Origin of the sequence: Arthrobacter sp. efr-133-TYG-104 (assembly GCF_030208915.1) — a bacterium.
Taxonomy (GTDB): Bacteria; Actinomycetota; Actinomycetes; order Actinomycetales; family Micrococcaceae; genus Arthrobacter.
Map to the genome: position 1 here is coordinate 57672 of NZ_JARVTA010000006.1, position 57671 is coordinate 115342.

51 protein-coding genes, 2 pseudogenes and 1 riboswitch (2 of these 54 cut by a window edge) are annotated in these 57671 nt (G+C 61.1%); of the genes and pseudogenes, 40 read left to right on the top strand and 13 right to left on the bottom strand.

Annotated features, from left to right (window positions below; all coding sequences use genetic code 11):
• Both ffh and QRN04_RS05945 read left to right on the top strand, forming a co-directional pair.
• Positions 1-826, top strand: partial view of a signal recognition particle protein gene (gene ffh, locus QRN04_RS05940; protein ID WP_284975236.1) — the 3' portion only. The gene continues 755 nt to the left of window position 1, outside the view; the window shows 826 of its 1581 coding nt (coding positions 756-1581); the start codon falls outside the window, past its left edge; the stop codon is at positions 824-826.
• Positions 827-871: 45 nt separating this feature from the next.
• Complete coding sequence (locus tag QRN04_RS05945; protein ID WP_284975237.1) at positions 872-1594, top strand: alpha/beta fold hydrolase; 723 nt, start codon at positions 872-874, stop codon at positions 1592-1594.
• Here QRN04_RS05945 and thiC read toward each other — a convergent pair.
• Positions 1577-3400 carry a phosphomethylpyrimidine synthase ThiC gene (gene thiC / locus QRN04_RS05950; RefSeq protein WP_284975238.1) on the bottom strand — a complete coding sequence of 608 codons (1824 nt, stop codon included), beginning with the start codon at positions 3398-3400 and terminating at the stop codon, positions 1577-1579. The genes QRN04_RS05945 and thiC overlap by 18 nt on opposite strands.
• Positions 3369-3476, bottom strand: a riboswitch (TPP riboswitch). (Overlaps the previous gene by 32 nt.)
• 61 nt (positions 3477-3537) lie before the next feature.
• Between thiC and QRN04_RS05955 the strand changes: the two genes are divergently transcribed.
• The 14 genes and pseudogenes from QRN04_RS05955 to QRN04_RS06020 form a co-directional block, all read left to right on the top strand.
• The gene (locus QRN04_RS05955) at positions 3538-4638 is read left to right on the top strand and encodes an amidohydrolase family protein (protein ID WP_284975239.1); all 1101 of its coding nucleotides are present in this window, start codon (positions 3538-3540) and stop codon (positions 4636-4638) included.
• A gap of 78 nt (positions 4639-4716) precedes the next feature.
• Positions 4717-5604 (top strand): VOC family protein, encoded by an 888-nt coding sequence (locus QRN04_RS05960; RefSeq protein WP_284975240.1) that lies wholly within the window; start codon positions 4717-4719, stop codon positions 5602-5604.
• Positions 5605-5731: 127 nt separating this feature from the next.
• The gene (locus QRN04_RS05965) at positions 5732-6169 is read left to right on the top strand and encodes a hypothetical protein (protein WP_284975241.1); all 438 of its coding nucleotides are present in this window, start codon (positions 5732-5734) and stop codon (positions 6167-6169) included.
• 236 nt (positions 6170-6405) lie between these two features.
• On the top strand, positions 6406-6828 hold the full coding sequence (rpsP, locus tag QRN04_RS05970; protein WP_024817151.1) for a 30S ribosomal protein S16: 423 nt from the start codon (positions 6406-6408) through the stop codon (positions 6826-6828).
• A gap of 1 nt (position 6829) precedes the next feature.
• Positions 6830-7072 carry an RNA-binding protein gene (locus tag QRN04_RS05975; protein ID WP_011775119.1) on the top strand — a complete coding sequence of 81 codons (243 nt, stop codon included), beginning with the start codon at positions 6830-6832 and terminating at the stop codon, positions 7070-7072.
• A 127-nt stretch (positions 7073-7199) separates the two neighbouring features.
• Positions 7200-7754, top strand: a complete 555-nt coding sequence (rimM, locus tag QRN04_RS05980; RefSeq protein WP_284975242.1) for a ribosome maturation factor RimM — start codon at positions 7200-7202, stop codon at positions 7752-7754.
• Complete coding sequence (gene trmD / locus QRN04_RS05985) at positions 7755-8555, top strand: tRNA (guanosine(37)-N1)-methyltransferase TrmD (RefSeq protein WP_284975243.1); 801 nt, start codon at positions 7755-7757, stop codon at positions 8553-8555.
• A gap of 277 nt (positions 8556-8832) precedes the next feature.
• Entirely contained in the window at positions 8833-9186 is a 354-nt protein-coding gene (gene rplS, locus QRN04_RS05990; RefSeq protein ID WP_090818948.1) for a 50S ribosomal protein L19, read from the top strand.
• An 80-nt stretch (positions 9187-9266) separates the two neighbouring features.
• Positions 9267-9944, top strand: coding sequence for a signal peptidase I (lepB, locus tag QRN04_RS05995; protein ID WP_284975244.1), 678 nt, complete (start codon positions 9267-9269; stop codon positions 9942-9944).
• Complete coding sequence (lepB, locus tag QRN04_RS06000) at positions 9945-10748, top strand: signal peptidase I (protein WP_284975245.1); 804 nt, start codon at positions 9945-9947, stop codon at positions 10746-10748.
• A gap of 5 nt (positions 10749-10753) precedes the next feature.
• Complete coding sequence (gene rnhB / locus QRN04_RS06005) at positions 10754-11548, top strand: ribonuclease HII (RefSeq protein WP_284975246.1); 795 nt, start codon at positions 10754-10756, stop codon at positions 11546-11548.
• Between the two features lie 63 nt (positions 11549-11611).
• Entirely contained in the window at positions 11612-11956 is a 345-nt protein-coding gene (locus tag QRN04_RS06010) for a DUF2469 domain-containing protein (RefSeq protein WP_089595421.1), read from the top strand.
• 127 nt (positions 11957-12083) lie between these two features.
• Positions 12084-12449, top strand: coding sequence for a YraN family protein (locus QRN04_RS06015; protein ID WP_284975247.1), 366 nt, complete (start codon positions 12084-12086; stop codon positions 12447-12449).
• Positions 12450-13133, top strand: a pseudogene (locus QRN04_RS06020) (magnesium chelatase domain-containing protein); the annotation flags it as partial.
• 675 nt (positions 13134-13808) lie between these two features.
• Here QRN04_RS06020 and QRN04_RS06025 read toward each other — a convergent pair.
• The 5 genes from QRN04_RS06025 to QRN04_RS06045 all read right to left on the bottom strand — a co-directional run bounded on the left by QRN04_RS06025 (position 13809) and on the right by QRN04_RS06045 (position 21366).
• Positions 13809-15080 carry a M20 metallopeptidase family protein gene (locus QRN04_RS06025; RefSeq protein WP_133830840.1) on the bottom strand — a complete coding sequence of 424 codons (1272 nt, stop codon included), beginning with the start codon at positions 15078-15080 and terminating at the stop codon, positions 13809-13811.
• Positions 15081-15234: 154 nt separating this feature from the next.
• Positions 15235-16725, bottom strand: coding sequence for an aldehyde dehydrogenase family protein (locus QRN04_RS06030; protein ID WP_207604505.1), 1491 nt, complete (start codon positions 16723-16725; stop codon positions 15235-15237).
• Between the two features lie 203 nt (positions 16726-16928).
• Positions 16929-18044: a Zn-dependent alcohol dehydrogenase gene (locus QRN04_RS06035; RefSeq protein ID WP_166651676.1), complete on the bottom strand. Its 1116-nt coding sequence runs from the start codon at positions 18042-18044 to the stop codon at positions 16929-16931.
• A gap of 149 nt (positions 18045-18193) precedes the next feature.
• Entirely contained in the window at positions 18194-19564 is a 1371-nt protein-coding gene (locus QRN04_RS06040; RefSeq protein WP_284975248.1) for an aminotransferase family protein, read from the bottom strand.
• Between the two features lie 278 nt (positions 19565-19842).
• Entirely contained in the window at positions 19843-21366 is a 1524-nt protein-coding gene (locus tag QRN04_RS06045; protein WP_133830838.1) for an APC family permease, read from the bottom strand.
• A 379-nt stretch (positions 21367-21745) separates the two neighbouring features.
• On the opposite strand from QRN04_RS06045, the gene QRN04_RS06050 reads away from it, so the two are divergent.
• The 11 genes and pseudogenes from QRN04_RS06050 to QRN04_RS06105 all read left to right on the top strand — a co-directional run bounded on the left by QRN04_RS06050 (position 21746) and on the right by QRN04_RS06105 (position 35031).
• The gene (locus tag QRN04_RS06050) at positions 21746-23119 is read left to right on the top strand and encodes an aldehyde dehydrogenase family protein (RefSeq protein WP_133830837.1); all 1374 of its coding nucleotides are present in this window, start codon (positions 21746-21748) and stop codon (positions 23117-23119) included.
• Positions 23109-24815: a diflavin oxidoreductase gene (locus tag QRN04_RS06055; protein WP_133830836.1), complete on the top strand. Its 1707-nt coding sequence runs from the start codon at positions 23109-23111 to the stop codon at positions 24813-24815. The genes QRN04_RS06050 and QRN04_RS06055 overlap by 11 nt, the downstream gene beginning before the upstream one ends.
• 220 nt (positions 24816-25035) lie before the next feature.
• On the top strand, positions 25036-26481 hold the full coding sequence (locus tag QRN04_RS06060) for a glutamine synthetase family protein (protein ID WP_243835349.1): 1446 nt from the start codon (positions 25036-25038) through the stop codon (positions 26479-26481).
• A 66-nt stretch (positions 26482-26547) separates the two neighbouring features.
• The gene (locus QRN04_RS06065; RefSeq protein ID WP_133830835.1) at positions 26548-27321 is read left to right on the top strand and encodes an SDR family NAD(P)-dependent oxidoreductase; all 774 of its coding nucleotides are present in this window, start codon (positions 26548-26550) and stop codon (positions 27319-27321) included.
• A 1-nt stretch (position 27322) separates the two neighbouring features.
• Complete coding sequence (locus tag QRN04_RS06070) at positions 27323-28063, top strand: gamma-glutamyl-gamma-aminobutyrate hydrolase family protein (protein WP_133830834.1); 741 nt, start codon at positions 27323-27325, stop codon at positions 28061-28063.
• Entirely contained in the window at positions 28060-29253 is a 1194-nt protein-coding gene (locus QRN04_RS06075) for a cytochrome P450 (protein WP_133830833.1), read from the top strand. Before QRN04_RS06070 ends, QRN04_RS06075 begins: the two co-directional genes overlap by 4 nt.
• 5 nt (positions 29254-29258) lie before the next feature.
• Complete coding sequence (locus QRN04_RS06080; protein WP_133830832.1) at positions 29259-29495, top strand: ferredoxin; 237 nt, start codon at positions 29259-29261, stop codon at positions 29493-29495.
• Positions 29492-30652, top strand: a complete 1161-nt coding sequence (locus tag QRN04_RS06085) for an NAD(P)/FAD-dependent oxidoreductase (RefSeq protein WP_242703047.1) — start codon at positions 29492-29494, stop codon at positions 30650-30652. Before QRN04_RS06080 ends, QRN04_RS06085 begins: the two co-directional genes overlap by 4 nt.
• A 4-nt stretch (positions 30653-30656) precedes the next feature.
• Positions 30657-32441: a helix-turn-helix domain-containing protein gene (locus tag QRN04_RS06090; protein ID WP_133830831.1), complete on the top strand. Its 1785-nt coding sequence runs from the start codon at positions 30657-30659 to the stop codon at positions 32439-32441.
• A gap of 207 nt (positions 32442-32648) precedes the next feature.
• A complete protein-coding gene (locus QRN04_RS06095) occupies positions 32649-33413 on the top strand; it encodes a type 1 glutamine amidotransferase (RefSeq protein WP_133830830.1) in 765 nt (254 codons plus the stop codon).
• 293 nt (positions 33414-33706) lie between these two features.
• Positions 33707-35031, top strand: a pseudogene (locus QRN04_RS06105) (ISL3 family transposase).
• A gap of 132 nt (positions 35032-35163) precedes the next feature.
• On the opposite strand, the gene QRN04_RS06110 reads toward QRN04_RS06105, so the two are convergent.
• From QRN04_RS06110 to ald, 3 genes are all read right to left on the bottom strand, one after another.
• A complete protein-coding gene (locus QRN04_RS06110; RefSeq protein ID WP_242703048.1) occupies positions 35164-35658 on the bottom strand; it encodes an HtaA domain-containing protein in 495 nt (164 codons plus the stop codon).
• 488 nt (positions 35659-36146) lie between these two features.
• Positions 36147-36404 carry a hypothetical protein gene (locus QRN04_RS06115; protein WP_133830829.1) on the bottom strand — a complete coding sequence of 86 codons (258 nt, stop codon included), beginning with the start codon at positions 36402-36404 and terminating at the stop codon, positions 36147-36149.
• 66 nt (positions 36405-36470) lie between these two features.
• On the bottom strand, positions 36471-37586 hold the full coding sequence (ald, locus tag QRN04_RS06120) for an alanine dehydrogenase (protein ID WP_166183130.1): 1116 nt from the start codon (positions 37584-37586) through the stop codon (positions 36471-36473).
• Between the two features lie 137 nt (positions 37587-37723).
• Here ald and QRN04_RS06125 point away from each other — a divergent pair, with 137 nt between their 5' ends.
• The 5 genes from QRN04_RS06125 (at position 37724) to QRN04_RS06145 (ending at position 42953) form a co-directional block, all read left to right on the top strand.
• Positions 37724-38206 carry an Lrp/AsnC family transcriptional regulator gene (locus QRN04_RS06125; RefSeq protein WP_056387789.1) on the top strand — a complete coding sequence of 161 codons (483 nt, stop codon included), beginning with the start codon at positions 37724-37726 and terminating at the stop codon, positions 38204-38206.
• 201 nt (positions 38207-38407) lie between these two features.
• Positions 38408-38830 carry a PAS domain S-box protein gene (locus QRN04_RS06130; RefSeq protein ID WP_205679365.1) on the top strand — a complete coding sequence of 141 codons (423 nt, stop codon included), beginning with the start codon at positions 38408-38410 and terminating at the stop codon, positions 38828-38830.
• Positions 38831-38867: 37 nt separating this feature from the next.
• On the top strand, positions 38868-39647 hold the full coding sequence (locus QRN04_RS06135; RefSeq protein WP_133830826.1) for an MBL fold metallo-hydrolase: 780 nt from the start codon (positions 38868-38870) through the stop codon (positions 39645-39647).
• 191 nt (positions 39648-39838) lie between these two features.
• Positions 39839-40564, top strand: coding sequence for a winged helix-turn-helix transcriptional regulator (locus QRN04_RS06140; RefSeq protein WP_133830825.1), 726 nt, complete (start codon positions 39839-39841; stop codon positions 40562-40564).
• Positions 40565-40796: 232 nt separating this feature from the next.
• A complete protein-coding gene (locus QRN04_RS06145; RefSeq protein ID WP_133830824.1) occupies positions 40797-42953 on the top strand; it encodes an amylo-alpha-1,6-glucosidase in 2157 nt (718 codons plus the stop codon).
• Between the two features lie 198 nt (positions 42954-43151).
• Here the strand turns inward: QRN04_RS06145 and QRN04_RS06150 are convergent, their stop codons facing one another.
• A complete protein-coding gene (locus tag QRN04_RS06150; RefSeq protein ID WP_133830823.1) occupies positions 43152-43547 on the bottom strand; it encodes a cupin domain-containing protein in 396 nt (131 codons plus the stop codon).
• A gap of 285 nt (positions 43548-43832) precedes the next feature.
• Between QRN04_RS06150 and QRN04_RS06155 the strand changes: the two genes are divergently transcribed.
• The 6 genes from QRN04_RS06155 to QRN04_RS06180 all read left to right on the top strand — a co-directional run bounded on the left by QRN04_RS06155 (position 43833) and on the right by QRN04_RS06180 (position 53508).
• Positions 43833-44132 carry a heavy-metal-associated domain-containing protein gene (locus QRN04_RS06155; protein ID WP_133830822.1) on the top strand — a complete coding sequence of 100 codons (300 nt, stop codon included), beginning with the start codon at positions 43833-43835 and terminating at the stop codon, positions 44130-44132.
• Positions 44133-44356: 224 nt separating this feature from the next.
• Positions 44357-45790 carry an MFS transporter gene (locus QRN04_RS06160; protein WP_166183129.1) on the top strand — a complete coding sequence of 478 codons (1434 nt, stop codon included), beginning with the start codon at positions 44357-44359 and terminating at the stop codon, positions 45788-45790.
• A 656-nt stretch (positions 45791-46446) separates the two neighbouring features.
• Positions 46447-46764 carry a hypothetical protein gene (locus tag QRN04_RS06165; RefSeq protein ID WP_133830821.1) on the top strand — a complete coding sequence of 106 codons (318 nt, stop codon included), beginning with the start codon at positions 46447-46449 and terminating at the stop codon, positions 46762-46764.
• A 573-nt stretch (positions 46765-47337) separates the two neighbouring features.
• Entirely contained in the window at positions 47338-50721 is a 3384-nt protein-coding gene (locus tag QRN04_RS06170; protein WP_166651675.1) for a serine/threonine-protein kinase, read from the top strand.
• Positions 50718-52505, top strand: coding sequence for a S1 RNA-binding domain-containing protein (locus QRN04_RS06175; protein ID WP_133830819.1), 1788 nt, complete (start codon positions 50718-50720; stop codon positions 52503-52505). Before QRN04_RS06170 ends, QRN04_RS06175 begins: the two co-directional genes overlap by 4 nt.
• 127 nt (positions 52506-52632) lie before the next feature.
• Complete coding sequence (locus QRN04_RS06180; RefSeq protein ID WP_284975249.1) at positions 52633-53508, top strand: DUF5677 domain-containing protein; 876 nt, start codon at positions 52633-52635, stop codon at positions 53506-53508.
• 668 nt (positions 53509-54176) lie between these two features.
• On the opposite strand, the gene QRN04_RS06185 is transcribed toward QRN04_RS06180, so the two are convergent.
• From QRN04_RS06185 to QRN04_RS06195, 3 genes are all read right to left on the bottom strand, one after another.
• Complete coding sequence (locus QRN04_RS06185) at positions 54177-54728, bottom strand: Pycsar system effector family protein (RefSeq protein ID WP_133830817.1); 552 nt, start codon at positions 54726-54728, stop codon at positions 54177-54179.
• Positions 54728-55450, bottom strand: coding sequence for an adenylate/guanylate cyclase domain-containing protein (locus QRN04_RS06190; RefSeq protein ID WP_133830816.1), 723 nt, complete (start codon positions 55448-55450; stop codon positions 54728-54730). The genes QRN04_RS06185 and QRN04_RS06190 overlap by 1 nt, the downstream gene beginning before the upstream one ends.
• An 89-nt stretch (positions 55451-55539) precedes the next feature.
• Positions 55540-56256: an adenylate/guanylate cyclase domain-containing protein gene (locus QRN04_RS06195; RefSeq protein WP_133830815.1), complete on the bottom strand. Its 717-nt coding sequence runs from the start codon at positions 56254-56256 to the stop codon at positions 55540-55542.
• Positions 56257-56637: 381 nt separating this feature from the next.
• Between QRN04_RS06195 and QRN04_RS06200 the strand changes: the two genes are divergently transcribed.
• Positions 56638-56895, top strand: a complete 258-nt coding sequence (locus tag QRN04_RS06200) for a zinc finger domain-containing protein (protein WP_284975304.1) — start codon at positions 56638-56640, stop codon at positions 56893-56895.
• 216 nt (positions 56896-57111) lie between these two features.
• Positions 57112-57671: the beginning of an ATP-binding protein gene (locus tag QRN04_RS06205; RefSeq protein ID WP_284975250.1), read on the top strand. 1492 nt of this gene lie beyond the right edge of the window; only the first 560 of its 2052 coding nucleotides appear in the window; its start codon is at positions 57112-57114; the stop codon falls past the right edge of the window.

The window sequence follows — 57671 nt, forward strand, 5'->3', positions numbered from 1 at the left end:
CATTGTCCTGTCGAAGCTCGACGGCGATGCGCGCGGCGGCGCGGCGCTGTCCGTGGCATCCGTTACCGGCAAGCCGGTGATGTTCGCATCCACCGGTGAAGGCCTGGATGACTTCGAACTCTTCCACCCGGACCGCATGGCTTCGCGCATTCTTGACATGGGCGATGTCCTCACGCTCATCGAGCAGGCTGAGAAGGCCTGGGACAAAGATGAAGCCGCGAGGATGGCGAAGAAGTTCGCTGACCAGGAAGACTTCACCCTGGACGACTTCCTGGCCCAGATGCAGCAGATCCGCAACATGGGTTCCATGAAGAAAATGCTCATGATGATGCCGGGCGCCCAGAACATCCGTCAGCAGTTGGAGAACTTCGACGAGCGGGAAATCGACCGGGTCGAAGCCATCGTCCGCTCCATGACTCCGCACGAGCGGGTAGCCCCCAAGATCATCAACGGTTCGCGTCGTGCCAGGATTGCCAAGGGCTCGGGCGTGCACGTTTCCGAGGTCAATGGTCTCTTGGAACGTTTTGGCCAAGCCCAGAAGATGATGAAGAAGCTTGCCCAGGGCGGCGGGATGCCAGGGATGCCCGGCATCCCCGGTCTTGGTGGCCCAGGCGGCGGCCGTAAGGGCGGCAAGAACGCGCCGAAGAAAAAGCCGCGTTCAGGCAACCCGGCCAAGGCGGCCCAGGAACTGCGCGAGGCTGAGGCCAAGCGGGCCAACGCATCCGCAGCAGCACCTACCGGCGCCGCTTTCGGTCAGAACATGGCAGACTTCGATCCCTCTTCGCTCAATCTTCCCAAGGGTTTCGACAAGTTCCTGGGTAAGTAATCCGGTACATCACTGGATGTCCGGGCCGTGGAATAGGCTGATCGAATGCATAAGCAGCGCGTAGTCTTCGTTCACGGCTTGGGCAGCTTTGGGGCAGCGGCATGGCCGAAGCAGCACGGCATGGCTTTGGCTTATGACGCACTTTTCCTGCGTCGGCACGGTTTTGACGCCCGTGCCGAACCGCTGGCCTCTGACGTCGCGGCAGATGTCGCCATCCTCATCAACGCGTTGAACGATGCCGGTGGGGGCCACGTCGTTGCACATGAGCAAGGCGCCATTTCCGCCATGGTGGCGGCAATTGAACGGCCTGACCTGGTGTACTCGCTTTCGCTGGTTGAGCCGGCCTGCTTGTCACTGACGGCGGAACTCCCGGCCACGGCCTCCCACAGGGCGCTCATGGAGCCGCTGTTCGAGGTGCGGACGCAACTGAACGACGTCGATTATCAACGCGAGTATTTTCGGCGGGCATTCTCTGCCGAAACCGGTGAAGTGGACACCCCGGAGGCCTTGCGCGCTGCCCGGAGGCTCAGGTTGCAAGCACCGCCCTGGGAAGCGCCCCTGCACATCGTTCCCGGGGTTCCTACCTTGGTCCTCACCGGTGGCTGGGAGCCGTTGTATGAAGAGATTGCTGGCTACCTGCGGGAGACCGGTGCCCTCCACCGCGTAGCGGCAGGCGGGCACCGGCCCCAGGATTCCATCGACGGCGACCGTGTCATCCGGTCCTTCGTCGCGGACGTCGGGCGGGCAATGTCAGTTCAGGCGTCCTGAGTCGTCGCCTGCCGCGGAAGGCACTTCAAGTTCGGGCAGATAAACCTTCCCACCCGCAGCAAGGAATTCCTGGCTCTTTTCGCGCATCCCGGCGTAAATTCCCGCGATGGCTTCCTGTGACTGGGCTGAGCCGAATTCATCGCGGATGTCCTGGCTGATTCGCATGGAACAGAACTTGGGGCCGCACATAGAGCAAAAGTGGGCGGTTTTTGCCGGTTCCGCAGGGAGGGTTTCGTCGTGGAAGGACTCTGCCGTGACGGGGTCCAGGGACAGGGCGAACTGGTCCCTCCACCGGAACTCGAAGCGTGCCTTGGAAAGCGCGTCATCCCGCTCGCTGGCCCCTGGGTGGCCCTTGGCAAGGTCAGCGGCGTGGGCAGCGATCTTGTAGGTGATCACACCGGTCTTTACGTCGTCCCTGTTGGGCAGCCCAAGGTGTTCCTTGGGGGTCACGTAGCAGAGCATCGCAGTGCCGTAGCGGGCGATTTCGGTGGCGCCGATGGCGGAGGTGATGTGGTCGTAACCCGGCGCGATGTCCGTGACCAATGGGCCCAGTGTGTAGAACGGCGCGCCCTTGCAGAGTTCCTGTTGGCGCTCAACATTTTCGCGGACCAGGTGGAAGGGGATGTGTCCGGGGCCTTCCACCATGACCTGGACATCGAACTCCCACGCGCGGTGGGTCAGTTCTGCCAGCGTGTCCAGTTCCGCGAACTGCGCGGCGTCGTTGGCATCGGCGATGGAGCCGGGGCGCAGACCATCACCGAGGGAGAAGGCGACGTCGTACTTGGCGAAGATCCCGCACAGCTCATCGAAATGGGTGTACAGGAAATTCTCCTGGTGGTGGGCCAGGCACCACCCTGCCATGATCGAACCACCTCGGGACACGATGCCTGTGACGCGGTCCGCCGTCAGCGGCACGTAGCGCAGCAGGACGCCGGCATGGATCGTCATGTAATCCACACCTTGTTCGCATTGCTCGATCACCGTATCGCGGAAGATTTCCCACGTCAGTTTGTTGGCTTCGCCGTTGACCTTTTCCAGTGCTTGGTAGATGGGCACCGTTCCGATCGGTACCGGGGAATTGCGGACGATCCACTCGCGGGTCGTATGGATGTCATCGCCCGTGGACAGGTCCATGACGGTGTCCGCACCCCACTGGGTGGCCCACTGCAATTTGTCTACTTCGTCCCTGATGGAACTCGTGACTGCCGAGTTTCCGATGTTGGCATTGATTTTCACCAGGAAAGCCTTGCCGATAATCATGGGCTCGGACTCGGGGTGGTTGATGTTGCTGGGGATGATGGCACGCCCGGCTGCAACTTCACTCCTGACAAGTTCCACGTCGCAGTTTTCCCGAAGCGCCACGAACCGCATTTCCGGGGTGACGATTCCTTGCCGCGCGTAGTGCATCTGCGTGACGGTCCTGCCCTCGACGGCGCGGCGGGGCACAGGTTGCGTGCCCTTCCACTCAGCCGAGGCCGCTCCGCGGCGAACGGCGGACTTCCCGTCGTCGAGCAGGTTCCGGCCACGCCCGGAATAGACTTCCGTGTCGCCCCGGGACTGAATCCATGGGGCCCTGAAGGGTTCAAGACCCACCACTGGGTCACTGCCAGGACCCGCCGTGCGGTATACCCGCAAGGGAGGGTTGGGGTCGCCGTTGGGAGAGGACTCCAGTGCGATCTCGGTGACGGGGACCCGGATGTCGTGCGCGGGATCCTCAAGATAGGCCAGCGAGTGTGACTGGGATTGGGCAGGGTTGTGCTGTGTTTCGGTGTTACTCAAGGGACTGCTCACTTCCTTCGCCGGCATTACCCGGACAGGTTCAACGGTCGCAGACTGCATCAGTCCGATCTCAGCCCCTGCAGGGGCACCCGTGTGGTCGTAGACGAAGCTATCACAGCCTTAAGGGACGTCCCAGCCCTGTGGGTCCGGACTAGGCTTTTGCCATGGCCAACATCATCGAATTCTCCGGACCCGTCCTTGTCTCGGCTGACGAGGAACGGCGAGGGCTGTGGTCAGTGGATGGCCAGCTGACTTTTGACCGGCCTTCCGCCCCGCCGGACGCGGTGTTGGACGGTTGGGTCCTGCCGGGATTCGTTGACGCCCATTGCCACATTGGGCTGGGAGTGGGCGGGGCGGTTGATGAGCAAACCACGCTCGCCCAGGCCCAGGCGGACCTCGACGCCGGGACGCTGCTGATCCGTGACGCCGGATCGCCAACCGATACCCGCTGGGTCCAGCAACGGGAGGACTTGCCTCGCTTGCTGAGAGCTGGCCGGCACATCGCCCGGAGCCGACGCTACCTGCGGGGCTTGGGCCATGAGATTGAACCGTCCGAACTTGTCGAAACAGTCCGCAAGGAGGCACGCGACGGCGATGGCTGGGTCAAGCTCGTTGGTGACTGGATCGACCGGGACATGGGGGATCTAGCGTCCTCTTTTCCTGCAAAAACCGTCAAAGACGCCATCGCTGCAGCCCATGACGAAGGAGCCCGGGTCACAGCCCATTGCTTCGCCGAGGGCACCATCGATGAGATGCTCGACGCCGACATCGACTGCATCGAGCACGCCACGGGGCTACTGCCGCGGCACATTCCCCGCTTGGTGGAGCAATCCGTTCCGATCGTCCCCACGTTGGTCAACATCGCGACTTTTCCCGATATCGCAGACCAGGCAGCAGCTAAATTTCCTGCGTACGCCCAACACATGGTCCGGCTGTGGGAGCGGAGGCGGGAACGTGTGGCGGAAGCCTTCGAAGCGGGGGTGGCGATTTATACCGGCACTGATGCGGGCAGCGTTATCAAGCACGGCAGGATCGCGGATGAGATGGCGGAACTGCACGACGCCGGCCTTCCGCCACTGGCCGTCTTGGAGGCTGCAACGTGGGGCGCGCGGAGATGGCTCGGGGCCCAGGGCATTGCGGAACGTGCCAGTGCCGACGTCGTCGTGTGCGATGCCGATCCCAGGCGCCAACTGGACACCGTTTCATCGCTTCGGCACGTAGTGCTAAGGGGAAACATCGTGTTGAGGCGAAACGCCGGTCTTTAGGAATAAATTGAAGCTTCAAGTAATTTAGAAAGATAGAAGGTGCCTAAAGGGCGGCAACCTCGGAACCAGGAGCTTCACATGAGCACATCATCAACCACAGGACCATCCAACCAGGATCTCCTTCCAGCGGAACTCACCATGGGCACCGTCATGCTCAAGGTGGGCGACATGACGCTCATGAGTGACTATTACCAGCGCGCACTTGGCCTGGAAGTTGTGGCGGAGCAGGATGGCGGCCTGTACCTCGGCCGCGTGGGCAAGCCCGTGGTGCATCTGGCGCCCGCGTCGGGGCTGCTCCTTCCCGGCCGTGGCGAGGCAGGGCTCTTCCACACTGCGATTCTCTTCGAAGACCAGCCTTCGCTGGCTGCCACCATTGCAACCGCAGCCGAGTATGAGCCGCGGGCATTCGTGGGCAGTGCCGACCATCTGGTGAGCGAAGCCTTCTATTTCACCGATCCCGAGGGCAATGGCATTGAGCTCTATTACGACAAGCCGCGCGAAGTGTGGCAGTGGGACGGCAAGAACGTGGTGATGGACAATGTCGCCTTGCCGCCACAACGATTCCTTCAGCAGCACCTGAGCGAGGCGGCGGTGACGGGGCAGCGGCAGGCTGCCGCCGGCGTCGGGCATGTCCACCTGCAAGTAGGCGACGTCCAGACCGCGCAGGATTTCTACGTTGGGACCCTTGGTTTCGAACGGACCGCCGGCTGGCACGGCCAGGCACTGTTCGTCTCCGCCGGTGGCTATCACCATCACATGGCCATGAACGTTTGGAACAGCAGGGGCGCCGGACCGCGCAAAGATACCTTGGGGCTGGGCGAAGTACTGATCGAAGTGCCGGCGAATGATGACGTCGCAGCCCTGGCTGATCGGCTCAAGGTGGCCGGAATCGACCATCACCACACGGGCTCCGAGCTCCGTTTTGACGATCCTTGGCGGAACAAGCTGCGCGTCGCTGTTCGCTGAGCCAAGCGTCAGCCCATGGAGGGGGAGGGTGCTCCGCACTGCATTAGGCTGGGCAATGACGTCACCGGACTCCGTGCGGGCCGGATGTCGTCGCCCCGTCAGCACGAACGAATGAGAGTACTCTCCCATGGGCTTTGCCGAAATATTTGTAGCCACCCACGCTGAAGCACTCAAGCGCGCCGCCGCCTTGGACCGGGGAGCTGAAGCTGCCGGTCCCGCCGTCAGGATCAATGGCATCACGGATTTTGAGGTTGAGCAGTTGGGCGACCTTGCCGGCCAGGCCGTGCATGCTGCTGGGGCCGACTACGAACTCGCGCTCGTCGATGTCACCAGCGACGCACTTCTGGGCGTTCCGGAGGCCATGGTCAAGGCCCTCGCTGAACTCCTCACTTACGAGAACGAAGGCGATGGCAATGTCCTCGATGACGTTGCCGTGGCTTGGGCCGAGCAGGATGACATGCCTTTCGACGCCGCCGCATCGCGACAATACGTCCAGCAATTGGCGGCCCTGGCTACTGATGTCGAAAAGACCGATCGTGCCGGTCTCTATGTATGGTCCGTCTGAGCGGCTGTCTCTCCCGAATTAGCGACTTTCAGCAGGCTGTAGTGACCAATCACACATGGCCGTCTGAGGCCTAAGTCGTAATCGTTCCGGTCATCTGGCACAATAGACAGGTACTCGATCGGCGCGGCCCCTCTCTCCGTGCTCGTATCTTGTCCTTCGAACCGTCAAGTATGGCCCGCCCCACGGGTGCAGAACGTCGGGTTCAACTCTTTTCAGAAACAGGAGTGACCACAAAAGTGGCCGTAAAGATTCGCCTTAAGCGCTTCGGTAAGATGCGCGCACCGTACTACCGCATTGTCGTCATGGATGCCCGCGCCAAGCGCGATGGCCGTGCCATTGAAGAAATCGGCAAGTACCACCCCACCGAAGAGCCGTCGTACATCGAGGTCGCTTCCGAGCGCGCCCAGTACTGGCTCTCCGTTGGCGCCCAGCCCACTGAGCAGGTTGCAGCGATCCTCAAGATCACTGGTGACTGGCAGAAGTTCAAGGGCCTGCCGGGCCAGGAAGGCACCCTGAAGACCAAAGCTCCGAAGGAAGCCTTCGTAGCACCGGAGAAGGGTTCCGTTATTATCCCGGAAGCCATCACCAAGAAGGCCAAGAAGGACGAGGCCGCTGAGGCTCCGGCCGAGGCTGAAGCAGAGACCACCGAGGCTGAGTAAGTTGCTGGCAGAAGCGCTCGAGCACTTGGTTCGTGGGATCGTTGACAGCCCTGAGGATGTCAAGGTCAGCGCCAAGAACAACCGCCGCGGGGAGTCCCTTGAGGTGCGAGTTCACCAGGAGGACCTCGGACGGGTGATCGGCCGTCAAGGACGCACAGCACGCGCACTGCGCACTGTGGTTGCGGCTTTGGCCGGTGGCGAGCAGGTCAGGGTCGACGTCGTCGACACCGACCGTCGCCGGTAACGCGCTCAGCACTGCTTGTCTTAAGTCCGGCCCCTTCACCGAATATGGTGGAGGGGCCGGATTGCTTTATCCCTAAAGTCATTACCGTGGCCCCGGCGGCACGGCATACAAGAATTCAGAGGAACCCATGCAGCTCCAGGTTGCCCGGATCGGCAAGCCCCACGGCATTCGCGGCGAGGTAACGGTGCAGGTACTGACCGACGCTCCTGCTGAGCGTTTTGTCGCTGGAACCGAGTTCGTCGTGGAGCCGGCGTCCGCCGGTCCGCTGACCATCCGCAGTGCCCGATGGAACAAGGACATCCTCCTGCTCGGTTTTTCGGAGATCGCCGATCGGAACGAAGCTGAGGCCATCCGTGGCGCGAAGCTCTTCATAGAGACCGAAGAGCTCGACGGCGACGATGACGACGAAGGCTGGTACGAGCACGAGCTCGTTGGCCTGGAGGCGCGTGTTGGACCTCGGGTGGTCGGCAAAGTTGCCGCCCTCACTACTTTGCCGGCCCAGGACCTCCTGACGGTCACGACGGAGGACGGCAAGGAAATCCTCATTCCCTTCGTCGATGAAATCGTGCCCGAAGTGAACGTCGAGGACGGGTACATTGTGGTGACCCCGCCTGATGGCCTGTTTGACATCAACAACGAGACAGGTGAGGAGCCCGGAGACGCTCCCGGGGATGACGCCTGAATGAGGATCGACGTCGTCAGTATCTTTCCGGAGTACCTGGCCCCGCTGGAGCTCTCGCTCATAGGCAAGGCTCGCCAGGACGGTCTCTTGGAGCTCAACGTTCACGACCTTCGCAGCTTCACAACCGACCGGCACCGGACCGTGGATGACACACCATATGGCGGGGGTGCCGGTATGGTCATGAAGCCCGAGCCCTGGGCCCAGGCGCTCGAATCCGTGGTCCGGGCAGGCGATGGCTCCAAGCCGGTACTGATTGTTCCTTCGCCCGCTGGGGAGCGCTTCAACCAGGCGCTGGCCTACGAGCTTGCCGAGGAAGAGCAGCTTGTCTTCGCGTGTGGCCGCTACGAGGGCATCGACGAACGTGTCATCGATTGGGCACAAGACCACTTCCGGGTACGTCCGGTCAGCCTTGGCGATTACGTGCTTAACGGCGGCGAAGTGGCTGTGCTTGCCATGGTCGAGGCCATCGGACGACTATTGCCCGGGGTTGTCGGCAACCCCGAATCACTCATTGAGGAGTCCCACTCCGATGGCCTATTGGAGTACCCCGTGTACACCAAGCCGTCAGCGTGGCGTGACCACGATGTCCCGGCCATCCTGCTGAGCGGGAACCACGGCAAGATCGCCCAGTGGCGCCGGCACGAGCAGTTCCGCCGCACAGCCGAGCGGCGGCCGGACCTCTTGGCGGAATACGACGCCGGTTCCTTGAGTCGCGCGGACAAAAACGCACTCGCCGAACTGGGATACGACGTCGTTGATGGCCGCCTGCGGTCCCGAGCTGGCGGCGAGACGGACAACTAATCCCGAGGCGCCGCCGTCGAGCCTTTCGTTCGAGCGGTGTCCGAGCAGCCGGTTGGCCGGATGCTCCGTCATATGGCAGAATTAACCCTTGTGTCTGCTGGGCTGACACCTGCCACAGGGGGAGTTCAGCCAACAGTTGGACAACCGGCGACGCTAATCAGTAGCGGCACCGGTCACAAAGAATCTTCGGCGGAGATTTCCGGTAGGCCTTCGTGCCCCGGGCTTGTCCGCCGTAACCCAAAGTGAATGACCTGTGGCGTTCACCAGGAGTGGATTAATGCATATCCTCGATAGCGTAGATGCAGCCTCGCTGCGTAGCGATGTTCCGGAGTTCCGCGCGGGCGACACTCTCAAGGTTCACGTGAACATCATCGAAGGCAAGAACTCCCGTGTCCAGGTATTCCAGGGCTTCGTCCTGGGCCGCCAGGGTGACGGCGTGCGCGAAACCTTCACCGTGCGCAAGGTTTCCTTCGGCGTCGGTGTAGAGCGTACCTTCCCGGTACACTCCCCGATCATCGACAAGATCGAGGTCGTCACCAAGGGTGACGTCCGCCGCGCCAAGCTTTACTACATGCGTGCACTGCGCGGTAAGGCTGCAAAGATCAAGGAAAAGCGCGACTTCGCCAAGTAAGTCCTGCGACAATCGCAACGGGTCCAGGAGTAGTGCCCGGTTGTTCCGGAGCAATCCGCAACGCAACAGGGATACGAGTCATGGACACAGCAAAACGCCAGCCCCGGAAACAGGGCTGGCGTTTTGTTTTGCTTGCGCTCGTTCTGGCCGTCGCTATCAGTGGGCTGGTCCGATCCCTGTGGATCGACGTCTACTACATTCCTTCAGAGTCCATGGAACCGTTGCTTCGCACGGGGGACAGGATCCTGGTCTCACGGACGGCTTTCGCGTCCGAGCCGATCCGCCGGGGCGACGTCGTAGTGTTTGACGGCAGGGGTTCGTTCGCCCCGTTGAGCAGCGGAAAGGGACCCTTGACAGACGCAGTTTCCGCCGCGGGGCAGTGGTTCGGCTTCACTGGCAGCGATACCACGTATGTTAAGCGGGTTATCGGACTTCCCGGGGACCATGTGCAATGTTGCGACACCGGCGGCCACCTCACAGTGAACGGTCAGGCACTTGAGGAACCCTATTTGTACCCAGGGGATGTGCCGAGCCTCCAAAAGTTCGACGTCGTTGTACCCGAGTCACGGCTGTGGCTGATGGGCGACCACCGCTCCCGCTCTGCGGATTCCCGCGGCTTGCTAGGAGCCCCCGGTGGTGGAATGGTTCCCATTGACAGGGTTATTGGAAGGCCGATCCAGATCGTCTTTCCACTTGATAGATTTGCAGGAGTGCCTCGCGCCACGCAGGCCGTAACACCATCGAAGAACGGACAGTAGATGCCGGACCAAGCTCCAGAGAACCCCGAGCTGCCCGAGGACGACGCCCGGCTCCGTGAAGGGACGGCCGCTGTCGCCGAGGAAGGGGTACCTGCGGGCAGTCCAGGGGGTGCGCACGCCGCCGGGAAGCCGCAACGGAACGCCGCGTGGGGTTGGCTGCGGGAGATCGGCACCGTGGTGGCTATCGCCGTCGTCCTGTCGTTCCTGATCAAGACTTTCCTCTTCCGCGCCTACTTCATTCCTTCCGAGTCCATGGAAAATACCTTGGACGTGAATGACCGCATCTTCATCAACCTCCTTGTTCCCCAGGCTTTTGGTTTGTCCCACGGGGATGTCATCGTGTTCAAGGACGAACAGGGATGGCTGGCACCGTTGCCGAAGAAGGCCCCAGGCCCTTTGGATTGGGTGGGAGAAAGCCTGGTGTTCGTGGGGCTCATGCCGGACGACAACGAACAACACTTGGTCAAGAGGGTCATCGGGTTGCCCGGCGATCACGTGACCTGCTGCGACGCACAGGGTCGGGTCAGCGTCAACGGGGTCCCGCTGAACGAGACCTACATCAACCCCGCCGAGGTGCCCCAGCCGAACCCGTTCGACGTCGTAGTCCCCGCCGGCAAGGTCTGGGTGATGGGCGACAACCGCAACCACTCCGCCGATTCACGGAGCCACGCGCAAACCAACGGCGGCTTCGTGAACATTTCCGACGTCGAGGGAAAAGCCACGATCATCGCATGGCCCTTTAGCCGTTGGACGGTACTCGACAACTACCCGAACGTCTTCCGCAACGTTCCCGCGGCCAAGTAGTTTCAATGCCGGCACCAACCCAAACCCACACCACGGCCAAGTCCCCGGGCGGAGCGAAACCCGTGGCCAAAAGGGCGTCCACACCGGCCGCCACGACGGCGGCCAAAAAGAAAGCACCGCTGAAGAAGAAGGCCCCGGTCGGCGTTCCCACATTAGATACCGAGCGATCCTTCCTTGCACCCGGCGTTACCTTGCTGGCAGGCGTTGACGAGGTAGGCAGGGGAGCCTTGGCAGGTCCCGTGACGGTGGGCATCGCCGTCGTCCATCTTGAAACCCATGGCCTGTTGGCGGATGTTCGCGACAGCAAACTATTGAAGCCCGAAGACCGTGAGCGACTCGAACCCATGGTCCGGGAGTGGGCTGTGGCGTGCGCCGTAGGGCACGCTTCCGCTCGCGAGATCGATGACATCGGCATCATTGCAGCCCTCCGCCTGGCAGGCACCCGGGCGTGGTTCGACATTGTTGAGGCGGGCATCAGCCCCGACGTCGTGCTCCTTGACGGTAGCCACAACTGGCTCTCCCCGGACCCGCAAGCCTCCCTGTTCGATACGGCAGCCGGTGGGCCGTGGTGTGAGGCGCCGGTGCACACTCGTATCAAGGCCGACATGAGCTGCCTCAGCGTGGCCGCTGCAAGTGTGGTGGCCAAGGTGGCCCGCGACAGGATTATGGTCGATCTCCATGAAGAGGCTCCGGCCTACGGCTGGAACGTGAACAAGGGCTACGCTACGTCTGCCCACAGGGAGGTCATTCGTTCGAAGGGTCCGAGCACCTACCACCGGACCAGTTGGCACCTGACCTGATCCGGTTTCACGTCACTGCACTGAATGGCGCGTGGTGCTGCGGAGATAGTGCAAGATGGAACCATGAGCGCCGAGGACCTTGAGAACTATGAGACCGACATGGAGCTTCAGCTCTACCGCGAGTACCGGGACGTGGTCGGTTTGTTTAGCTACGTTGTCGAAACCGAGCGGCGGTTCTACCTTGCCAACCACGTTGATTTGCAGGCCCGAAGCGCTGACGGGGAAGTCTACTTTGACCTGACATTGCAGGACGCGTGGGTATGGGACGTCTACCGGTCGGCCCGGTTTGTGAAGAACGTCCGGGTGATCACGTTCAAGGACGTCAACGTGGAGGAGCTGCCTCGGAGCGAGGATTTGTCCTTGCCGAAGGATGGCGGTCTTGGGGACTTGGGCGATCTCGGTAACTAGCAGCGCAGGTGGTTGGGTCGTTGCCTCCTACTTGTCCTCCACATTGCCCCGTTTGGCGGGAGTTGCCCACATAGCGCCGTAGGGCAGTGTCCGAGTCCGTTGCCAGCCTGAATGCTGGTGGACGGAGGTGATGCTCGTGCGAGCAAAGGACATACTGGGCCAAAATGGTGAGGCCCTGGCGGCTGAGTTCCTGGAGAACCAGGGTATCCGGATTGTGGACCGCAACTGGCGGTGTGCAGAGGGTGAAATCGATATTGTGGCCATTGAGGGCGATACCCTGGTGGTCGCGGAAGTGAAGACGCGCAGCAGCTTGGATTATGGTCATCCCTTTGAAGCAGTTGGTGCGGCCAAGTTGGCGCGGCTTCATAGGCTGGCATCGGCGTGGAGCAGGGACCACGAGTTAACGCTTCGGCGGTGGCGCGTGGACGTTGTCGCGGTGGTGGCCGACGGCGTTGGGGATCCTGTTCTTGAACACCTGCGGGGTGTGGGTTAGATGGGCGTGGGGCGCAGCTATTGTGTGGCATTGGTTGGGCTGAACGGACACATGGTGGAAGTCGAAGCGGATATCGGCCAGACCCTGCCGAACTTCGTGATCCTTGGACTGCCTGACGCGGCCCTGAATGAGGCCAAGGAGAGAATCCGCTCGGCCGCACAGAATTCCGGTATCCCCTTGAGCCGGCGGAAGATCACGGCGAATCTCATCCCGGCGTCCCTGCCTAAACGGGGCTCTGGTTTCGATTTGGCTATCACCATGGCTGTCCTCCGCGCCGCCGATGACATCCGTTCGGTGGACGGTACCGTGTTTATCGCGGAGCTGGGACTTGATGGCAGGCTCCGGCCTGTTCGGGGGCTGCTTCCAGCGGTCATGGCCGCTGTTCAGGCCGGGTTCCCGGACGTCGTGGTCGCTGAAGCGAATGTTGCTGAGGCATCCTTGGTTCCGGGGGCGAATGTGCGCGGATACAAGACGTTGGCCAGGCTCGCTTTCGACTACGGGGCCGATCCCAAGGACCTCGCCCTTGATTACGATCCCTTGGACACGGAGCCGGCGGATGAACACGGCAGTGACGGCGTCCCGGTTCCGGATCTTTGCGATGTTGCAGGGCAGTCGGAAGCGCGCCGCGCTTTGGAAGTCGCTGCCGCTGGCGGGCACCACATGTTGCTGACGGGCCCACCGGGTCTATGTCCTTAACCATGCATGCGTGAAGGCGCGAGCGGTGGCTGAATTGCAGTCAAAACGTGCTCGTGACTTTCATCGCGGATGCAGCGCCTGCACGAGCCCGGCCGAGCTGCTGCCCTCGCCTGGGCGGCGGTCTCCGGCAAGACGGTCAGATCTAGTGAGATGGGTCCTGATCAGTCACGGAGGGGTTCATTGGTCATATGAGGCAACGTTCTCGGACCCACCCCTATTGCTAACAGTGTCTGGTCTTCAGATGGTACTGAACTCCATCAGCCCTGGGCCTCGGCACATTCTTTCGCACGCCTGCATCGACCCCGCCAGGACGACCGGGCCAACGGTAAGAAGGATGGTAGGCATGAGTTAGCAGCTTGCGCCACGGGTGCCAGGGGTAAGGCGGAAGTGGTCCATGGGTGGGCTGTGCGCTCCAAAGGGGAGAACGTCTTCGCCCCCATGTGTCAGATTGCATTCCAGGACCCACTCGTGTCCTTGTCAGGAAGGAAAGAAGAGGACTCTATTGTGACAGGACCCGGATGGGGCGCTGACGTCACGTTGGGTGTACCAATCTGATAGTGGTTGAACTGCCATCCATTCGGGGCTTCGAGACCGGTCCTGCTAGGTCCGCTGCCTCAAGTGAGGCGTGGGCCGCTCCGGAAGCCCTCCGAGCTGCGCCCGGGGCTACCCCAGGACCTCCAACTCCTGGAGCTTTCCAAGCGCCACGCCCGCCATAAATTGTGTCTGGTCGACGAGGACACTGTCGTCAAACACTGCCCTGGGCGAGTGCATGGGGGCCCACTCCATGGGGTCGATATCTGGAGACCCAGCTCCGAGGTGCCCGTACGCTCCTGGGACCTCCACGAGGACACGGGAGAAATCGTCAGAGCCGGTCCTGGGGGACGGGCTGGGCACGAACCGGTGCTCTCCGAAGAACGTCCGTGCGGTCCTGCCCCAGAGTTCGGCGTCACTTTCGTGATTGACGGTGGCCGGCATAACCGGAGTGAACGTTGCCTCGGCTGTCAGTTGATGAGCAGTCGCCAGTTGCCGGATGAGATCCGGCAACTCCTGTGCGAGCCGCGCTTCGACACCGGGGCTGAAAGACCTGACGCTGGCCCTGAATTCCGCCGAATCAGGTATGACATTAGAGGCGGAACCGCCATGGAATTGGCCCACGGACAGTACCACGGGATCAAAAACGTTGAATCGCCGGGTGATGTACGTTTGGAGCGCGCCAAGCATTTCAGCAGCTACCTGTATGGGATCCAGAGCTTGGAAGGGGCGTGAACCGTGCCCGCCACGCCCGATAACCTTGACGGACAGATCTCCGAAGGCAGCCATGTAGGAGCCGGCACGGGTCGTGAACACGCCTGACGGGATGTCCGAAACGACATGCAAGGCGTAGGCAGCATCCGGTCGCCTGCCGGCTGCGTTAAGAACGCCTTCCTCCAGCATGATGCGGGCCCCCTCATGTCCTTCCTCCCCCGGTTGGAACATGAAGATGACGTCACCGGTCAGGCTGTCACGTACGGACGAAAGCAACCGGGCGGCACCAATCAGGCCCGCTGTATGCAGGTCATGACCGCAGGCATGCATCGCTCCATTAGTCGAGGCAAAGGGTATTCCCGTCTTTTCTGCCACAGGAAGGGCATCCATGTCACCTCTGAGCAGTACAGTGGGACGGCTCCCGACGGGGGCCTGGGTGGCCCCGCCGCGTAGTACCGCAACCACGGACGAGGCTGCTTTTCCCAGGCTTATTTCGAGGTCGAGTCCCTTGAGTGCCTCAAGGACCCGGGCCTGGGTGCGGGGCAGATACAGGCCGACTTCAGGATCGGCGTGCATTTCCCTACGGAAATCGACCAGGTCGCTTCCATAGGCCGGGATCGCCGCTGTGGCGTCCTCAAGGAAACTCAGCGGTGAAAACCGCACCGTATCTGTCGTTGAAGTATCTGTCATTGAAGGACTTTCTCGTCTCATGTTGCCAGGCTCTGGCCTGCTGCTTTCCCGAGAGGACGCGGACCCCCGTCTTAGCCACGCGTCACGTTCCCGGACTGTTTGTCGCAGGCCCCCACGGGGCCTGGCCTACGCTTGTTGGGGTCGGATATGGCGCCTAGAGCGGGGAATCCGTCCTGTCCACGCCAACCACGCGGTCGCCGGTGAAGAAGCGGACGCCATACTGCGGACCGTGGCCACCGATACCGCTGGTGCCCCAAAAGCTCTGGCGTGAACTGCCGGCGAGGTCGCTCATGAATGTGCCGTTGATGCGGACTTCACCGGCACGAATACGGGATCCCACTTCGATGGCCCTTGCTTCATTGGCACCGAATACGTAGGCATCCAGGCCGGTTGCGGGGCCGTTCGCATGGGCAAGTGCCTCCTCGACCGAATGCACCGGATGTACCGTTACCAGCGGCCCGAAAAGCTCTTCCGTGGCGGCCTCGGCGGCACATCCGACGATCATCCCCGGTGCCATGAACCAGCCGTCAAGACCCGGCAGCTCGCCGCCAGTGACGAGCTTTCCCCCCAGCTCGAGGAGCCGATTCACTGAGGCTTTCAAGCCATCACGCTGCCGCTGGAATGCCAGGGGACCCACTTGCGTCGACTCATCCAAGGCGTTTCCGACCCGAAGCTTACTGAGTTCAAACTTCATAGCTTCAACGAAACGGTCGTGAATCGACTCGTCAACCAGTACTTTGCCTGGCGCCTCACACCACTGGCCGTTGAGACGCGTCATGCCCTGCACAATGGACCGCGCCGCCGAGCTGACGTCGGCGTCATTCAGAATGATCACGGGATTGTTGGATCCGAGCTCCATCTGCATGACCGCCAGGTTGGACGCGGCAGCCTGCGCAACCGTCCGGCCTGCGGAATCGCCACCCGTAAATGAAAGAGCCTCGATCCTGGGGTCCGATGTCAGCAGTGCTCCTGTCTCCGAATTCCCATGAATCAGCTGAAACGCGGCGCCCGGGTATCCCAGTTCGGTCATGGCAGACACGATCGCCTCAGCGAAGAGCTGGCAACCGCTGGGGGCGTTCTCGGAGGGTTTGAGGATGACGGGGCAACCGGCCGCCATGGCTGCCGCCACCTTGCCGACCACGGTGAACGTTGGGGCATTCCAGGGGCCGACGATGAGGGCTGGGCCGAGGGGCTTGCGCAGGATGACCACAGACCTGGCATGGTCAAGGGTCTCCGATTCACCAAGCTGTTCCGCTTCAGCAATAGTTCCGCGGACTCTGTCACCCAGTGCACCGGCAATCAGGCGGGTGGTGCGGATAGGAACCCCGGTGTTGATGCTGTCCTGGAGGGCGACTTCTTCGCTCTTCGCATCGAGGGACGCGGCTACCTTCGTCAAGAGCTCAAGGCGGTCCGGGAGTTTGATGTCTTCAAGTTTCCCGGACCTGTGAAGGGTCGCTGCTGCCGCGAGTGCCCGCTCGACATCATCCTTTGCGGTCTTGCGCATCGGCTGCCGGGGTTCGCCAGTATTTGGGTTGGTAAGGTAGCGGCCGTTTTCCTCGAGCTGCAGCCATGTGCCATTGACAAAGGAGCGTTGCTCGACGAGGTCGGGGGCAATATCAGTCAGTTGGGCTAGTCCTTCAGTCATTTAAGGGTTGCTCCTCTGGTTTCGTTTGTGGGTTTTGTCGTCCATAACCAGTGACGGCAGGGGCTGGCCCCCGATGTTTGCTGTTCATGTTCGGAAGGCTGTGCAGCGGCCTAACGTTCGTTCCGGCCCGGCTGTGGCGCAAAGCAAGATCGCGATCACCGGTAACCAGGCCGACGCCGCAACGATCTACGCAGTTATCTGGATCACGATTGCCTGTTGGTCATGTTCAGCACGACGCGGATCGTCGACGCATCCGCCATCGCTTCGAATCCCTCGTTGATGCGGTCGAAGGGCAGCTCTTTGGTAACCATTCCATCGAGATCCAGCCGATTGTTCAGGTAGTGGTCGGTGAACATGTCGACATCGCTGAGGAACCTGTTCGCACCCATGTACGCGCCTTGGAGGTGTCGGTCGCCGTAGATGAGTGCATCTGCGGGGATACGCAGTTCGGACCCGGTGGGCATGAGACCGAGTATGCTGGCGGTTCCGTTCGGGCTCAGGAGCGAAAAGGCGAGTTCCGCTGTCTCACTGCGGCCGACCGCCTCGATTGCATGGCTAACACCCTGGGGAAGAAGTGACCGGACCTGGATGAGTGTTTCTGTCGGGTCAGGTGATGAGAGAACTGTGTCCGTGGCACCGAAGTTGCGGGCGAGCTCCAGCTTCGCGGGCACGGCGTCAATGGCAATGATCCGTCGAGCCCCAGCCAGCCTTGCACCCTGGATGGCGGCTATTCCGACGCCGCCGCAGCCGATTACGGCGACAGTATCCTCTGGCCCTACTTTTGCGCCGTGAATGACCGCGCCGACTCCTGTACTGATGCAGCAACCGAGAAGACATGCCACCTGGGGAGGCAGGTCAGAGCCGACCACTGCAACGGATGCCTCTTTCACCAGGAAGGCCTCCGCAAATGCGCCGATACCGCCGAGCGACTCGACGCTTGATCCATCATGTGAGATGAGTCTGGGCCGCTGCCGCTCACGCATCGAGTCGACCCGTTCGCACTGGGTCGGGCGCCCGCTGATGCAGTTGCGGCAAGCGCCACAGGACGGGGTTACGGTTGTTACGACGCGGTCTCCAGTCTTAATTCTTGTGACGCCGGAGCCGACGCGCTCGACAATGCCTACGACTTCATGTCCGAGGACCGCCGGCAGGGAGATATCCAGGGCCCCCTTCAGGTAGTGCAGATCGCTGTGGCAAAGGCCAACTCGCTCCGTCCGGATGAGGACCTCATGGTCCTCCGGATCATCCAGCAGCAGCTCGCGGATCTGGAGAGGTGTTCCGGGCTTTTCCAGTACGGCGGCAAGAATGGGTGTAGGCACTTGGCTTCCTTGAGGGTTTAGGCATTTGCAGATGGATCGCTTCGACCATCTTCGGCCCTGGCAGAGTTTCAAAAGTGTGTGGAGGGAACAGCCTTTACGGCCACTATGTGCAAGGTGACCAGCGTCGGCACATGGTGGAATGACAGGGATTAAAGACAGCTTCCGCTTCCAACTCGGGATCCGCTCCGGCTGTCATCCACAGCGGCCCACCGCTCAACATGGTGTTCCATGGCGCGAAGGGCTTCCTCCAGCTTCGCCAGCAGTACCCGGGTCTCCTCTTCGCTGATCACCAAGGGCGGGGACAGGATCACCGCGTTGTTCAGCGGAGCAATGCCTGCCGGATAGACAATAAGCCCCTGGGCGAGGCATTCCTGCACGAAGGTGTTGGCCGCTCCGAGCGCAGGATCGGGCGCCTGCTTGCTTTCCTGGTCCGTAACGAACTCGAAGCCCCACAGCAGGCCCCGGCCACGGACATCGGCCATGCAGTGGTACCTGGCTGCCAGGGAGAGCAGTCCTTCTTTGAGCTGCTTCCCCCGCTGCCGGACGTTTGCAAGGACGTTCCGGCGTTCCATGAAGTCCAGGACCGCCAGGCAGGTGGCTGCCCCCAGGGGATTCCCCGAAAAGGTGTGCCCGAACGGAGCGACACCGCTGCCTTCCCTGAGCGCCTCGACAACATGGCCTCGGAGCAGGACGCCGGCAACAGGGGAATAACCGGCACTTAATCCTTTACCGATGAGAAGAAGGTCCGGGACGACGTTCTCGTAGGAACTCGCAAACCAATCTCCCGTCCGCCCGACGCCCGTGATGACCTCATCAATGATCAGCAGCACATTCAACCGGTCACAGATTTCGCGCAACCGGGAGAGGTAGCTAGCCGGAGGCGTCAGGACCCCGCCGGCGGCTCCAACGATCGGTTCCACGATCACTGCTGCGACCGTGCCAGGGTCCTCGTTCCGAATGGCATCTTCGAAGGCTTGCGCAGCCCGCAGCGCGTATGCTTCTTCGTTCTCGCCCGGCTGCGCGAAGCGATACGCGTAGGCCGGCGGGGCGAAGGAGAACGCATGCAACAACGGCCCGTAGTCGGGGCGGCGTGCTGCATGTCCCGACATTGACAGGGCTCCCATGGTCATGCCGTGATAGCTGATGTTCCGGCCGAGAACTTTGACTTTGCCCGGGAGCCCCCTTTCGCGCCAGTAGCTGACTGCTGTCCGGATGGCGAACTCGGACGCCTCTGATCCGCTGTTGACGAAGAATGCCCAGTCAAGGTCTCCCGGTGCCAGATCGGTGAGCCGCCTTGCCAAGGCCTCGGCGGGCACATTCGTGAACTGGGTTCGGTAAGTAAAGGCCACCCGGCATGACTGCGCCTTCATCGCCTCTGCAACTTCTTCTACGCCATGGCCGATGTTTGCAGTCATGGCCCCGCTGCACCCGTCCAGGTACTGCAGACCGGCTGAGTCATACAAGTAGACCCCCCGGCCATGGGTGACCACCGGGTATGTCTTATCAATGGTCTGCTTCAACAGAGCGCTCTCAGAAATGGAATACTCCTTTACTGTCCTGGCGAGCCTTCTGAGGCGTTTGTACCAGGGCTGATAGATGGTCGCTTGCCTCAGTGGAGGTCCGGCGGTGTTGCACAGGCCTCAGAAGATGCAGGCCGGGCCATCGAGTTGACCCCGTCAGGTATGACCAGAAGTGGGGTGATCAGAGATCAACGGGTTCGGCACTGCTGTGGTGACGTCGTTCTGGAGGTCACCACAGCAGTGCCTCGGGCCCGGCACGAGTCCGGAATCCCGGGGGGTTAGCTCTTGTTTTCCGCCGTAGCGCAGTTCTCGCTTTTGGCCGGTTCGTGCTCCTGGCTTGATACCGGGGGCAGAAGCGCGGCGTATGCTTCGGGCCGTTTTGAGCGCATCACCAGTGCGGTCACCAAACCGCCGACAAACAGGGCTCCCATGACCGTTAGCAGGATGCCTGCAGCCAGGTCACCGCCGACAAGAAGCCCAAAGTTCTGCACGACCAGGAAGACAATCGCGCCGAGACCGATCACAGCAAGAGCGGGAGCAAACAGCGTGGCCCACAGCTTTCCTGTTGCCTTTCTCCGGAAGAACACGAGCACCGAGAATGACGTGAGGGCCATCAGAACCACCACGCCGAGTGTTGCTGATCCCGAAAACCAGGTGTACGCCTGCGTCACCGGGTCTAGCCCGAGGAGCGCCTCGACCCCAAGCAGGGCAATTGCCACGACCGACACAGTCAACGAGGCCCTGGAAGGAGCTCGGTGTCGGGGATGGACCGTGCCAAGCCCGGAGGGGAGCACGCCCTGCGTTCCGAGGGTGAACAGGTAGCGCGTCAGCACGTTCTGGAACGTGAGAATGCAGGCGAAGAGGCTGCTGATCAGGAAGACTTGAAGGAGAGTTGCCAGGACAGGGGAGACGTACTTCGCGGCCAAACCGACCACGATGCTGGTGGGATCATTCGTAGCCACTTCAACGATGTTGCTGTCACCGATACCGGCCTGCATGGCCCATGCGGTGAACGTGTAGAAGATGCCGACAGCGAGGACGGCGATGTACGTTGCGCGCGGTATTGTGCGGTCGGGGTCACGCGCTTCGTTGCGGAAAACAGCGGTGGCCTCAAAACCAATGAATGAGAAGAAGGCAAACATGACGCCCAGCGGCGGGACACCTTCACCCAGACGGGCGGGGGACAGTGAGTCACCGCTCAAACCTTCCGCACCGCCGTGGACAACCACCCCGATGTTTACTGCCAACAGAACGACCGTTTCAATGACCAGGACCACACCCAGCACCTTGGCGGAGAGCTCGACGTCCCGGTACGCAAGAGCACCGCAGATCGCCATCAGCACCAGACTGCACAGCCACCAAGGCAGATCCGGGCCGCCCAGATCGTGAACAGTGGTCTGGGCCGCTGATCCCAAGTATGAACACAGCGCAAGAAACAGGAGCAGGTAAGTACCCAGTGCAAAGGTGGAAGCCCCTAGCCCCATGCCCCGGCCGAGGCCAGTCTGTATGTAGGAGTAAAAGGCCCCCGCATTTTTCACGAACGGCGTCATACGCGTGAAGCCAATCGCGAACAGAAACAGGATCGCCGTGGCGATGAGGAAGAACAGTGGACCGCCCGTGCTTTCCGAGGCAGATACCACCACAGGCCAGCCGGCCACGACAGCTGTCATCGGTGCGGCACCAGCCACAACCATGAACACGATTGATCCGACACCTAGCCCGCGGCCGAGTAACTTGTCGGGGGTCAGGAGTCCGTTGGGTCCGGCATCCACCGGCTCAAATTGAACATTATTAGTTGCCATTCGTCCCTCCCGGACGTTTGAAGCCTAGTCATTTCACGATGCTTTCGACAGGGCGAAAATGAGTAGCACCGCTGAAATCCAACTGCAGTCGTGGCCCCCTTGCCACGGCTGCTGTGAACTGGGTTACAGCCTAAAGTCGCTCCTTACACGCTGCTGTGTCAGCTCTGCACACTATCCCCACCGCTCATGGTCGCAATGCACAGTTTTGGCGCATGTCACCCCGGTGTGCAGGTTGCACATGCCTGACATCGATGTGGTGCCCGTCGCACTCGCTCCCTGGCCGGAGCCCGGGCATGCTCGATACCAACGGAGCTTCCCAGACTCCACATGGGACTAGGAATCTTTGACGAAATCCACTCTCCTGAAGGAGCACCCGAGTATGAGCAGCATTATTTCCGTTTACAACCCCGCTACAGAGGAACTGATTGGTGAAGTCCCTTCGTACGACTTGGCTGAGGTTGACGCGGCCGTCGAGCGTGCCCGGAAGGCGCAGAGCATTTGGGCGCGGAAGCCTATCGCCGAACGCCGTGACGCCCTCTGGGCCATCGCGGACGCTGTCATCGCGCACACCGACGAGCTGGCCTTGCTCGAATCAACCGACGTGGGCAAACCGCTGGCCGCCGCCCGGCAGGAAGTGCTCGGAGTAGCCGAATGCTTCAAGTACTACGCGGGCATTATCGACAAGATCCTCGGCGACACCATTCCCGTCGACGGTGGCATCAGCATGACCTTCCGTGAGCCGATGGGCGTCGTAGCCGTCATCTCCCCGTGGAACTTCCCTCTGCCGATCGCGTCATGGGGTATCGCACCTGCCCTCGCCTGCGGCAACGCCGTAATCGTTAAGCCTGCGGCCCTCACCCCGCTGTCCACTGTCCGTCTTGGCCAAATCGTGAACGAACTGGGCGTCGTCGGCGACGCGCTGCAGGTCCTCACCGGCTCTGGGGCACGCGTCGGTAACGCCCTTGCCGAACACCCCGGCGTTAACAAGGTCAGTTTCACCGGTTCCACCGAAACCGGCCGGTCGATTATCCAGGCAGCGTCCAAGACGATGAAACGGGTCACCCTCGAACTGGGTGGCAAGTCCGCCAGCATCGTCTACAACGACGTAGACCTTGCAAAGTGCGTCCAGGCGGCGCCTATGTCTGTCTTCGACAACACTGGTCAGGACTGCTGCGCCCGCAGCCGTTTTCTCGTTCAGCGGGGAGTCTTCGACGAGTTCGTTGAAGGGTTCATCGAAACGACCCGCGCCCTGAAGATCGGTAACCCGCTCGATGCCACAACAAATCTCGGCCCTCTGGTATCGGCCAGCCACCGCGAATCCGTGTCCAGCTTCCTCGGTGACGGACTGAACGTTGTCACCGCAGGCGAGGCACCGGAGGGTCCCGGCTTCTGGATGGCACCGCGGATCGTTATTGCGCCGGACCCCAAGAGCCGGGTGGCAACTGATGAGATCTTCGGCCCCATCGCCTCGGTCATCCCCTTTGACACCGAGGAAGAAGCCATCGCCCTGGCAAACAGCTCCATCTACGGGCTCAGCGGCTCCATCTGGACCAACGATGTAGGCCAGGCACTCAGGACAGCACGGGGAGTGGAGTCCGGGGCTCTGTCCGTCAACTCCAACTCTTCGATCCGGATGCAAACGCCCTTCGGCGGCTTCAAGCAGTCCGGCATCGGCCGCGGACTGGGCCAGGCAGCCATCGAGGCCTACACCGAACTCAAAACCGTCTTTGTAAGGACTGATCGTGACAACTGAGACAGGGGAACTGGTCCGCACCGACCAAGGCATCTCTTCCGAAGTTTCCGGTGCAACAGACAGTGCTGTGCAGACCCTGAGCGTGCTTTACGGCAGCCAGACCGGGAACGCAGAATTCCTGGCATCCAAGATCGTGGACAAGGCAAACGCCCAGGGCTATGCAGCCGAGCTGATGAGCCTGGACATGCTCACCCCCGAAGATGCGGCGCGCAAGGACCGGCTGCTGATCGTTACCGCCACACACGACAACGGCCACATGCCCGATAACGCGCAACCGTTTTGGGATCAACTTCAGAGCGCTGGCGCAGACCTCTTTGAGGATGTGCCCTTCGCGGTCCTTGCCATTGGCGACTCGATGTACGAAGACTTCTGCAAGGCCGGCATCGACCTTGACACACGTCTTGGCGAACTCGGCGGCAAGCGGATCCTTGACCGCCTTGACTGCGATGTCGACTATGACCTGACGTCGGGCAAGTGGATCAAGGGCATGCTTGAGACCTTCAAGACAGTTGTTCCCAAGAAGCCAGGCAAAACCCCGCAAGCCTCCTCCGCCCCGGGAACAACGCCCGCTGAGCAGCCCAAAACCACCCGCCGGGAACCTGATACGGCCACTGTCGTCGAGGCCCGCCTCCTGAGCGCTCCGGAGTCTGAAAAAGAGGTCTGGCACTATGAGCTGGAGGTCAGCGGCGACGGCCGCAACTACCGGCCGGGTGACTCACTCGCCGTAATCCCGGCCAACTCCGGCGAGCTCGTCGATGACCTCCTCGCCTTTCTGGGCCTCGAGGGAAGCGAGGTGTTCGGTAACGACGGCAAGACAGTACGCGAGTCCCTCCAAAACGACTATGAGCTTCGGCTGCCTCATCTGGGCATCGTGGCCTGGCTGGTTGAAGATCTCGCGCCCGATCATCCCGTGCGGAACCTCGTCGAGTCCGGTGATCGCCTGGCGTTGGAGAATTGGCTGTGGGGACGGGACATGCTGGACGTCCTGCAGGAAACGAGATCAACAGATGTTGATCCGCACGAGTTCATCCCAATGCTGCGGCCTTTGCAGCACCGGTCTTACTCCATCGCATCCAGTCCACTTGCTGACGGTGACCGTGTCCACCTGACGGTCTCTTCCGTGCGGTACGAGGCTGCCGGGCGCCGGCATTCGGGCGCTTGCAGCGGTTTCCTCCAGTCCGCCGCGGAAACCAAGACGGCCATGAAAGTGTTCCCGCTGCCGGCCCACGAGTTCCACCTGCCCGACGACAGCTCAACTGATGTGATCATGATCGGCCCAGGCGTCGGAATTGCCCCGTTCCGCGGCTTCCTTCGTGAGCGCGAAGTCTCACAGGCCCGGGGACGGAACTGGCTGCTCTTCGGGGACCGTCACGAGAAGCCGTCCTGGCTCTATCAGGATGAAATGGAAGAACTGCAGACCAATGGAGTGCTGGACCGGCTCAGCCTGGCGTTTTCCCGGGATCAACAGGGCAAGGTCTACGTCCAGGACAGGATCCGCGAGGAAGGTGAAGACGTTTTTGCCTGGCTGTCGGGCGGTGCTTCGGTCTACGTGTGCGGCGGCAAACAGATAGCACCTGACGTTGACGAAGCCTTGCTGGCCGTGCTCATCAGCCACGGTGGAATGACGCCCGAATTGGCGCACGACTACCTGCAGTCCATGAAAGGCGAAGGACGTTACGTCAAGGACGTCTACTAAGCCTGCCTGCCCGCTCGGTTCCGGGGATTTTCGCACCCCTGGAACCGGGCAGGAACACAACAAAGCCTTGGCCTGAGTGCAGGGACGCGGTCTCAAATGTGACGTGGCTTACCGAATGCATGTAGCCGGCAATCATGATGTGCACTTTGCACATACGCCCGCGAGACCCCGCATTTAGTGTCTTTAGTAACCGATATCAATGAGGATAAAGAGGTACACAGTGAATCCGATCACACAGGTCCCGGAGGACCTCCAAGAACTCGAGGCAATCGACATGCAGGATAAAACCGCCGCAGGGTCAGCCCACGACGAACTGCAAAAGTTCGTCTCCGAAAACGACATCAAAACCTTCAAAGTGGGCGTCGTGGACCTGGACGGTGTGTGGCGCGGCAAGCGCATCCCCGCCCGGTACTTCCTGGAAAGTGTCGCTGAGCGCGGCACAAACATCTGCAACATCATCTTCGGCTGGGACATTCAGGATGAGATCATTTCTGATCTCAGCTACACGGGGTGGGACTCGGGCTACCCTGACGTGACCCTGCTGCCGGATCTCAACACCCTGAAGGTTGTTCCGGGGGAACCTGGGGTCGCATCCGTCATTTGCGATGCCTACGAAATGTCCGGCGAGCCGGCGGCGATCTGTCCCCGGAGCATTCTTAAGCGGGTTGTGAAGAAAGCCGAAGACCTCGGTTACTCGCCGGTCTGCGCCTACGAGTTCGAGTTTTACCTGTTCAAGGGGACTCCAACCGAGCTTGCCGCCAACGGCTGGCGTGACCTGACTCCCATCACGGCTGGCAGCCACACCTACAGCCTCGTCAGGGACACAGGCACCGAGTTCCTCATCGGCGAGATCCGCCGCCGCCTGTCTGAGCAGGGTATTTTCATCGAGGCCAGCAACAGCGAAAACGGCCCGGGCCAGTTCGAGATGAACATCCACTACTCGGATGCTCTCGCAGCCGCGGACAACGCCCTCCGGCTTAAGGCCACCGTCAAGGAGGTCGCAGCTGAAGCCGGCTACACGGCATCGTTCATGGCCAAGATCAACCCGGAGTGGGCCGGCTCCTCCGGGCACATGCACCAGAGTCTCTGGGATCCGGAATCCGGCAAGTCAGCTTTCGCCAATGCCGAGGAGCCCGGCGAGCTGAGCGCCGTCGGGTACAACTACCTGGCGGGCGTCGTCGAGACGGCGCCGGAGCTTACCGCCCTCTACCTGCCCACCATCAACTCCTATAAGCGGACCGAAGGCGGGCAATGGGCCGGATCCAGCGCCACCTGGGGCCTGGACAACCGTACGGTTGCCATCAGGTCCATCCCGTCAACGGGCAGTGCTGCGCGCATCGAAAACCGGGTACCTGGCGCTGACGCCAATCCTTACCTGGTCATCGCTGCCAGCATCGCCGCCGGCCTGCACGGCGTGGACACAAAGATGACCGCTCCCAAGCGGGTGGTAGGCAACGCATACGCCCTGGAGGAGGGACACCAGGTAAAGGAGCTCCCCGCAACACTCGGCCAGGCCATCGAACAGTTCGAGAAGAGCGAGGTCGCCAAGGAGTACTTCGGTGAAACCTTCGTCACGCACTACGTCCAGACGAGGCGCTGGGAGCTCCGCAAGCTTCAGACCAGTGTCACCGACTTCGAAATCGCACGTTACCTGGAACGAATCTAGCGCCCAGTGCAGCGCTGAGAAGCGTTCAATCCACCATTTTCCTTACCAAGAAAGAAGAAACACCCAATGACTACTCACCCCGGAAAGATCGCCGCAGTCACCGGAGCCGCGTCCGGAAACGGCCTTGCCATCGCAGAAAAGCTGCTCAAGGAGGGCGCTACCGTCGTAGCCCTCGACCGTGACGAGGCCGCGCTCGAGCGCCTGGTTGGCCAGCACCCGGAAATGGTTCCTGTTGTTATGGACGTCGCCGACGAGGCTTCGGTCGGCAGCGGCATGGCCGAGATCGATGCCAAGTTCGGCCGGCTCGACACCCTCGTCAACAACGCAGGCATCGTCAAGGGCAGCAACTTCGATGACCTCGGCGTTGCCGAATGGGACCAGGTCTTCGCCGTGAACTCCACAGGCCCGTTCCTGGTCAGCCAGGCTGCACGTCCGCTGCTGGAGAAGGGCGCCGCCGCCCGAGGCGACGATTCAACCAGCGCCATCGTCAACATCACATCAGTCGAGGCCCATATCGTCATCGCCAGCAGCGGGCACCCCCAGGTGCATTACAACGCTTCCAAGGGTGCACTCCTGATGTTCACGAAGGCTTTGGCCATCGAAACCGCGGCTTCCAAGATCCGCGTCAATGCTGTTGCCCCGGGCTTCATCGAGACCCCGTTCACCAAGTCCGTGCTGGAGAACCAAGAGGCCGTGAAGTTCCTCCTTGACCGTACGCCGCTCGGACGTATCGGCCGCCCGTCCGACGTTGCCAACGCCGTCGCGTTCCTGGCCAGCGACGAGGCCAGCTGGGTGACCGGTACCACCATCCACGTCGACGGTGGCTGGCTGGTTTACTGACATGAGGGCGCCCCTTATTGCCATTTCAGCGGCTCGGCAAACCGTCGATACCGCCTTCGGCCCGATGCCTTCAACAGTCCAGAACATGGCCTACGCCAACGGCGTCCTTGCCGCGGGCGGCCGTCCTGCCATTCTTCCGTCAACGGCAACAATCCCCGATGCGGCCCTTGAAGGGTTCGACGGGCTCATCCTCACCGGCGGCGGCGACATCAGCCCCCGACTGTATGGCGAGGACCCGATCGACACGGTCTATGACGTCTGCGATATCCGGGACGATTTCGAGATCGAGCTTTACAACGAGGCCATGCTTCGTGGCATACCGGTCCTGGCGACCTGCCGGGGAATGCAGCTTGTCAACGTCATTCGCGGCGGAACCCTGGTCCAGGAAGTAAGCCCGGACCGAGGGCACTGGCAGGACAACCCTTCGCACCAACCGTGGCACAGGGTGCAGCTGGAACCTGATTCCGAACTTGCCCGGATCGCTAAAGGCCTGAGCATCCCGGTGAACAGCTACCACCACCAGGGCCTGGGAAGGCTCGGGAAAGCCCTTCGCATTGTGGGACGGGAAGGCGATGTTATTGAGGCAATCGAAGCCGATGATGCCAGCCTGATCGGGGTGCAGTGGCATCCCGAACACATGGTCGATTATGACGAAGCCCAGAAGGCTCTCTTCGTGGATCTCGTGGAGAAGGCCGCGGCACACGCACAGTCAGAGCAACTACTTCAGGAGCAATTCTCATGAGCACAGAAACCGAGCGCGGGCTCAGCCACAACAAGTCAGACTTTGACTTCCACGGACGGGCACTCGACAACATTTTCGACGACTACCAGGACATGCTCGCCAACGGTCCTGTCGGTCACAGCGACAAGTATGGGGGCTTTTGGTACATCACCAAGAGCGAAGACATCTTCAATGCAGAGCAGGATCCTGACACTTTCGCTGTCGGTCCCTCCATGCTCCTCCCTGCCTTCGGCACCGATGTCCCCCTTATCCCGATTGACATCGATCCGCCGACCCACGCTGACTTCCGCAAGATCCTGCTGCCGATGTTCACTCCCATGAATGTTTCCAAGCTGGGCCCGGGAATGCGGGAGACCGCCCGGCAGCTCTGCCAGGAGGTCCTCGCGGCGGGCGACGTCGTTGATGTCTCGGCGAAGCTTGCCCGCCCGATGCCGACAATCATCTTTAGCCGCCTGGCCGGATATCCGGAGCAGGACTGGCCGATTTTCGACCGGTGGATCGATGAGATCATCTATGAGCGCACGGCCCATCCTGAAACGGCCTACGCGGCCGGACGCGAGCTCAACGATTACTTCGACCGCCTTCTCGACGAACGGGAAAAGGCCGGACCGGAAGCAGAGGCCAGCAACGATCTGATCACCCAGCTTCTGAAAGCGGAGGTGAAGGGACGGAAGCTCACGCGTGAAGAACTGCTGTCGTACTGCTACCTGCTCTTCCTGGCCGGGCTGGATACGACCGCCTGGGCAATCCGGTCCGCCCTTTGGTACCTTGCCGGCAACCCGCACGCCCAGCAGCAGTTGCGTGAAGACCCGGACCTGATCCCCACAGCTGCCGAGGAGTTCCTGCGGACGCTTTCTCCGGTCCAGGCCATGGCCCGCACAGCAAAAGCAGACACAGTTGTCCGTGGCCAGGAGATCAAGGCCGGGGAACGCGTCGTGCTCGTCTTCGGCGCGGGCAACCGGGACCCGGAGGTCTACGAAGAACCCAATGAAATCAAGATTGACCGTGAAGACAACCGCCATCTGGCCTTCGGCGGCGGTATCCACCGGTGCCTTGGATCGAACCTTGGCCGCGCCGAGATGGTTATTGCCATGGAGGAATTCCTGAAGGCTGTCCCTCACTTTGAACGGGCGAATGACGACGAGCCGTGGCACGGCGTCGGCCCGCTTACCCTCAAGATTGGAGCTTGATCACTATGGGAGAACTTTGGGTCGATGGAGGGCGTTGCCAGGGCCACGCCCGGTGCTGGGCGCTGGCACCCGAAACCTTCGAGATCGACGAGGAAGGCTATGCGCACGTCATTCCTGGCCGCGAAAACAGCGGCGACGAGCCGAACGTCCGCAAGGCCATCCGGAACTGCCCTGAACGGGCAATCCTTGAACGGGAATCGACCGAGGCCGGCGAAAAAGCCGCAGAGGTTTCGGCGTCGTGACACATCTGCCAGACCGGGTCGCGATTATTGGCGCTTCGGTTGCATCGGCGATGCTGATTGAACGCAGCCGTGAGCTTGGGTTTGCAGGCGAATTTATCGTCATAGATTCCGACCCGAATGCGCCTTACGACCGGCCCCCGCTGTCCAAGCAGTTTCTTTTAGGCACTGGTTCCGTCGAACCGGCCGAGTGGTGGCCGGAGGCTACGCCGATCCTCAACGCAAAGGCGATCGGGCTGCTCCCTGACAAGCGGACTGTTCTGCTGGACAAGCTCGGAGAAGTGGCGGCTGACGCGGTCGTCATCGCATCCGGAGCCGGTTCCATCAGACTGCCAAAAGAGCCGGCAGGCGTTCTCAGCCTGAGAACCGCCGAGGATGCCCTCGCCCTGCGCAATGCCGTGGATGCAGGGGCTGCCAGTGCGATCATCATCGGCGCCGGAACCATTGGTGCGGAGCTCGCCTCCACACTGGCCCAGCGTGGGCTTGCGGTCACCGTAGTGGATCTGGCTCCGCAACCAATGCAGCGCTTCTTTTCAGGACATCTGGGGGAAGAAGCAAAGGCATGGATGCACTCGGCCGGTGTTGTAACCCACTTTGGAGTTGCTGTGGAGTCCATTCAGAAAACCGATGCCGCATGGACAGTCCAGGTCAGCGGCCTGGACCTGCACGCCGACCTTGTTATCAGCGCTGTCGGCGCCCGGCCCAATACTGAATGGCTGACCTACAGCGACCTCGACATTTCCAACGGAGTCCGTTGCACTGCCGACGGGAAGGCGCTGCTGACCAGCGGTGAAATCGCTGACGGGATCTTCGCTATCGGAGACGTTTCGGCACGGCAGGCCGAGGACGGAACGTTTCGGCGGTTCGAGAGTTGGACTCAGGCGCAACGGCACGGTGCAGCCCTGGCTGAATACTTCGCCGGCTTCGAATCCATGGAACTGGAACAGGCTCCGTACGGATGGACGGAGCAGTTTGGTCGAAAGGTCCAGGTACACGGGATGCTTCCGCCGGAAGGCGAACTTGTGCAGGTCTACGCTGCCGAGGAACGCAACGCCGCCTTGTACCGGATCGGATCCGCGGAGGAGGAGGCGGCCTGGATTGGCGTCAACGCGCCAAGGCAGTTCAGTCGGGCCTCCATGGGCATGAGCCTCCTAAGCTGAAAAGATGAATACCCCTGCTGAGCCCGCGGCGCCGCAACCGAACGAGGTCCTGCCGGCTGACTATCGCCAAAAACTCCAAATAGCAGAGCTCCGGGCAGATACCCTGTCTGAGCTCACGCAGCTCATGATGGAAGGACCCGATCCGCTCGCGCTTGCTCAAAGGGCAGTGGACCTGGTTGCCAGGGCAACAAACTCAGCAGGGGTTTTCGTCTACCTGTGGGATGAACAGGAACAAGTTCTTGTTATGCGTGCAGGTACCGCTGGAGTGCAGAGCCAGCAAGTTGGAAGGGTCACCCTTCGCCTCGGCGAGGGGGTAACCGGCTGGGTGGGGCTTACCCGGCAGTCAGTTGTCCTTAACAAAAACATTCAGCAGGATCCGCGGTTCGTCAGCATCAGCGAACTGCAGGAAGAAGATTTCAACTCGATGCTGGTAGTCCCGATCGTGGCTCCGACCGGGACGCTCCTGGGTGTATTCAGCCTCTGGTCGTATGTCGAGGAAACCTTCACGTGGGAGTCAAAGCTGATTGCCGACGAGGTGGGCATGCTGCTTGCCAGCGGCCTGCTGCAGGCTGAGACTGTTGATGACTTGCGGCGTCAGTCTGCAGCAGCACATTTCCTTGTAGATTTCCCGATCAACTCCGCCACTTCGGTTCTGCAATGCGCTCAAGTGGCCGCCCAGTCGATCCTCAAGCACATGAGCTCCGACGGTTGCGTCATCGAATATTTCGGTCGTGGTCCAGCCACATCCCCGCCCACTGCCATCGCAATGGACAAGGGCGAGCGAAGCGGAACAGTGGTTCGAACCACTCACTCACGAACAGCAACCTCCGAATTTATCGAATCCAACTTCGCCGGACATGAGCGGATATCTGTTTCCTTCGGCCTGACGAGCACCCGGGGCATCGTCACCTGCTACCGTCCACGCCGCTATTCCGCCAGGGAACTTGACCGACTCAGCGCCATTTGCTCCCAACTGGCCGCCCTGTTTGAAGCAGTAGAACTGGAATCGGTAGGTTCCTCCCATGCTTCACGCCTGCTTCGAAGCGTCGGCACGAGCACATTCGCCCGCATTCTGGAGGAGTCAGGCTGGTCAAAGGGCCGCACACTGCCTGTCCTGGTACGGGTGAAACGGCTGAAATTCGACTCGGATGCGGTGTCCAGGCGCATTGCCCCCTACCTGCAGGAACTGGCCGGCCCACGGTCCCTCGTCTTCACGGAGGGACCCCTCAGCCTGCTCTTTATTGATACCCCCTCCGGTACGGGAGAGGAGATCAAGGCGAAGCTGGAGACAACTCTTTCTGAGCTCGACGAACACCGCGGCGTCTCAGCCTTCGCCGGCCTCGGTCCGGTGGCCCGCGATGTCGCTTCCCTGCAGCCTGCGCTTTCCGACGCCGAGACCGCACTGGCATGGACAGAACTGGTTGCCAGGACGTCCGGGAGACGGGTCACCTCTTTCAGCGAAATAGAACATCTGCAGGACGTGCCGCTCGTAGGGGAAGGGATGTCTGCGGAGATCAAGGACGTGCTCGCTGAACTCAGGTCCCTCATGCGCTACGACGCAGAAAATGGAACCCAGTTGGCCGAAACAGTTGCCATGCTGCTATCCAACAAGGGATCCATTGCGGACACGGTCTCCAAGTTGCACATCCACCGCAACACGCTCCGGCAACGCCTCCAGCGCGTAGAGCAGCTCATCGGTCATTCCTTCGAAGAATCCGGAGACTGGCTACCCACAGGCATTGCCGCACGGTTGGCGGTGCGGGAAGGCCAGCGCGCGGTTCTTCAGTGACGGCAACGGCCGCCCAAACTAAATTCCTGTTCAAGGACCGTCCCATGGTGTGAATAGTGTCGACCCCAGCCATCCGAAGCGCCAATGCCTCAGCTCTGCAAGCACACACATTCGGATCTCCATGTGCAAATGGCACTGCGGTCGCGGCGATGCCGTTCGCTACCTTGAAGTATTGGAAACTCCGATCGCCCGATAAGGAATTCGAGCATGACCTACCAGCCAGATCTTTCCCGAGGCGCCGGCACTTTGCAGGCCCTCGTCATACAGCCGGATCCCTATTGCCCGATCGACCGTCTCGGCCTGTGGCTGCACGATGAGGGTATAACCACCAGAATTGTCCAGCCATTTAATGACGACGTGATCCCGGAAATACTTCGGGAGGACGCCCTGGTGGTCCTGGGCGGTGACATGAGCTCGCTGGACGACCATGTCTATCACTGGCTTGCCCACATCCGCAGCCTTATGGCAGCTGCTGCCAGCCACAGGAAGCCCACACTTGGGATATGCCTCGGAGCTCAGCTGATGGCACAGACTTTCGGCGGTACGGTGACCAGGGGCGACCAGGGCCTCGAGGCGGGAGTCGTAGAGGTAGCATTACGGTCCGAGGCGGCCGGGGATCCCCTGATGGCCGGGTTACCGGGCCCTTTCTGCGCCGGGGCCATGCATGGGGACATGATCGACCACCTGCCACCTTCGGCGGTCTGGCTCGGGATGACCGCCCAATATCCGCATCAGGCTTTCCGGGTAGGCGAAATGTCGTGGGGAGTTCAGTTTCACCCTGAGCTGTCGCCGGCGGTCTACCGCCAGTGGCTATCCCTGGTCGACGAGAATGACGCGGTTGCCATGGAGCGGGCAGGGCATGGTATGCAGGCGTTCGAGAATCAAGACCAGATTGTGAGGGAGCATACTGAGGCAATGGCACGACGCTTCGCCCACCTGGTCCGAACGACCGCAACAGTGGCTTCCCAGTAGACCAAGTGGTGTGGCGGCGCTGCCGTTGCGGCTTGGACGTGTCCTGGACATCCGGCGCCGCGCCTCCTGCCCCCGGCACCAGTCATTCCAAGGGGGCGGGAACATGCCATATCCGTCGTGATCGGATGCGCCAGGTATGTGGCCCTTCGCAGATGAGCGTGGTTAGTGCTGGCTGAGACTGTCCCCGCCGGGCATTGGATGTTGTCGGTGCGGCGTGGTGCGGTGGGAATAAGGTCAGGGCCTCTTTGAATTGGTTGCGGCCAAGCAAACCAACACCCAAAAGAGACCCTGACATGAATAACTCTATGTCTTGTTCCGGTGGCCGCTGGTGCACGCGCGCCGGATGCGCTGCTCGGTGTCGAGGGCCTCCACATCAACTCCGTCACAGCAACCGCCAACGGCCTGGTTCTGCACGTCGAAACCGGTGAAACCCTCAGTGGCTGTCCGGGCTGCGGCGTCGTCGCGGTCGGGCACGGCCGCCGGCCGGTTCGTCTCCATGACACCCCGTGTTTCGGTCGTCCGGTGCGGCTGCTGTGGGCCAATCGCGTCTGGCGCTGCCCCGACCCGGACTGTCCGGGGGAACACCTTCACCGAGGAACACCCGTTGGCCGGGCCGCGGGCGAAACTCACCGCCCGGGCAGTGGCATGGGCGACCGACGCGCTGCAGCGTTTCGACACTTCCGTTTCAGCCCTGGCCCATCAGCTCGGCTTTTCCTGGCACACCGTCTGGGACGCCATCAAGGCAGAGGCCACCAGGCGCATCGGCATCACGGAACGGCTGGCCGGCGTGAACGCGCTCGGCGTCGACGAGCATGTCTGGTCACACACGGGCCCGCCGGGATCCGGCATGGTCACCGGGATCGTGGACCACACACGGGACGCCCGCGGCATAGTTCACGCCCGGTTGCTGAACCTCGTTCCAGGACGGTCCGGGAAGGCCTACGCCGACTGGCTCAAAGAGCGCGGTGCCGCCTTCACCACCGGCATCAAGACAGCGGCCCTGGATCCGTTCCGTGGCTACGCGAACGCAATCCGCGATGAATTGCCAGAAGCCATCACCGTCCTGGACGCGTTCCACGTCGTAAAACTCGGATCGGCCATGGTCGATGAGGTCCGCCGCCGCGTCCAGCAGGACACCCTCGGACACCGCGGCCGCAAGGGCGATCCGCTCTACGGCATCCGCCGGGCGCTGCAAGTCGGCGCCGAACACCTCACCGACAAACAAACCGCCCGGCTCGACGCGAAGCTCACCCTCGGGGACCCGCACCACGAGGTCACCCTGGCCTGGCAGTGCTACCAGAAGCTCCGCAACATCTACCACGCCAGACCCGAGCGAGGCAGGGAACTAATCAACGAAGTGATCGCTTCGTTCCCGTCCTGCCCGATCCCGGAAATCTCACGACTGGGCCGGACGCTCAAACAATGGAAGGCAGCGATCCTGGCCTACTTCGACACCAACGGCGCCTCCAATGGACCCACCGAAGCGATAAATGGCGTCATCGAAACCACCCGCAGAATCGCCCGTGGCTTCCGCAACTTCACTAACTACAGACTTAGATGCCTACTCGCCGCCGGCGGCCACCGCCCCTACCGGATCAAACAAACGAACCATGCCTAAACGCGAAGGGCCAGGTATGTTGAAGCGCCTACGTATCTTGAGCTCCTTGCAACAAACAAACGCACCCGTGTCTTCAGGTGTTTCCCAGCACCGGCCCCAAGCGGTGTCGAACAGGTTCCCTCAAAGACGACGTCACGGTACTTTCACGAAGGATGGTGCTCTCATGGTCAGCGGAGCCAGGGTCTCTCCGGCTGAGTAGCTGTCTGCGAAGACAGCCGCTCCTGCGCTGGTCAACGCTACCTGGACATTCGCCCACATGGTTACGCCGTCTTCCACCGACACCGCCGGCAAACGGAGATCGGCGAGCTGCACCGTCTCGTTTCCTTGCTCGATGGACAGGCATGCCCCGTCCGGCCCGACTTCTATTTTTGGGTTGCAAATTGCGACCGACATAAGCCCATGGTGGGCGAGGAAGCGCGCCTCCCCACCGAACTGGAGCACAAAGTGGTCACCGGCAGACTGGTCCAGGCTCTTGAACGGGAAATAGAACTGCCGGGTATTGGTCACGGCAGCACCGTCACGCAAGAGTATGCGTCCGTCATGCATGGACTGCACGTAGCGGACAAAGCTGTCTTTGACCGCCCATGCCATGCCGAGATCTGCTCTTTCAACAGTGAGTTCGGACATCAGGGTTCCTTTGTCGTTGCCAGGTTGCACAGGGCCGGTGGCGCTCCCCGCTCTCTGACACACCAGGTAGGGGAGGGGCTTGCGGCTGTTCATCTTCGACCATTTTCGTGGCGGTTCAGGTGATCGACATGTACTGCGGGCACATCATTCGCGCGGACCGTGTGCCTGGCGCCCATCGGAAAGGACGGTCGTTGAGGTTACGAGCCTGCTGGGGGAGCGCTGATGGGCGCGGCCCGTCAGGCCGGGTCTGAATTAGAGTGCCATATTCAGTCGTTCAGACGCGATGCACTCGTAGACGAGCCCGGGAGGAATCCGGTGGCAGAGCTCCAGGGTGTAGGACCAGGGGCCGTGCCAGGTGACAAGAACACCTGACGCTTCACTGTTGTCCCGTTGGGAACGCAGCCTGGTGATTGCTGCTGACAATTCATTATCACTGTGAAACCGTTCCCGATGCTGTACGTATCCAGCCGCCTTGGACTGCCCGCCCCTCATGATGCAGCCTCCCGCTGGAAGTCAGGGCAACGGCTGAACCTCTCGGTTTCCCACTTGTAGTCGACCCACACGTTGAAACCGTCTGCCCGGTGAAATAGCCGGCGGGGCTCAGCGCCGTCACTGTCGAGCCACAGGATTTGATCATCGTCGGTGACTGCATCGACAACTCCGCGCCGGATCTCCTCATCCTGAAGTTTAACAATGACCGGCTGGCCAATCAGCGGCTGCCACTTGGGTTGCAGGTGAAATGCCATTCGATGCTTTCCCTTCCTGTGAAGCGGGCCGTGTCTGCCTTCTATCGGGCAGACACGGCCGATGCCTTAAACCGTTACCAGGTCCTGCCAGTCGGCGAGGTCATGCCCGTGGGCATCGCTGACAGACTTGTGGGTGACCTTGCCTGCCGCCACGTTCAGACCGCCGGCGAGAGCGGGGAGCCGGTCGAAAGCACCCTTGACGCCGTAGTTGGCCAAAGCCACCGCGTAGCGGAGCGTGACGTTGGTCAGGGCGTAGGTGGAGGTGTTCGGGACAGCGCCGGGCATGTTGGCCACGCAGTAGAAGATCGTCTCGTGGACCTTGTACGTGGGTTCCTGGTGCGTGGTGGGGTGGGTATCTTCAAAGCAGCCGCCCTGGTCCACGGCGATGTCAACGAGCACCGAGCCGGGCTTCATCCGGGCCACGAGGTCGTTGGTGACGAGCTTGGGTGCCTTGGCGCCCGGGATCAGGACGGAGCCGATGACGAGATCAGCATCGATAACGGACTTTTCGATCTCGTATGAGTTGGACGCTACGGTCTTCAGGCGGCCCTGGTACTGGGCGTCCAGCTCGCGCAGCCGGTTGATGTTGATGTCCAGGATGGTGACGTCGGCGCCGAGGCCGAGCGCCATGGCCGCGGCGTTGGTGCCGGCGACGCCTGCACCGAGGACGACAACCTTGGCGGGACGGACGCCCGGAACGCCGCCGAGCAGCACACCCTTGCCCCCTGCCGGCGCCATGAGCGAGGTCGCACCGACCTGGACGGAGAGCCGGCCGGCCACTTCGGACATCGGGGCGAGCAGCGGCAGTGCCCGGCCTTCCTGAACGGTCTCGTACGCGATGGCGGTGACACCGGATTCGACAAGCGCCTGGGTCAGTGCGGGTTCCGCTGCAAGGTGCAGGTAGGTGAAAAGTAGCAGGCCCTCACGGAAGTGCCGGTATTCGGATGCCACGGGTTCCTTGACCTTCATCACCATGTCGGCCCGCGCCCAGGCCTCCTCTGCGGTCTCGACGATCTCGGCTCCGGCAAGGGCGTACTCCTGATCGCTGATGCCGGAACCGGCGCCGGCGCCGGTTTCCACGAGCACGTCGTGGCCGTTTGCTTTGAATTCGTGGACGCCGGCGGCAGTGATCGCGACGCGGAACTCGTTGTTCTTGATTTCCTTGGGGACGGAGATGATCATGACTCATGCTTTCTGAGGGGATTGATGCTTGTGGGCAAAAGAATGACAGAAAATGCGGAAACGTGAGCCCTGCTCGCAGGATCTGCGGCAGAATGGAAGCAGCTCATTAATTCCTGCATTGTGAGGAGCGTTACAGAGTGTCGGACTCGCAGAAACTGCAACAGGTGCCATTGGACGAAGTGGACCACAAGCTTCTTGGCCTGCTGTCCAATAATTCAAGGCGTACCAATCAGTCGTTGTCGGAGGCCCTCGGACTTGCGCCGTCAACCTGTCTTGCCCGCCTCAAGGCGCTCAAAGAGTCGGGGGTAATCAAGCGCTTCACCGTCGAAGTCGCACCCGAAGCAATGGGCCTGCCCCTCCAGGCCCTGGTCAGCGTGCGGCTTAGGCCTGGGGCCCGGCACCTGATGAATGCCTTCGGAAATGAGTTGCGGGACCTGCCCGAGATCAAGCAATTCTTCGTTCTTGGCGGTGCAGATGATTTCCTGATCCACATCACGGCCAGGAATACCGAGCACATCCGTCAATTCGTACTGGACCATCTGTCATCGAATCCTGCCGTCGCAGGCACCCAGACCAACCTCGTGTTCGAGCATGGCCACGGAACCGCCTTCGGACTCTAGGGATCTGGGACAAATGCCGCCGATGGCCCAAGCCAAAGGGCATCCCCGTTTTTCCCGACATCTGCGGCAGGCCCTGGTCGGCGAAACAGCAGGGACGCTGACTCCTTCCAGTCCATGTATTGCACTAGTGGGGGGCGGCCCCACCTGCTGCAATGGCAATACGAGACGCGAAAGAGTCGCTCATCAGGGAAAGGAGTCGAAGTGTCATCCTCAGATGCACATAACCCCGACTTTCAGAAAATCTTCGAAAGTCTGCCGAACCAATACATCATCGTCACCCCCGACAGAACGATCGTCGCTGCCACTGACTCGTTCCTTGCATCTACGGGAAAGAGCCGCGAGGGAATCGTCGGCATGGACATCCTCGAGGCTTTTCCGGACAACCCGGACAACCCTGACGCCAAGGGAACAGAGATTCTGCGCAGCTCCATCGAGCGTGTTGTCGAAACCGGCAAGATCGATATTCTTCCGCCTGTTCGCTATGACATCGAGAACTCAGACGGGATTTTCGAGCCCCGGTGGTTCCAGCCCCTGAACGCTCCGGCTTTCGACGATGACGGCAAGCTCGTCTATGTCCTGCACGGGGCGGAAGACATCACGGCTCAAATGACGAGCAAGAGCTGAACCCCGGCCGCCACCGACCCGATAAAGGACTGAAATTATGGACGACGTCAAAGCAACCCTCATTGGAGGACCGACCCTGCTCCTCGAGATCGCCGGCTACCGGATGATCACTGACCCCACCTTCGATTCCCCCCAGGTCTACCACCACCCAATCGCCGGACCCGTCATCAAGAAGCTCGCCCCCAGCGCCACCCCCGAGGAGCTTGGCCACGTTGACCTGGCACTCGCCTCCCACGAGCACATCGACAACCTGGACGTGGCCGGCCGGGGTTTTCTGACGATGGTGCCGCTTGCCCTCACCACGACGGAGGCTGCGAAGAACTTCGGCCCCAACGTCCGCGGGACCAGCGACTACGAGACTCATACCGTTACGCTTCCCGATGGCAGGCAGATGAAAATCACGGCAGTGCCGGCGCATCATGGCCCGGAGGGCGTGTGGGACGCACTCGGGCCCGTTATTGGCTTTGTCCTCGAAGCAGAGGGCATGCCGACGATTTACATCAGCGGTGATAACTCCGAGCTGGATATCGTGCGCGAAATTGCGGATCGTTTTCCAGCCATTGATATCGCTGTGCTCTTCGTCGGCGGCGCAAAATTCGATGTGATCGCAGATGGCGCGTACATCACCCTCAGCAATGACCGGGCCCTGGAGGCGGCCAAGATCATGGGTGTCAAGAAGGTCGTTCCAGTGCACGAGGATTCGTGGGAACATTTCAGCCAGAATGCGGACCAGATCAGCAAGCTTTTCGCCGATGCCGGGCTCAGCGAACTCCTCATCGCCTTGAAACCGGGGGAGTCTGCAGACATCCGGCTCTAGCAAACGGACCGCAGAATCGAAGGTTGGACGGTTATCGGCCAACCTTCGATTCTTGCTTAAAGGCAGAACCGGTGAAGGCCTGCGACGGACAGGCGGGCATCAACTTATGTGCGTGGCGCACACACAGCACCTCGAAGGGTCGGGAAGAATGGTGGCAGCACAACTCACGGATCGCTTGGAGCTCAGGGACGATGACGACCATTGCGGAGCAGTTCACCCGGGAACAAGACGACCTGGCGAAAACAGCAGGGCGCCCGAGTGCCGATTATTGGTCGATATCACAAGGGCTGCGGCTGCTGGGTGACCGCTGGTCCCTATTGATCGTGCGCGAACTCCTCTGCGGTGAAATGGGGTTCAACGATATGTCCCGGGCCCTGCCTGACCTTTCGCGGACACTGCTTTCCCAGCGGCTCAAGCGCCTGGTCCAGCTGGAGCTTGTCGTTCGCAACGATGAAACCGGCCCCCGCGGCTCACGACGCTACAGACTGACGCCGGTCGGCTACGCGCTGCGGCAGACCTTGGAGTCGCTGGGCCTCTGGGCGAGTCATTGGCATGCGCCCTTTGAGAATGACCTGCGGACAGGGCTTGGCACGCTGCTCGAACACATGGGCCGCAGCCTTGTGACAGATTCCCTGCCCAGGAAGTCGATTGTCCTGGGGTTCGAGTTCGACAACGTCAGGGGAGCTCCCCTTCATGGCTGGATCTGCACAGAGAACAGCAAGACAACCGCGAGCATCGGCCGCGCAGAACGTGTCCCGGATCTTCAGGTTCATGTCGCCCCGCGGGTGCTCTACGACCTCTGGTGGGGTCTGCGCCGCTGTGAGGAGGCGCGGCAGCTGGGCTCCATCGGGTTTGTTGGCCCGCAAGAGTGGGCTGCGGACTTCTCCGGCTGGTTCGCCCCTCGGGCAGCTTCCTAACGGTCAGCGCCCACCATACGGTGCCCCGCGGTTGACAGGCCCGCCGTTTCCCGGCTTCCTGCTATACAGGTACGTTGCACTGGGTCCTGTTTCTGGATGCCATGCAGGGATATGAAACAGGGTCTACACCCCTTAGCCGGGGGAGAGTAGGGTCAAGTAAACAGAGGTGCCGTCGCCCAAGCGTGTCTAAGAGACCACGTTGTGCCGGCGCTGCTTTCTTGGAGGAACCAGGATGGCTGGATGGAATGCTGACACGGCTGCCGGCCCAGTAGGGGCAGGGACCGTCACCCTGGTCGAGGAAACCTCGTTCTGCATTTCTTTGCCCAATGGCGACATTCATCCCGAGCACCCGCATGGCCTGTTCGTGCAGGACACCCGATTCCTGTCCCGCTGGAACCTGACAGTCAACAGTCATCCGCTTGAGTCCCTCGCTGCCGAGACGCGCGAGCCGTTCCGGGCCCTGTTTGCAGGTCGCGTTCCCCGTTCCGACGGATATGCCGACAGCCCGCTGATCGTGGAGCGCCTGCGGGAAGTCGGCGCGGGTATTCAGGAGCGACTTACCGTCCGCAATTATTCAACCAAACCCGTCGAATGCGCGATTTCCCTCGAGGTTGAAGCTGACTTCGCGGACCTTTTTGAAGTGAAGGAAGCCCGGATCCAGCGTGCGTGGGACGCAACCCGGTACGTGGATGGGGACCAGCTGACCATTTCCGGTGTCTGGCAAGGCATGCGAAAACGGGTCGTCATTCAGGCTCCGGGAGCAGAGGTGAAGCCGGAGGGGGTCACCTTTCTGGTATCTGTCCCACCGCAAGGGGACTGGAGCGCTGTCGTCAGTGCCCGGGTTGAGGTTGAAGGCTCTGGCCGGAGCGCCACCCTTGTCCACCCTGAGGGGGAGGAGTTGTCCCCCAGTGACCGGCGCCGCAAGGAATGGGTTGCCAGGATTCCCGTCGTTCGCATGGGTAACCGATCCATTGAGCGTACGTTACGGCGGAGCTACGACGACTTGGGTGCCCTCCGGATCGAGGATCCGGATCATCCCGAACGCGTTGTGGTGGCGGCAGGTGCGCCGTGGTTCATGACGCTCTTTGGCCGGGATTCCCTGTGGGCCTCGGAAATGGCGTTACCGGTGGATCCCTCACTGGCTTTGGGGACGCTGCAGACGCTGGCGGACCGGCAAGGAACCATCGTGGACCCGCTGACCGAGGAGGAGCCCGGCAAGATCCTGCACGAAGTAAGGCTTAGCCTCAATGCCGGTTTGGCCCTTGGAGGCAACTCAGCCTACTACGGGAGCGTCGACGCGACTCCGTTATTTGTGGATGTGCTCGGAGCCGTCAGCCGGTGGGGATTCGGAGCAGATATTATCGCCGGTTTGCTGCCCCACGCGGACCGCGCCCTGGAATGGATACGTCACTACGGGGACAAGGACGGCGACGGTTTCGTCGAATATGAACGGCTCAACGACCAGGGCCTGATAAACCAAGGCTGGAAAGACTCCTGGGACGGCATCAATTTTGCCGATGGAACACTTGCGGAGCCCCCGATCGCGCTCTGTGAAGTCCAGGCCTATGTCTATGCTGCGTATACCGCGCGTGCCTGGATGGCATACGACGCGGGCGACACGGCACGGGGAGATGATCTCGCCGATCGGGCGGCGGAACTGAAGCGGAGATTTAACGAGCAGTTCTGGATGCCGGACCGGGGGTACTATGCAATCGCACTCGACGGCAGGAAGCGACAGGTGGACGCGTGTGCTTCCAACATGGGCCACTGTCTGGTCTACGGACTCGTAGACGAGGACAAGGCTCCGCAGGTTGCCGAGCGGCTTATGTCTCCGGAGATGTTCAGCGGCTGGGGTATACGGACCTTGGCCAGCAACATGGGCGCATATAACCCGGCCAGCTATCACAACGGCTCGGTATGGCCCCACGACAATGCAATCATCGCTGCCGGTCTGTTGCGATACGGCTTCGTGGCGGAAGCACAGCGCATTACCACTGCGATATTGGAAGCCGCCGAATTCTCGGGCGGGCGCTTGCCCGAGCTCTTCTGCGGCTTCAGCCGTGATCAGTTCGCCGAACCCGTACCCTATCCAACGGCGTGTTCGCCCCAGGCTTGGGCAGCAACGGCCCCGATCCTCCTGGTGACGAACCTGATGCGGTACGACGTTCATGTCTCCCGTCGGGGACTGTGGATGGATCCTGTGCTTCCGGAAGCCTATGGTGATCTGCACATCACCAACGCACCTGTGGGTGGCGGCCGGATCACCATCGACATCGATAGGTCCGGCCCCTCTATTCAGGGCCTGCCTGAGTGGATGGAATTTCGACGCGGACATCGGCCATGGATTACGGAACTGGTCGAACAGGCAGACCGCCGACGACGGAAGTAGGCAGCCTGACTGTCGTCGACACCCTCGATGTTACAGCGCCGCCATCCCCTCTGGGACGAAGCCGGCGAACAGTTAGATGATGACTTCTGGCACGCCTCCCGTTAGGCGCGGCGACTTGCCCAACGGGAGACGTGGCATGATGAGCGCTATCTTCAGCGCTCATCGTGCCCGCACTTCACATGGCGCCTACGCGCCCGCTCAGTGCTCCGGCCAGTAGTCGTAGACGTCACTGGTCCCACGCATGAATTCGATAAAGACGCAGTCCCTGTCCCCGACGGTCCATGCTTCATGCTCCGGCGGCAGCATCATAAGATCTCCGGCTGAGAATTCCTCCTCGGATCCGGTACGCTGGCGCACCCCCAAACTGCCTTCCAGGATGTAGGCGACATGCGGCATGGGACACATATCCGTGTCGAGAATTCCGGTCTTGACCGCATCCTCCGTCACTGATGCTCCCACCGGGAAACGGACGAGAAGGGCGCTGGCCCCGTCAAGGGTCACCATCCTTTTCGTGATCCGCCCGATAGTAATGAGTTCGTACTTGTCCTCGTCGACAAAATTGGCCTTCTGCATACGTGTGAGGTCTACAGCCATAGTTCTTCCTCTGCTCCTTCGTCGTGTAAAGCGTCCGCAGTGACGCCTTGTTTCAATTCAGCGACCTGCTCTCTCTACCGGACAAGTACGAAAGCTGTACTGACCCCCATACCGCAGGCACGCATAAACGGCGCTCAAATCTACCCACGTTGCGCACTATACCCCCGGGGGGTATAGTGGATGCGTTGTCAGTGACAAGGCATGTCCCGGCCGGTGCCAACACCCGCTTTCACGGCCCGTCAACCCCAGCGCCCATTGATGCTCCATCAAGGAATGGAAACTGACATGTTTGAATCTGGAAACCGCACTGAGCTTCCCCTCGCCTCGAGTGCGGGATGCAGTTGCTGCACAGCCAACGTCTTTTCGCAGCCCACCTCCTCCGCTGCTGAGCTCACTCTCGAGGGCCTAACCTGCCGGCATTGTGCCCAGACAGTCGAGAAGGCCGTCCTGGTCCTTGAGGGAGTGGATTCTGTGGCTATTGAGCTCGTTCCTGGTGGCCTTTCCCGCCTCCTGATGGGCGGCAAAGCCGCCGCGGCTGCTGTACGCCAAGCCGTCATTGCCGCCGGTTACGTGGTTAGCGGCTAGTAATTCCCTGGAACTTCACGCCGCAAAAACGGCCCAGAAGTTGGCGCCCCCTCCCGAAACAGGAGGCATCGAAGCGCGCCCGCGGGCGAATGAATCCCTCCACAACTGGCCAGCGGGGTCCACCCGAACCCCAGCAGGCCGCGCAACCCCAAAAAACACCCGACTCGGGTACCCCCTGAACTTTCTGCGGGCTCTGCTGCCCGCCAATTTGTAGAGGACATGCTATGACCGGAAAAACAGGACAGCGGCGCGGATTGGTGCCGTTGCTGGTGATCGCGACCGCACAGCTGATGCTGGTGCTCGACGACTCCATCGTGAACATCGCGTTGCCTAGCATCCAGCAGGAACTCGGGGTGAACGCCGTGCATCTGCCCTGGATTGTGAATGCTTATAACCTCACGTTCGGGGCTCTGCTGCTCCTGGGCGGTCGGCTTGGCGATCTCTACGGACGGCGGCATGCATTGCAGGCCGGTCTCGCCCTCTTCGTCATCGCATCGCTGGCCGGGGGTCTTGGCCCCAACAGCGAGACCCTCATCGCCGCCCGAGCGGTTCAGGGGCTGGGAGCAGCACTGGTTGCGCCCAACGCCCTGGCCCTCATTGCGACAACCTTCTCCGAACGCAAGACCCGTGATGCAGCCCTGTCGCTGTACGGCGCGATGTCCGCTCTCGGAATTGTGGTGGGATTGCTTCTTGGTGGCGGCCTGACCGACACCCTCGGCTGGCGGTGGGTCTTTTTCATCAACGTACCCATCGGCATCCTCGTGCTCCTGGGCAGCCGGACCTTGGTGAGCGCAGGACGGCACGCCGGGAGTCTCGATGTCAGGGGCGCCGTATTGGGAACCAGCGGCATGGTCGCCCTGGTGTACGCAATTACCCGCTTTGGCGAGGAGGGTTTCGCTGACCCTCTGGGCCTTGGTCTGGTAGCCGCTGCAGCCCTGCTGCTGGCTGCCTTCATCGCCCTGCAATCCCGCAGCAGCACGCCGCTGGTCCCACTGGGGCTGTTCCGGGACCGTGGCCGCGCTGGCGCATACGCCTCCATGCTGCTGCTAGCCATTGGTCCCATGGGCAGCTTCTACGTGATCACCCTCTATCTCCAGCAGGTTCAGCATTACGGCCCTCTGCGGACCGGTGCCAGCTGGCTGCCGTTCGCGGCAGGGCTGGTGCTCGGGGCAGGGGCCGCGCCTAAGCTGCTGCTGAAGATGGCCACGCGCCTCATCGCAGCAGCGGGGGCACTGCTCAGTGCCGGGGCTGCCTTCTGGTTCTCCTTCATCCAGGTAAACACGAACTACTGGCTGCACCTGGCACCGGCCATGTTCATCCTCGCCCTTGGGTTCGGTCTCGGCATTATCGCCCTGACCCAGGCCGCCGTATATCACACGAAGGAAACCGAGGCCGGAATTGCCTCTGCGCTGCTGAACTCGGCCCAGCAAATCGGCGTTGCCCTCGGACTGGCCGTTTTGGCAGGCGTTGCTGCAACGGTCAGCAACAGCAGCCAGCATTCGGCCGTCACCGAGGCAGGCCAACTGGTCGCCGGATACGGCAGCGCACTTGCCGTCGCGGCTGGGCTGCTGGTGGCTGCAGGAATACTGGCTGCAGCTACCTTGCCTTCCCGAACCGCGGCACAGGCCAACGCCCCCGCTGCGGCCGGAATTCATTAGGCGGACCCGGACAGGGACTGTCTCCAGTGACGAGAAGGTACAGCATGCGCGCCCCTGTGCCTGGGCGCGCATGCTCGGCGACAGGTATCGTCCGCTCGAAAAGCGCAGCTAGAGCCTCGCCTAGATACCACCGGGTCACCGTTCAATAGCCGGCGGACCTCGCGAAACGCTTCGAAGCGGCGGTTGACCCGGGCTTCCCCGCCCCTGTGGGCAGTATTCCTGGCCGCTAACAACCCGGTGCTGCGCTTCAGGGGATCCTCCTCCGACTTTGTGTTCCGCCAGCCTAGCCCTGGTGTATCCCCATTCTGGAGGACATGCAACGGAATTTGTAGGTCTGCGGTACCCACGAGAACCCCAGAGCTGGTCGGACCGATCCTGGTTACCGTCCACCAATCAGCCAGAATTTCGATGTCAGCAGGGCGCGCACACATGGTCTTTACGCTTTCCTGCCACGCTTGCTGGTCCACCCATCGGTATGCTGAAAGGCGTCGATGACGTCCTGGTACGCCAGGTAAGTGACGTCCAAATCAATGTGATCATCATGGTCGGCCCGCAGGCGTTCCAGCCAGGCGGAGCCCGGCCGGGGGCATCCTGACCGTCTCAGATCGAGAGTCGTCACAGCCGAGTGACAGTCCCAAAACCAAGGAGAAGCATCCATGAACAAGAACGAGCTGGCCCAGTTGGGCCTCGACACGGATGGCCTTACGCCGGACGCCGACTACGTCCCGAACCCCTTCACCGCCGATGACGGTGTACACGTCGACCTCGTGTACCGCGCCTACCTGCAGCTCGAGCAGATCAACGCGCTGGGCGGCATCAACTTGCTCGGCGGCTCGCGCGAGCGGCTGGAGGAGATCTATGGCGGACTTGAGGATGGCATGGATCTGATGACGGCGGTGACGCGCTTTGGCGACGATGAGCAGCAGCATCGCGCCCAGCAGCTCATCGCGGCAGGGAAGATCAGCGGCTCCTGACAGGCCTCGACGGAACCCCGACAGCCCCGGCTGTCGGGGTTCTTTCTTTCGTCATGCAGACCGGACTGGCAAGAACCCTTGGATATGCCGAGGCCCGGCATGCGTCGCGCGGACATCAACTGAACCAGGCGAGGCCCACTCTTCCCCTGGACAGGGACCGCGGGAACCTCAGCATTTGGTTCCATAGCCGCTCATTATCCGTCCATGCCGCGGCTCCTGTCTCCCGGCGCGTCCATGCGCCTAAGCAGGAAGAAGTCCGACCCTGGTGTTCATGTGGTGTTCGCACCGTTCTGCCTGATAATGCAAGAATCGCAGCACCCTCGCTCACACCGTTATTCGCTTTCCTCCGGGTCTATCCCCTTAAGCATGTATGCGTGGAGGCGTACGAGCAGTGGCCGATTTGCCGTCAACCATGCGCGCGACATCTCGCGATCCTCCGGGAGATCAACGCCGTGGTCCCGTTTCAGGGAGAGGTTGGAGGACCCGAAAATCGTTGTCTGGTGTCACTCCCGCCGACCTTTGCTGCAGGTCCCGGCTAGGATGACGGTAATAGTTCTCAGGTCAGCTGGGGGAATGGCGCAAGAGTTCATCGCGGATCGGTATGCGGCGATCAGGGGTAGCCACAGGCAAGGTGGACAAGGCGATGTCTTCAAGGCCGTCGATCTGGACAGTGGTAAAGAAGTCGCGGTTAAGGTCATTCCAGGCACAAAGGATGCGGTCAACGCCATCTTTTTCACGAGGGAGACGGATGCACTTGCCCGACTCGACCATCCCAACGTCGCCCGGCTCCTCGACAAAGGCTTCGACGCCCAACGTGGTGACTACTACATCGTCCTCGAGTGGATTCCAGACTCCCTGACGGAATGGCTCGCAGCCCTGGGCGAGCCCCCAGGGTGGGATGATCTGTGCGAGACTATTGGGCTCCCCCTTTCGAGCGCGCTAGCCCACGCCCACGCCAACGGTGTGTTGCATAGGGATATCAAACCCACCAACGTCTTGTGGGACGGCCATGGACCGCTGCTTGCCGACTTCGGCATTAGCAAAATTAAGAACCAAGTGGCTGCACCGGGAGATGCCACAGTCGTGGACCACGCCTCCACGCCTTATGCACCGCCGGAAAAGGTTACGAAGGCGGCAGCGAACCGGGACGTCCACGGGCTCGCAGCCACGTTAGTCCGCTGTCTCGTCCCCTACGAGCTGCGCAACTATGCAGACATCTCACGAGCCTTGTCAGACGACGTAGACGGCATAGATGTCCCTGAACAGGTTATGGACCTGTTGAAGCGCTGTCTGAGCAATGACCCGAGCAACAGGCCCAAAGATGGCCAGGTCCTGGACCTCGAGCTCCGTAAGCTCCACTCCAACCGCAGCCGGAAATGGCGCGCCCAAACCGAGATGGCAGTCAACCTCACCACGCAGGCCCGCACGCAGTTGCTGAAAGCACGTGCTGACTCGATCCCTGAACGCTCGATCGAAACCCTCATGGGAACAGCCACGTACGCCGTCCCCCGCAGAGTCCAGAAGGGTTCAGCGGTCATCCTCAACCCGGACGAGTTCGAGCTCGTCGGCGACGAGCTCTGCCTCGTCGTCAAGTTCACGCAGGGAGGCATGGTCTGCACGCGAGCCGACGTCCGCGATTTCTACGAACTTGAGGCACGCCGTCGCTCGCCAGCAGCAGTCCTCCTGCCGTCAGATCAGTACATCTGGACCGCCCGGCAACCGGCGAGCCCGCTGGCTGCATACCGCGCGACCAACGAGCTTCACGAACTCCTTCGGCAGGCCATCCAGGATGCCGAGGACCGCGACAGCGAACGATTCCGCCAAAGCCGACTTGACGGCTGGTCACGACTCATCGAGGCCAAGGAGGAACTCGACAGGAAACTCGAAGACCCTGTCGGATACAGGCTCAACTCCCGTCACTGGAACACCGCAAACCTCCAACTGGACCACGAACCGCGTGAGGAAATCCTCGACCAGGACCTCTTGGCCCGCGAAACAGCCCGGCCTACGTCCGGAACCGCTGTTTCATGCGTCGTGGAGGAGATCGACGGAGACGAGGCGACCGTCCGAATCTCAGGAAACCCTGCCGATTTTCCTGAAGACGGAGTCCTGGTCAGGAACCGGACAGCCTCGAACACCGCAGTGCGGCGACAACGGGAAGCACTCGGCTCGCTCCGCGACCAAAGAAGCCTGCGCCCGGACCTTCGCGACCTGGTACTGGACCCCGCGTCGAGCTCTCCTGCCCAGCCAGTGGAGTTCGCGCCCATCAACGCGGACCTCGACGACGACAAGAAGGTCGCAGTGGCAAAGGCACTCGGAGCCTCTGACCTCTTCCTCGTCCAAGGCCCACCGGGCACCGGAAAGACGTCCTTCATCTGCGAGCTCGTCGCCCAGCACCTGAGGGCCCGTCCAAATGACAGGATCCTCCTCGTCAGCCAGATGCACGTTGCTCTTGACAACGCCGTAAGCCGTCTCGACAGGGCAGGAGTGGACGGCCTTGTCCGACTCTCGACGCGAGAAGACCAGGTAGCCCAGGAGGCGGTCCATCTCCTCCTGCCGAACAAGATCAAAGCCTGGACGGAGGAAGTGAGGCACAGGGCTGGCCAAGGGCTCGAGCAGCTGGCCGCTGCCGCCGACGTCTCCGCCCTGAGCCTCCGATTGGCCTTCGCCGCAGAGGAGGCCGCAGCCGCGCTGCGGCTCCGGGACCAGCGTAAGGCAGAACTCGAATCATTCGACCCACAGGACAGCGACGACGACGTCGAAAACGAACTGACGGATCGGCTGGACAGGGCTGAGAAGGCGGCAGCCCTCGCCTTGGACACGGTTCGACAGCAGGCCGGTGCCGTTGATGCCAATGTCGCCGAACAGGAAACCATCGAAACACTCACCCAGCTTTCCGCAGCGTGCCTGGATAGTAGGCCCGACGCTGCCCGCCTCCGGGACATCATGCGCGCCCAAGCCGACTGGCTGGCAAGCCTTCAGGATCCCCGCGCGGCCGAGCTGCTGTTCCTTCCGAAACAGTCCGTCATCGCCGGGACGTGCATGGGATTCTTGGGAAACCAGAGCGTCCGCGATATCGACTTCGACCTCTGCATCGTCGACGAGGCGTCACGGGCAACTTCCACCGAACTCTTCGTCCCCATGGTGCGTTCGCGCCGGTGGGTGCTCGTGGGCGACACGAAACAGCTCCCGCCGATGCGCGAAGAGGTCATGGACCACAGTGAGCTTGTCGATACCTACAATCTCGACGAACTGCTCGGCTCCGACTCGCTGTTCAGCATCCTGGTTGCAGAGTCACCAAATGACTGCAGAGAGAGCCTCGTCACGCAGCATCGGATGGCTCGCCCCATCGGACAACTGATCTCCAACACCTTCTATGACAAGCAACTGGTGCACGATCCGCATCCTTCACTCGACGGAGAAGCCCTCAGCGGGCAACCTCGCGTGGCGTGGTTCTCGACAAGTCGTCGCGAAACCCGACATGAAGACTCGGCCAAGGCGAAAAGCTCCTCGAACTCGACCGAGGTCGACATCGTCTGCCGACGACTTTCCCGACTGGAAGAAATGGCCGAAAGAGGCGAGCTCCACCGTCTGGACGGCAACCGGATCGAAGTCCTTGTCCTCACCGGATACCAACGACAGCTCCACATGCTGGACCGCGCAGTCCGGGCCCTTAATCTTCCCCACCTCGACACCAGCGTCAAAACGATCGACGCCGTACAGGGCAGAGAAGCGGACGTCGTAATATTCTCCGTCACCCGGAGCAACGCCCGACTCGAAATGGGTTTCCTCTCCGAGTCCTTCGGGGAAGGCCGCATCAATGTGGCTCTTTCACGCGCACGCGAACTCCTCTGGATTGTCGGAGACTCGGAATTCTGCACTGCGAAAGACGGACCGCTGAAAAGAGTGCTCCACCACATAGAACACACCGACGATTGCCGAATGGAGTTCGTGTGACCGACCCCCTCGCCCTCGCTGCCCGACGCCACGCCCACGTCATCCCTGGCCACCTCTTGGTGTCCGCAGAGCCCTGCGCCATCCCAGCCTCAGTGCTCACCGTCGACCTGCTGGCCGAAAGAGCCAGCGAGCTCGGCGTCGCCGAGCGATACACCCTCCGGGCCATCAAATTAGGTTTGAAGCGGATCGAGGAAATCTCCTGGTTCCTCGGACTCGATCAAGACGATACCGCGAATGTGATCGGGGCCCTGCTGCAGAGGGAGATGATCGACTACAGGGCGCTCGACACCGACCACCGCCACATACAACTCCTGCCCCCTGGGCAAGAGGCACTCGAGGATACTGTGGCAGAGGCTCCGAAAGTCGTCACCCTCTCGGTCATGTTTGACAGGATCGTTCGCAAACCAGTCGCCTGGACTAAACGATCCCTCACACGCGCAGCCGAGGTAGGGAACCGTGTAGGAATATTGGTCCTGCCGCCAGCGTCAGGCGAACCTGCAGCCGTAGACGAACTGTCCGCCGCCGACCTCACCGCAATTCTCGGGGGCAGGAACCAGGTCAACCGGATACTCGGCACTCTCGGTGTCACCGAGAACCGGAAGTACTTCAAAGAAGCCATCCTGCTGATCTATAAAGGAATCGACTCCGACTCGGTTCGTCTGGGCCTAGACATTGACGGTACGTGGAGTCCGGCCCACGAGGTGCAACTCGAGCGCCTTCAGACCGTCGATCGACTCGGCATCAGAATTGAAGGACCGCAGTCGCCCGCCGACGGCCAAACACGGACCGACTCACCGGAGCCCGGCGTTACCCCGACGATGGCGCGAGAAGAGGTTCTCACGCTCCAAGCGATGGCAGACGGTCCCGAAACCGGGACAGTGGGACCCCATCCGGATACCGGCGCAGAAGCCGGCCAGACTGTCGATTCGGCCGCGATACGGTGGCTCGGCACCTATGAGCATCCCTGGATTCTCGATGAAGCAGTGACAAAGGCCCGGCGGAGACTCCTCATCATCAGCCCGTGGATCACAAGTGCCGTGGTCACAAAGACCTGGATCAGGCAAATCGAGAAATTGGCTGCGAAGTGCCCTGTCATCATCGCCTGGGGATATGAAGACCAGCCTAAGATCGACGAGTCCCTCACCGAGCTTCATTCGGCAGCGCGACGGTCAAAACAGCTTGCCGTAGTGCGATTGAAGAACACCCACGCCAAGGTGCTCGTCGGCGACGACTTTTATGTCACGACAAGTTTCAACTGGCTATCGTTCAGAGGGGACAGGAGCCGACGGTACCGAATGGAGGAAGGAACGCTCGTCCGTGAACGCAGGCTTGCCGACCTTGCCTATGAGCGGTATCTGGACCAGGTCAGAGAGCAGGCATTGGAGGTGGTCGGCAACCTTCCCAACCCGTCCGGGGCCGCTCTTCCCGATGCCAGCACCTCGAGCACGTCGCCAAACGCTGCATCCGATGCCCAAGATGACAACAGTGAGGGCCACAGCAGCCGGCCACCACGGCACCGAAAGCCGAGGAAGACGCCTCCAGATGAGGCATGGGCACGGCTTCGCACCGGAGAGACGATTCCTGGCCGGATCCAAGGCTTCGCCGTCTTTGGAGTGTTCGTCACCCTCGAAAACGGCATCGTGGGCCTCATCCACAATTCGCGACTGCCGTCCACCATGCGAAGGCCGGAGGGGAACGGCCTCGCTATCGGAGGACGCGTCAATGTCCGGATTCTTGAGGTCCAACCCGAACGCAAACGCGTCTCGCTCGCACTGCAGGGCTAAAACACGGCCCGCTTCTGTATTGGCGGATCTAGGTGCATGGCTCCAGATCTGATTTGATCGACCCATGAGCCGCAAGTAGAAGCGCAATTCAACGCGCCCTGCCAATGGGATCCAATCCGACGTAAAGGTGGTCGCCAGTTCACCTGAGACGAAAAGGATAGTTGCCGTTCTTGGCGACATCGATGACGAAGCACACACTGCCGCACGGCACAGCTGGCCGGATCACCCGTCCCGCGAGTACGACTTCGACGCGGCGATCCTCACTCGCGGCATCAACGCGCTTAAGGGCATCCGTATCTTGGTTGAGAACGGGCATTGGGAGCTGGCACAAGGCGTGCTGCGCCAGCTGTTCGAGCTGGTCGTGAACATCGAATACCTCCACCATCAGGAGGACCGCGGCGAGGCCATGCGGCGGTATGTGAAGTTCGGTGTCCTGGAGAAGCTCGAAGCCCGTCGCGACGAGATGAGATACGACGCACAAGCCGGACACCCAGTTAACCTTGCGAAGCTTGATGCCTTGGAGAAGTACCTAGAGACTTCTGAATTCGATGAGTTCCGGAATAAGAAGGGTGATTTCATCACCAGCTGGGCATCGCGGAAAATCTGGGAAATGTGCGAGAAGTCGCCGTTGAAGATGCGCCAGCACCAGTACAAGCTTCTCTATAGCGCATGGTCCGAGCACGCGCATGCGACTCCGGGAGCCCTGGTCGATGCGATCCTGCGGAGCTCCGGACCTGGTTGGGTGGAAGAGGTCATGGCCGACGATGAGGCCAATATCCAAGAGTGCGTTCGGATGGGTGTCGCACTGTTTGTTGAGCTGCGAATGTACTTGCCTTGCATCGAACCGATTGTTCCCGAGATGGCCAATGGCTGGTTCCATCGGGTTCTTCCCTCCGAGCTTCGGGGTGGTGAGCATGGTGCATCCGTATGGGGTCCAGTCGCCCAGGTAAACATAAACGCCAGCGGTCTCGACCAGGTATCCGTATCCGAGAGCGGAGACTAGATTCGAGGTAAAAAATCCCCCAAGTGCGCATCGTTAAGGAGCGTGGGGGATATGTCAGCAGTACGAGCGTGTGTTCTGGCCGCTCTTCGTCCCCGAGGCCAAGAACATGCTCCGCTGGCGCGTCCGGCTGGAGTGCGGCTGCACTCACGAGGTCTTCACGCACGGGGAGGACGAGTTCCCGGACGATCGCAGCCACCTCGACCCCATCACCCGATGCCGACTTCCCGCCGGCGAGTATTGGTGCCCGTCCGACCTACCCAGATGCCCTACCGCGACATCGTCGAGTGGGTTGACAGGAAAATCACGGAGTTCCCAGCCCGATGCTGAGGAACCTGACTACGACTGGATGGACGCAGAGACCTGGGCGAAGATCCGAAAACCCCGGCCACACTCGTCTGCTTTCTGGAAGGTCAAGCTCGACTGCGGGCACCATCAGCAAGTCTGCACTGACGTGGATTGGAAGCCTGAGATGAGCCCAAGTTGTTGTCCGAGGAGCGCGTCGCGGAGATCCGCCGTGATTTCGAGGAGAGTTGGGCGACCCAGGGGAACACTGGCTGGCCACACGAGGGCCCCGAGCGCGACCACATCCGGAAGATGATCGGCGGCAGCCTTCATCAAATTTTTTCACTGCTCAAGCATGAAAGCCCGGTACGACATCCGGAGCTCCACTATGGTGTGAGACCGAGCCTCACCAAGGCCGCGCACGTGATCAGCCCTCCCCCTGCGACAGAGGCGAGTATCAGGGATGACTTCACGAGGAGGTGCTTCGTCCAGGCAATCTTGCTCATGCGGACCATCTGATTGGATAGGATTGGCAGCATATCGGCGTCTTTGATCTTGGCCGGCAGTTGTTCCAGAGGCCAGAACTTCAGGTGTCCGAAGTAGATAAAGTTGTCTCTCCACTCCTTCTTAACGTGCCACATACGCAACCGGGGGATAACCACCCACATTGCGCAACCGGCCGCCAGTATCAGGGCAATTCCAGCTCCGTAGTATGTGATCTCTTGGACCGGGCCTTCGAGGCGGTTGAACAGACGGTCCTTACCCGAGAGGGTAACTAACATCGCTAGGCCGGCTGATTCGAGTGCAAACGCGAAGGAGGCCTTCGCGTCAACCTTTCCAGTCCAGTCGACGAGAGCGCCGTGGATACGCCAGGCAGTATCCAGCGCATCCTTGTCGCTTTTGCCTGATCCGGCTTCTGCATTTTTGCCCCGACGCATCAGACCGACCAGCGATACGAGGATTTGTAATAGGAGTAGGTCTTGCCACCCATCGCGTAGCTGAACGGGCCGTGCCACATATTGACTCCTTTGCTCAGTTTGGCGGAGTCATTCAGGCCGTCATATGCGCCCTTGCCGATGAATGTGGTGAAGTGGTCCTGCCGTATGTCGCTCAGTTTCGCCGCAAGGTTTGGGGCTGTCCCCACGGAAATCATGTCGTCACTGCCCCTGAACCCTGCTCGGACGAGGAGAGACTTGCCGCTTGCTATTCCGCATGCGTGCTTGAGCTGCCAACCATTCTTCTTGATAGATCCAAACTGGCTCGCTATAGCGGGCTGCACCAGATTGTTCATAGCCCACTTGATCTGCAGAGCTGACTTGGCCGCTCTTGTGTTCCTGTCCGTGCCAGCAAAGATCCCCATGACCCGATCTCCATCAAAGCTGCGGATGTGGCCGTTGTTGGCGCGGATGATCCGCGTACTCACAGATAAGTAGGCTTTCATGACCCTGGCTACTGTGTCGGGGGGAGCGATGGCGACGAGCCCGGATGAATCCGCCATGTCAGCGTAGAGGTAAGTTGATGGCAGATACACACCCTGTGAGTACCCCATCTTGGCTGGATCAGGAACGGATTCAATAACACCGTCATTCCTCACTGTCGTCGTGAGACTCGTGTTGACCGTCTTCACGATGTCATCCTCGACGGCTGATCTCAGCGTCATGCTTCTCCTTGCTTCGCTATCTAGTAATGGATCCAAGCCTATGGGGAGGGGCTGACACTAACCGGCGACTTTGATTCATTCCCGGGCGGTCAGAGAATCTTGAGGCCGTAGTTAGACGTTCTGATCTCTTCTACGCGGCCACCACCGATATCTTTCGGGTACGCCAGACTCCACATAGCATTCCCCTCCCCGCTGCTATAACACGTTGAATAGGCCATCTCTTTCCACATCCGGTCAGTGATGGTCGTGCGTGCTCCGTGCAGGTCACTTAGCTTCGCGGCTATGTTCGGAGCGTCCCCGATGGAAACCAGGTCGTTACTGTTGCGAACGCCAGCACGCACAACGAGCGCATCTCCAAGATCGATTCCGGTCCTGCTGCTTAGCACCCAACTTGATTTGAGGTACTCGCTGAGGCGGTATGCCAGGCTGGGCCTGACTATCTCGTCCACTGCCCATTTGATTTCCAGGGCCGTCCTTGCAGCCACAGTCGGGGCGTTGTCTCCGATGAAAATGGCCATTACGCGGTCTCCGTCGTAGCTTCGGATCTCACCTTTGTTGTCACGAATTACTCGCGTGACAGCAGCCAAGAAAGCACGCACGATCTGAGCGGCCGTCGTAGCGGAGTGATTCTTGGCCAAACCGGAAGAGTCTTCCATGTCTGTGTAAAGATAAACCGCTTTCAGCCAGACACCCCCGTTGTTCAGATTTATTGAATCTGAGGTCGGCACCACTTGGCCCCGCCTTGTGTCCAGCTTGGTCTTGAGGAGGGAGTCTACCGCTGTGCTGTAGTCATCCTTGCGAGTCATGATCCCCATTTCAACGTAGCGAGCGAAAGCTTTAACAGCCTACTAACTGTCATGTTCTTTGGGCCTTGTGTCCAGCCGCCGGGGCCGAGGGCTTCCAGCGACCAGCGACCAGCCCATGCCCTCGATGAAAGCCACAGCGCGCTCGAACATGGCCGGGCTTCCCACGGACAGCTCGAGCCAAAGGCCCGGCCATATCCGCCGAGCCTGCTGTGCGTGACAGGGGAGGGGACGAGATATCTGACATCGCCTCAGTTTTCCAATCGCGGGAACCGAGCTCGCCAACCAGTATGTATGTGGTGATCGCACTGGGATGGGCCTGTTTGTGCTGATTTCGCAGGGATCTTTTCTCCTCGCTAAGTGAGCGTAAAACCTACCCTTCACATGGACCCCCGGGGACATGTCCTTAAGTATTCGCGTGATGTGTTCACTGTAACGACAGGAATTTCCTCCACTCGCACGTGGTGCTCATCGCTCCAGCGCTGCCCACTTAACGTGGGAAGTTGGGTTTGGTTTTCCGGAAGTCTAAGTGTCTATTGGCTCGCTGGGCACGCCTGCAAGCGATGCGAAACGCCGATCGTACGCGAAAAGTTCATGAATCGCTCCAGCCACTTTTGCCCGGTTTGCCAGCAAAATCGCTAGCTTGAGCGTCAGCGGAGGCCGATGAGCATATGGTGATCCAAGGGCGCGCGACCGTCACGTTGGGGATCCGGACGTGGCCGTGCTCGACTGCTCTTCCCATTGACATTCATGTTTTGCCGGCCGAGTGGTTGAGTCAGACTGGAACGAGGCATGATCAGTTTCAACGTCAGTGGTCGCGGCTAATGTCCATAACATCGAACGAATGGAGGAGGTACCATGGCGCTGAAGACGTCGCTGGCAGGGCGGGTGCGGAACACGACACTGCCGAAAACCCATGCGCTGCTCCCGCTGCACGAGGCGGTCGTCAACGGCATCCAGGCGATCGACGCGCGGTTCCCAGACGATGCCGCTGGCCGAGGGCGTCTCACCGTCCGGATTCACCGGGAGCGGCAGGGCGCGTTCGACCTTAGCGCGGGCTCTCCCGGCCGCGCACCGCTCAAGATCATCACCGGTTTCAGCGTCGAGGACAACGGCATCGGGTTCACGCCCGACAACATGACGTCCTTCGAGACGCTCGACAGCGACTACAAGGCCGGTATGGGTTGCCGCGGCGTGGGCCGGCTGCTCTGGCTGGTGGCGTTCGATCGCGTCGAGGTGCGCAGCGCCTATTACGAGGGTGGGACCCTTGCGGGACGTCAGTTCAGGTTCTCGGTCAGTCAGGACGTCGTGCGCGACGACGCGCCCGACGGACTGACCGATGCCGGCAGCTCTGTGTGTCTGGAGGGCTTCAAGAAGCCGTACCAGCAGAGCGCGGCGAAGACGGTTGAGGCCATCGC

Excerpts from the sequence above, each read along its gene's own strand:
- QRN04_RS05945 (WP_284975237.1), top strand. The coding sequence starts at position 872 with ATGCATAAGCAGCGCGTAGTCTTCGTTCACGGCTTGGGCAGCTTTGGG.
- thiC (WP_284975238.1), bottom strand. The coding sequence starts at position 3,400 with ATGCCGGCGAAGGAAGTGAGCAGTCCCTTGAGTAACACCGAAACACAG.
- QRN04_RS05955 (WP_284975239.1), top strand. The coding sequence starts at position 3,538 with ATGGCCAACATCATCGAATTCTCCGGACCCGTCCTTGTCTCGGCTGAC.
- QRN04_RS05960 (WP_284975240.1), top strand. The coding sequence starts at position 4,717 with ATGAGCACATCATCAACCACAGGACCATCCAACCAGGATCTCCTTCCA.
- QRN04_RS05965 (WP_284975241.1), top strand. The coding sequence starts at position 5,732 with ATGGGCTTTGCCGAAATATTTGTAGCCACCCACGCTGAAGCACTCAAG.
- rimM (WP_284975242.1), top strand. The coding sequence starts at position 7,200 with ATGCAGCTCCAGGTTGCCCGGATCGGCAAGCCCCACGGCATTCGCGGC.
- trmD (WP_284975243.1), top strand. The coding sequence starts at position 7,755 with ATGAGGATCGACGTCGTCAGTATCTTTCCGGAGTACCTGGCCCCGCTG.
- rplS (WP_090818948.1), top strand. The coding sequence starts at position 8,833 with ATGCATATCCTCGATAGCGTAGATGCAGCCTCGCTGCGTAGCGATGTT.
- lepB (WP_284975244.1), top strand. The coding sequence starts at position 9,267 with ATGGACACAGCAAAACGCCAGCCCCGGAAACAGGGCTGGCGTTTTGTT.
- lepB (WP_284975245.1), top strand. The coding sequence starts at position 9,945 with ATGCCGGACCAAGCTCCAGAGAACCCCGAGCTGCCCGAGGACGACGCC.
- rnhB (WP_284975246.1), top strand. The coding sequence starts at position 10,754 with ATGCCGGCACCAACCCAAACCCACACCACGGCCAAGTCCCCGGGCGGA.
- QRN04_RS06010 (WP_089595421.1), top strand. The coding sequence starts at position 11,612 with ATGAGCGCCGAGGACCTTGAGAACTATGAGACCGACATGGAGCTTCAG.
- QRN04_RS06025 (WP_133830840.1), bottom strand. The coding sequence starts at position 15,080 with ATGACAGATACTTCAACGACAGATACGGTGCGGTTTTCACCGCTGAGT.
- QRN04_RS06030 (WP_207604505.1), bottom strand. The coding sequence starts at position 16,725 with ATGACTGAAGGACTAGCCCAACTGACTGATATTGCCCCCGACCTCGTC.
- QRN04_RS06045 (WP_133830838.1), bottom strand. The coding sequence starts at position 21,366 with ATGGCAACTAATAATGTTCAATTTGAGCCGGTGGATGCCGGACCCAAC.
- QRN04_RS06050 (WP_133830837.1), top strand. The coding sequence starts at position 21,746 with ATGAGCAGCATTATTTCCGTTTACAACCCCGCTACAGAGGAACTGATT.
- QRN04_RS06065 (WP_133830835.1), top strand. The coding sequence starts at position 26,548 with ATGACTACTCACCCCGGAAAGATCGCCGCAGTCACCGGAGCCGCGTCC.
- QRN04_RS06070 (WP_133830834.1), top strand. The coding sequence starts at position 27,323 with ATGAGGGCGCCCCTTATTGCCATTTCAGCGGCTCGGCAAACCGTCGAT.
- QRN04_RS06075 (WP_133830833.1), top strand. The coding sequence starts at position 28,060 with ATGAGCACAGAAACCGAGCGCGGGCTCAGCCACAACAAGTCAGACTTT.
- QRN04_RS06080 (WP_133830832.1), top strand. The coding sequence starts at position 29,259 with ATGGGAGAACTTTGGGTCGATGGAGGGCGTTGCCAGGGCCACGCCCGG.
- QRN04_RS06090 (WP_133830831.1), top strand. The coding sequence starts at position 30,657 with ATGAATACCCCTGCTGAGCCCGCGGCGCCGCAACCGAACGAGGTCCTG.
- QRN04_RS06095 (WP_133830830.1), top strand. The coding sequence starts at position 32,649 with ATGACCTACCAGCCAGATCTTTCCCGAGGCGCCGGCACTTTGCAGGCC.
- QRN04_RS06110 (WP_242703048.1), bottom strand. The coding sequence starts at position 35,658 with ATGTCCGAACTCACTGTTGAAAGAGCAGATCTCGGCATGGCATGGGCG.
- QRN04_RS06115 (WP_133830829.1), bottom strand. The coding sequence starts at position 36,404 with ATGGCATTTCACCTGCAACCCAAGTGGCAGCCGCTGATTGGCCAGCCG.
- ald (WP_166183130.1), bottom strand. The coding sequence starts at position 37,586 with ATGATCATCTCCGTCCCCAAGGAAATCAAGAACAACGAGTTCCGCGTC.
- QRN04_RS06135 (WP_133830826.1), top strand. The coding sequence starts at position 38,868 with ATGGACGACGTCAAAGCAACCCTCATTGGAGGACCGACCCTGCTCCTC.
- QRN04_RS06140 (WP_133830825.1), top strand. The coding sequence starts at position 39,839 with ATGACGACCATTGCGGAGCAGTTCACCCGGGAACAAGACGACCTGGCG.
- QRN04_RS06145 (WP_133830824.1), top strand. The coding sequence starts at position 40,797 with ATGGCTGGATGGAATGCTGACACGGCTGCCGGCCCAGTAGGGGCAGGG.
- QRN04_RS06150 (WP_133830823.1), bottom strand. The coding sequence starts at position 43,547 with ATGGCTGTAGACCTCACACGTATGCAGAAGGCCAATTTTGTCGACGAG.
- QRN04_RS06155 (WP_133830822.1), top strand. The coding sequence starts at position 43,833 with ATGTTTGAATCTGGAAACCGCACTGAGCTTCCCCTCGCCTCGAGTGCG.
- QRN04_RS06160 (WP_166183129.1), top strand. The coding sequence starts at position 44,357 with ATGACCGGAAAAACAGGACAGCGGCGCGGATTGGTGCCGTTGCTGGTG.
- QRN04_RS06165 (WP_133830821.1), top strand. The coding sequence starts at position 46,447 with ATGAACAAGAACGAGCTGGCCCAGTTGGGCCTCGACACGGATGGCCTT.
- QRN04_RS06170 (WP_166651675.1), top strand. The coding sequence starts at position 47,338 with ATGGCGCAAGAGTTCATCGCGGATCGGTATGCGGCGATCAGGGGTAGC.
- QRN04_RS06185 (WP_133830817.1), bottom strand. The coding sequence starts at position 54,728 with ATGCGTCGGGGCAAAAATGCAGAAGCCGGATCAGGCAAAAGCGACAAG.
- QRN04_RS06190 (WP_133830816.1), bottom strand. The coding sequence starts at position 55,450 with ATGACGCTGAGATCAGCCGTCGAGGATGACATCGTGAAGACGGTCAAC.
- QRN04_RS06195 (WP_133830815.1), bottom strand. The coding sequence starts at position 56,256 with ATGACTCGCAAGGATGACTACAGCACAGCGGTAGACTCCCTCCTCAAG.
- QRN04_RS06200 (WP_284975304.1), top strand. The coding sequence starts at position 56,638 with ATGGACCCCCGGGGACATGTCCTTAAGTATTCGCGTGATGTGTTCACT.